58 protein-coding genes and 1 riboswitch (2 of these 59 running past the window's edge) are annotated in these 55700 nt (G+C 59.0%); of the genes, 32 read left to right on the forward strand and 26 right to left on the reverse strand.

Annotated elements, in window-relative coordinates:
• Positions 1-1402, forward strand: the 3' portion of a protein-coding gene (gene ligB / locus HBN68_RS00790; protein WP_094991603.1) for an NAD-dependent DNA ligase LigB. It extends 281 nt beyond the left edge of the window; the window shows 1402 of its 1683 coding nt (coding positions 282-1683); its start codon lies beyond the left edge, outside the window; its stop codon occupies positions 1400-1402.
• A gap of 86 nt (positions 1403-1488) precedes the next feature.
• Positions 1489-1884 (forward strand): DUF1090 domain-containing protein, encoded by a 396-nt coding sequence (locus HBN68_RS00795; RefSeq protein WP_094991604.1) that lies wholly within the window; start codon positions 1489-1491, stop codon positions 1882-1884.
• A 63-nt stretch (positions 1885-1947) separates the two neighbouring features.
• Here the strand turns inward: HBN68_RS00795 and HBN68_RS00800 are convergent, their stop codons facing one another.
• A complete protein-coding gene (locus HBN68_RS00800; protein WP_094991605.1) occupies positions 1948-2397 on the reverse strand; it encodes a cytochrome c in 450 nt (149 codons plus the stop codon).
• A gap of 128 nt (positions 2398-2525) precedes the next feature.
• Between HBN68_RS00800 and HBN68_RS00805 the strand changes: the two genes are divergently transcribed.
• A complete protein-coding gene (locus HBN68_RS00805) occupies positions 2526-3671 on the forward strand; it encodes an MltA domain-containing protein (protein WP_169962144.1) in 1146 nt (381 codons plus the stop codon).
• Between the two features lie 73 nt (positions 3672-3744).
• Here the strand turns inward: HBN68_RS00805 and HBN68_RS00810 are convergent, their stop codons facing one another.
• The 3 genes from HBN68_RS00810 to HBN68_RS00820 are packed head-to-tail and all read right to left on the reverse strand — an operon-like array spanning position 3745 to position 6293.
• Positions 3745-4647 (reverse strand): transporter substrate-binding domain-containing protein, encoded by a 903-nt coding sequence (locus HBN68_RS00810; RefSeq protein WP_169962146.1) that lies wholly within the window; start codon positions 4645-4647, stop codon positions 3745-3747.
• 25 nt (positions 4648-4672) lie between these two features.
• Entirely contained in the window at positions 4673-5023 is a 351-nt protein-coding gene (locus HBN68_RS00815) for a RidA family protein (RefSeq protein ID WP_169962148.1), read from the reverse strand.
• A gap of 28 nt (positions 5024-5051) precedes the next feature.
• Positions 5052-6293, reverse strand: coding sequence for a D-amino acid dehydrogenase (locus tag HBN68_RS00820; RefSeq protein WP_169962150.1), 1242 nt, complete (start codon positions 6291-6293; stop codon positions 5052-5054).
• 109 nt (positions 6294-6402) lie between these two features.
• Between HBN68_RS00820 and HBN68_RS00825 the strand changes: the two genes are divergently transcribed.
• Positions 6403-7311 (forward strand): LysR substrate-binding domain-containing protein, encoded by a 909-nt coding sequence (locus HBN68_RS00825; RefSeq protein WP_169962152.1) that lies wholly within the window; start codon positions 6403-6405, stop codon positions 7309-7311.
• 79 nt (positions 7312-7390) lie between these two features.
• Here HBN68_RS00825 and HBN68_RS00830 read toward each other — a convergent pair whose 3' ends face one another.
• The 3 genes from HBN68_RS00830 to HBN68_RS00840 form a co-directional block, all read right to left on the reverse strand.
• The gene (locus HBN68_RS00830) at positions 7391-9379 is read right to left on the reverse strand and encodes a pyrroloquinoline quinone-dependent dehydrogenase (RefSeq protein WP_169962154.1); all 1989 of its coding nucleotides are present in this window, start codon (positions 9377-9379) and stop codon (positions 7391-7393) included.
• Position 9380: 1 nt separating this feature from the next.
• The gene (locus HBN68_RS00835; protein WP_094991612.1) at positions 9381-9761 is read right to left on the reverse strand and encodes a hypothetical protein; all 381 of its coding nucleotides are present in this window, start codon (positions 9759-9761) and stop codon (positions 9381-9383) included.
• Between the two features lie 263 nt (positions 9762-10024).
• Positions 10025-11290: a sodium:proton antiporter gene (locus HBN68_RS00840; protein WP_169962156.1), complete on the reverse strand. Its 1266-nt coding sequence runs from the start codon at positions 11288-11290 to the stop codon at positions 10025-10027.
• A 311-nt stretch (positions 11291-11601) separates the two neighbouring features.
• Here HBN68_RS00840 and HBN68_RS00845 point away from each other — a divergent pair, with 311 nt between their 5' ends.
• Together HBN68_RS00845 and HBN68_RS00850 are read left to right on the forward strand one after the other, a co-directional pair.
• A complete protein-coding gene (locus tag HBN68_RS00845) occupies positions 11602-12435 on the forward strand; it encodes a DMT family transporter (RefSeq protein ID WP_094991614.1) in 834 nt (277 codons plus the stop codon).
• 13 nt (positions 12436-12448) lie between these two features.
• A complete protein-coding gene (locus HBN68_RS00850) occupies positions 12449-12835 on the forward strand; it encodes an MAPEG family protein (RefSeq protein ID WP_094991615.1) in 387 nt (128 codons plus the stop codon).
• Between the two features lie 18 nt (positions 12836-12853).
• Here the strand turns inward: HBN68_RS00850 and HBN68_RS00855 are convergent, their stop codons facing one another.
• Positions 12854-13573 carry a 16S rRNA (uracil(1498)-N(3))-methyltransferase gene (locus tag HBN68_RS00855; RefSeq protein WP_094991616.1) on the reverse strand — a complete coding sequence of 240 codons (720 nt, stop codon included), beginning with the start codon at positions 13571-13573 and terminating at the stop codon, positions 12854-12856.
• Positions 13574-13633: 60 nt separating this feature from the next.
• Positions 13634-15040: an adenosylmethionine--8-amino-7-oxononanoate transaminase gene (locus HBN68_RS00860; protein ID WP_169962158.1), complete on the reverse strand. Its 1407-nt coding sequence runs from the start codon at positions 15038-15040 to the stop codon at positions 13634-13636.
• A 288-nt stretch (positions 15041-15328) separates the two neighbouring features.
• Between HBN68_RS00860 and HBN68_RS00865 the strand changes: the two genes are divergently transcribed.
• Complete coding sequence (locus HBN68_RS00865) at positions 15329-15880, forward strand: cytochrome b (protein ID WP_094991618.1); 552 nt, start codon at positions 15329-15331, stop codon at positions 15878-15880.
• Between the two features lie 32 nt (positions 15881-15912).
• Positions 15913-16491, forward strand: a complete 579-nt coding sequence (locus HBN68_RS00870) for a YceI family protein (protein ID WP_094991619.1) — start codon at positions 15913-15915, stop codon at positions 16489-16491.
• A 226-nt stretch (positions 16492-16717) separates the two neighbouring features.
• On the opposite strand, the gene HBN68_RS00875 is transcribed toward HBN68_RS00870, so the two are convergent.
• The 3 genes from HBN68_RS00875 to ahcY form a co-directional block, all read right to left on the reverse strand.
• Positions 16718-18568: a DEAD/DEAH box helicase gene (locus HBN68_RS00875; protein ID WP_094991620.1), complete on the reverse strand. Its 1851-nt coding sequence runs from the start codon at positions 18566-18568 to the stop codon at positions 16718-16720.
• Between the two features lie 333 nt (positions 18569-18901).
• The gene (gene metF / locus HBN68_RS00880) at positions 18902-19747 is read right to left on the reverse strand and encodes a methylenetetrahydrofolate reductase [NAD(P)H] (protein WP_169962161.1); all 846 of its coding nucleotides are present in this window, start codon (positions 19745-19747) and stop codon (positions 18902-18904) included.
• 103 nt (positions 19748-19850) lie between these two features.
• On the reverse strand, positions 19851-21260 hold the full coding sequence (gene ahcY, locus HBN68_RS00885) for an adenosylhomocysteinase (RefSeq protein ID WP_094991622.1): 1410 nt from the start codon (positions 21258-21260) through the stop codon (positions 19851-19853).
• A gap of 22 nt (positions 21261-21282) precedes the next feature.
• A riboswitch (S-adenosyl-L-homocysteine riboswitch) is annotated at positions 21283-21389 on the reverse strand.
• Positions 21390-21584: 195 nt separating this feature from the next.
• Here ahcY and HBN68_RS00890 point away from each other — a divergent pair.
• Both HBN68_RS00890 and HBN68_RS00895 read left to right on the forward strand, forming a co-directional pair.
• Positions 21585-21986, forward strand: coding sequence for a hotdog domain-containing protein (locus HBN68_RS00890; protein ID WP_047279442.1), 402 nt, complete (start codon positions 21585-21587; stop codon positions 21984-21986).
• Between the two features lie 104 nt (positions 21987-22090).
• Positions 22091-22936 (forward strand): formate/nitrite transporter family protein, encoded by an 846-nt coding sequence (locus tag HBN68_RS00895; RefSeq protein WP_094991623.1) that lies wholly within the window; start codon positions 22091-22093, stop codon positions 22934-22936.
• 47 nt (positions 22937-22983) lie between these two features.
• Here the strand turns inward: HBN68_RS00895 and HBN68_RS00900 are convergent, their stop codons facing one another.
• Complete coding sequence (locus HBN68_RS00900) at positions 22984-23601, reverse strand: hemolysin III family protein (protein WP_047278321.1); 618 nt, start codon at positions 23599-23601, stop codon at positions 22984-22986.
• Positions 23602-23879: 278 nt separating this feature from the next.
• On the opposite strand from HBN68_RS00900, the gene HBN68_RS00905 reads away from it, so the two are divergent.
• Genes HBN68_RS00905 through HBN68_RS00915 form a run of 3 tightly spaced genes read left to right on the forward strand, consistent with a single transcriptional unit; the run spans position 23880 to position 26108 of the window.
• Positions 23880-24962: a TauD/TfdA family dioxygenase gene (locus tag HBN68_RS00905; protein WP_169962163.1), complete on the forward strand. Its 1083-nt coding sequence runs from the start codon at positions 23880-23882 to the stop codon at positions 24960-24962.
• Between the two features lie 24 nt (positions 24963-24986).
• Positions 24987-25550: a chromate transporter gene (locus HBN68_RS00910; RefSeq protein ID WP_169962165.1), complete on the forward strand. Its 564-nt coding sequence runs from the start codon at positions 24987-24989 to the stop codon at positions 25548-25550.
• Between the two features lie 9 nt (positions 25551-25559).
• A complete protein-coding gene (locus HBN68_RS00915; protein WP_094991626.1) occupies positions 25560-26108 on the forward strand; it encodes a chromate transporter in 549 nt (182 codons plus the stop codon).
• A 37-nt stretch (positions 26109-26145) separates the two neighbouring features.
• Here HBN68_RS00915 and HBN68_RS00920 read toward each other — a convergent pair whose 3' ends face one another.
• The 7 genes from HBN68_RS00920 to pilG all read right to left on the reverse strand — a co-directional run bounded on the left by HBN68_RS00920 (position 26146) and on the right by pilG (position 36984).
• Positions 26146-27045, reverse strand: coding sequence for a hypothetical protein (locus HBN68_RS00920; protein WP_169962167.1), 900 nt, complete (start codon positions 27043-27045; stop codon positions 26146-26148).
• Positions 27046-27104: 59 nt separating this feature from the next.
• Complete coding sequence (locus HBN68_RS00925) at positions 27105-27554, reverse strand: chemotaxis protein CheW (protein WP_094991628.1); 450 nt, start codon at positions 27552-27554, stop codon at positions 27105-27107.
• Positions 27547-33468 carry an Hpt domain-containing protein gene (locus HBN68_RS00930; protein ID WP_169962169.1) on the reverse strand — a complete coding sequence of 1974 codons (5922 nt, stop codon included), beginning with the start codon at positions 33466-33468 and terminating at the stop codon, positions 27547-27549. Before HBN68_RS00930 ends, HBN68_RS00925 begins: the two co-directional genes overlap by 8 nt.
• Before the next feature lie 27 nt (positions 33469-33495).
• Positions 33496-35526 carry a methyl-accepting chemotaxis protein gene (locus tag HBN68_RS00935; protein ID WP_249275307.1) on the reverse strand — a complete coding sequence of 677 codons (2031 nt, stop codon included), beginning with the start codon at positions 35524-35526 and terminating at the stop codon, positions 33496-33498.
• 80 nt (positions 35527-35606) lie between these two features.
• Positions 35607-36146: a chemotaxis protein CheW gene (locus tag HBN68_RS00940; protein ID WP_169962172.1), complete on the reverse strand. Its 540-nt coding sequence runs from the start codon at positions 36144-36146 to the stop codon at positions 35607-35609.
• Between the two features lie 10 nt (positions 36147-36156).
• Entirely contained in the window at positions 36157-36534 is a 378-nt protein-coding gene (pilH, locus tag HBN68_RS00945) for a twitching motility response regulator PilH (protein WP_169962174.1), read from the reverse strand.
• A 42-nt stretch (positions 36535-36576) separates the two neighbouring features.
• Positions 36577-36984, reverse strand: a complete 408-nt coding sequence (pilG, locus tag HBN68_RS00950; RefSeq protein WP_094991633.1) for a twitching motility response regulator PilG — start codon at positions 36982-36984, stop codon at positions 36577-36579.
• A gap of 268 nt (positions 36985-37252) precedes the next feature.
• Here pilG and gshB point away from each other — a divergent pair, with 268 nt between their 5' ends.
• The 7 genes from gshB (at position 37253) to HBN68_RS00985 (ending at position 43147) form a co-directional block, all read left to right on the forward strand.
• On the forward strand, positions 37253-38206 hold the full coding sequence (gene gshB / locus HBN68_RS00955) for a glutathione synthase (protein WP_094991634.1): 954 nt from the start codon (positions 37253-37255) through the stop codon (positions 38204-38206).
• Positions 38207-38282: 76 nt separating this feature from the next.
• Positions 38283-39182, forward strand: a complete 900-nt coding sequence (locus HBN68_RS00960) for an energy transducer TonB (protein ID WP_094991635.1) — start codon at positions 38283-38285, stop codon at positions 39180-39182.
• 66 nt (positions 39183-39248) lie between these two features.
• A complete protein-coding gene (locus HBN68_RS00965) occupies positions 39249-39821 on the forward strand; it encodes a YqgE/AlgH family protein (RefSeq protein ID WP_169962177.1) in 573 nt (190 codons plus the stop codon).
• Positions 39821-40261 (forward strand): Holliday junction resolvase RuvX, encoded by a 441-nt coding sequence (gene ruvX / locus HBN68_RS00970; RefSeq protein ID WP_094991637.1) that lies wholly within the window; start codon positions 39821-39823, stop codon positions 40259-40261. The genes HBN68_RS00965 and ruvX overlap by 1 nt, the downstream gene beginning before the upstream one ends.
• Positions 40262-40343: 82 nt before the next feature.
• A complete protein-coding gene (pyrR, locus tag HBN68_RS00975; RefSeq protein WP_094991638.1) occupies positions 40344-40862 on the forward strand; it encodes a bifunctional pyr operon transcriptional regulator/uracil phosphoribosyltransferase PyrR in 519 nt (172 codons plus the stop codon).
• A 12-nt stretch (positions 40863-40874) separates the two neighbouring features.
• Positions 40875-41879, forward strand: a complete 1005-nt coding sequence (locus tag HBN68_RS00980; protein ID WP_047278345.1) for an aspartate carbamoyltransferase catalytic subunit — start codon at positions 40875-40877, stop codon at positions 41877-41879.
• Positions 41876-43147, forward strand: coding sequence for a dihydroorotase (locus HBN68_RS00985; RefSeq protein WP_169962179.1), 1272 nt, complete (start codon positions 41876-41878; stop codon positions 43145-43147). Before HBN68_RS00980 ends, HBN68_RS00985 begins: the two co-directional genes overlap by 4 nt.
• Before the next feature lie 66 nt (positions 43148-43213).
• On the opposite strand, the gene HBN68_RS00990 is transcribed toward HBN68_RS00985, so the two are convergent.
• Positions 43214-43630: a TM2 domain-containing protein gene (locus HBN68_RS00990; RefSeq protein ID WP_169962181.1), complete on the reverse strand. Its 417-nt coding sequence runs from the start codon at positions 43628-43630 to the stop codon at positions 43214-43216.
• 251 nt (positions 43631-43881) lie between these two features.
• On the opposite strand from HBN68_RS00990, the gene HBN68_RS00995 reads away from it, so the two are divergent.
• A complete protein-coding gene (locus HBN68_RS00995; RefSeq protein WP_094991640.1) occupies positions 43882-44529 on the forward strand; it encodes a C40 family peptidase in 648 nt (215 codons plus the stop codon).
• 41 nt (positions 44530-44570) lie between these two features.
• On the opposite strand, the gene HBN68_RS01000 is transcribed toward HBN68_RS00995, so the two are convergent.
• Positions 44571-45566, reverse strand: a complete 996-nt coding sequence (locus HBN68_RS01000) for a type IV pilus twitching motility protein PilT (protein ID WP_169962183.1) — start codon at positions 45564-45566, stop codon at positions 44571-44573.
• A 57-nt stretch (positions 45567-45623) separates the two neighbouring features.
• On the opposite strand from HBN68_RS01000, the gene HBN68_RS01005 reads away from it, so the two are divergent.
• The 11 genes from HBN68_RS01005 (at position 45624) to HBN68_RS01055 (ending at position 53640) form a co-directional block, all read left to right on the forward strand.
• Complete coding sequence (locus HBN68_RS01005) at positions 45624-46310, forward strand: YggS family pyridoxal phosphate-dependent enzyme (RefSeq protein WP_094991642.1); 687 nt, start codon at positions 45624-45626, stop codon at positions 46308-46310.
• Between the two features lie 32 nt (positions 46311-46342).
• Complete coding sequence (proC, locus tag HBN68_RS01010) at positions 46343-47161, forward strand: pyrroline-5-carboxylate reductase (RefSeq protein ID WP_094991643.1); 819 nt, start codon at positions 46343-46345, stop codon at positions 47159-47161.
• 11 nt (positions 47162-47172) lie between these two features.
• Positions 47173-47760 carry a YggT family protein gene (locus HBN68_RS01015; protein WP_169962185.1) on the forward strand — a complete coding sequence of 196 codons (588 nt, stop codon included), beginning with the start codon at positions 47173-47175 and terminating at the stop codon, positions 47758-47760.
• Positions 47760-48056, forward strand: a complete 297-nt coding sequence (locus HBN68_RS01020; RefSeq protein ID WP_169962187.1) for a DUF167 domain-containing protein — start codon at positions 47760-47762, stop codon at positions 48054-48056. Before HBN68_RS01015 ends, HBN68_RS01020 begins: the two co-directional genes overlap by 1 nt.
• Before the next feature lie 147 nt (positions 48057-48203).
• A complete protein-coding gene (locus HBN68_RS01025; RefSeq protein WP_094991646.1) occupies positions 48204-49343 on the forward strand; it encodes a homoserine O-acetyltransferase in 1140 nt (379 codons plus the stop codon).
• 7 nt (positions 49344-49350) lie between these two features.
• Positions 49351-49971: a methionine biosynthesis protein MetW gene (gene metW / locus HBN68_RS01030; protein WP_094991647.1), complete on the forward strand. Its 621-nt coding sequence runs from the start codon at positions 49351-49353 to the stop codon at positions 49969-49971.
• A gap of 25 nt (positions 49972-49996) precedes the next feature.
• Positions 49997-50434: a DUF4426 domain-containing protein gene (locus HBN68_RS01035; RefSeq protein ID WP_094991648.1), complete on the forward strand. Its 438-nt coding sequence runs from the start codon at positions 49997-49999 to the stop codon at positions 50432-50434.
• The gene (gene rdgB / locus HBN68_RS01040) at positions 50431-51027 is read left to right on the forward strand and encodes an RdgB/HAM1 family non-canonical purine NTP pyrophosphatase (RefSeq protein ID WP_094991649.1); all 597 of its coding nucleotides are present in this window, start codon (positions 50431-50433) and stop codon (positions 51025-51027) included. Before HBN68_RS01035 ends, rdgB begins: the two co-directional genes overlap by 4 nt.
• Positions 51024-52238 (forward strand): radical SAM family heme chaperone HemW, encoded by a 1215-nt coding sequence (gene hemW, locus HBN68_RS01045; protein ID WP_094991650.1) that lies wholly within the window; start codon positions 51024-51026, stop codon positions 52236-52238. Before rdgB ends, hemW begins: the two co-directional genes overlap by 4 nt.
• 9 nt (positions 52239-52247) lie before the next feature.
• On the forward strand, positions 52248-52571 hold the full coding sequence (locus tag HBN68_RS01050; RefSeq protein WP_169962189.1) for a DUF3392 domain-containing protein: 324 nt from the start codon (positions 52248-52250) through the stop codon (positions 52569-52571).
• Between the two features lie 97 nt (positions 52572-52668).
• Positions 52669-53640: an acyltransferase gene (locus HBN68_RS01055; protein WP_169962192.1), complete on the forward strand. Its 972-nt coding sequence runs from the start codon at positions 52669-52671 to the stop codon at positions 53638-53640.
• Positions 53641-53706: 66 nt separating this feature from the next.
• Here HBN68_RS01055 and trmB read toward each other — a convergent pair whose 3' ends face one another.
• The 4 genes from trmB to HBN68_RS01075 all read right to left on the reverse strand — a co-directional run.
• Positions 53707-54429 carry a tRNA (guanosine(46)-N7)-methyltransferase TrmB gene (gene trmB, locus HBN68_RS01060; RefSeq protein WP_094991653.1) on the reverse strand — a complete coding sequence of 241 codons (723 nt, stop codon included), beginning with the start codon at positions 54427-54429 and terminating at the stop codon, positions 53707-53709.
• 9 nt (positions 54430-54438) lie between these two features.
• The gene (locus HBN68_RS01065; protein WP_047296120.1) at positions 54439-55233 is read right to left on the reverse strand and encodes a thiazole synthase; all 795 of its coding nucleotides are present in this window, start codon (positions 55231-55233) and stop codon (positions 54439-54441) included.
• Positions 55234-55295: 62 nt separating this feature from the next.
• Entirely contained in the window at positions 55296-55496 is a 201-nt protein-coding gene (thiS, locus tag HBN68_RS01070) for a sulfur carrier protein ThiS (RefSeq protein WP_094991654.1), read from the reverse strand.
• Between the two features lie 81 nt (positions 55497-55577).
• On the reverse strand, positions 55578-55700 hold the 3' portion of the coding sequence (locus HBN68_RS01075) for a DUF423 domain-containing protein (protein WP_094991655.1). Its footprint extends 249 nt past the window's final position; the window shows 123 of its 372 coding nt (coding positions 250-372); its start codon lies beyond the right edge, outside the window; its stop codon occupies positions 55578-55580.

The raw sequence follows: 55700 nt of genomic DNA on the forward strand, positions 1-55700 counted from the left end.
CCAGCACCCGGTAGCCCACACCGGACTGGCCAAACTGCGCAGTGAACAAGCCGTCAAAGGCTGGATAAACAGCCGCCAGGGTGTGTGGGTACAGCCCAAGGTAGACGGCGTGGCCGTGACGCTGACCTATCGACAGGGACAACTGGAGCAAGTGATCAGCCGGGGGGACGGGGAGAAAGGTCAGGACTGGACTGCCTCGGCCCTTACCCTTGACGCAATTCCTCGTACCTTGCCGCAACCGGTGGACCGGGTGCTGCAAGGCGAGCTTTATTGGCGCCTGCCTGATCATGTGCAAGCGACCTCTGGCAGCCTCAATGCGCGCAGCCTGGTTGCAGGGTTGATGGCGCGCCATGCGCTCACGCCTGAACACGCCGAGCGCATCGGTTTATTTGTCTGGGACTGGCCCGACGGCCCCGCCACGCTAACCGAGCGTTTACAGCACCTGAGCGATCTGGGGTTTGTCGACAGCCAAACCTACAGCCAGCCCGTGGAACGCTTCGAACAAGCACGGGATTGGCGCCAGCACTGGTACACCACAGCGTTGCCGTTTGCCACAGATGGTGTGGTGTTGCGCCAGAGCGAACGCCCGGACGCCAGGCGCTGGCAGGCAAAACCGCCGAACTGGGCCGTCGCCTGGAAATACCCTCACGCACAAGCCGTCAGTGAAGTACGCAGTGTCGCGTTCAACATCGGGCGCACCGGGCGCATTACGCCCATGCTTGAACTAACCCCCGTGACGCTCGACGACCGGCGAATCAAACGCATCAGCGTCGGCTCCCTGAAACGTTGGCAACAGCTTGATATTCGTCCCGGCGACCATGTGGCGATCAGTCTCGCAGGCATGACCATCCCACGCCTGGACAGTGTCGCGTTGCGCGCGCCGGAGCGCCTTGAAGTGAACGCCCCCAACCCCCACAACTTCCACACCCTGAGCTGCTGGCAACCCACGCCGGGCTGCGAAAGCCAATTTTTGGCGCGCCTGAACGGGTTAAGCCGAAAGAATGGGTTGGCCCTGCCGTCTGTCGGCCCCGGAACCTGGAAAACGTTGATCCAGAGCGGACAAATCAACAGCCTGACGGATTGGTTGACCCTGGATGCTTCCCGGCTTGTTAACATTGCGGGCTTCGGCGAGCGCAGCAGCGTACGTTTATTGACCAGTTTGCAGGCCGCCCGACAACAATCGTTCGAACGCTGGGTCAAAGCAATCGGTCTACCGCCCACGGGTGACGCACCTTTGGGTCAGTCATGGCAGGCGCTGGTGGCACGTGACACTGAAGCGTGGTTAGCAGAACCGGGCATCGGTCCGCGTCGTGCCGAACAATTGAGTGCGTTCCTGCAAGACCCGAATGTACGGGCGATAGGGGATGCATTACGGGCTGCTGAAGTGGCGGGGTTCGACTAGCCTGTGCTTCAGTCCGTTGCCGGACCCATGCTGCGTTTCGCATCTTTGAACTGTGTGTATTGTTACTTTTTGTTATGGAGCTATTTATGAAATTTCTTTCACCGCTCGCCCTGTTCACTGTTTGCGGCCTGATGGCTGCCCCGCTCATGGCCGCTGATCCAGCGCCTGAACTGACTGGTTGCGCTGCCAAGGTCAAAAACATCGAGACTCAGCTTGAGTACGCGCGGGCTCACAACAACAGCGGCCAGATCGCCGGTCTGGAAAAAGCCCTGAGTGAAGTCAAAGCCAATTGCACTGACGCTAGCCTTAAGAAAGAACGTGAGAACAAGGTTCTTGAGGCCAAGCACGAAGTCAGCCAGCGTCAGGCCGATCTGGACAAGGCCATGAAGAAAGGCGACCCGGAGAAGATCAACAAGCGTAAAGACAAGCTGGCTGAGTCGCGCAAAGAACTGCAGGAAGCACTGGACCAACTCGACAAGTAAGCCTTCGGCCCTGTCACGGCAACCCTCTCCCTCAGGGAGAGGGGCTGTTGATTGAAGGCATGATCAGTGGTTACGGAATTCCTTGTGACACGCGCTGCACGTGTCTTCGACTTTCTGCACAGCTGGCGCAAGGCTGCTGGCCTTGTATGGCTGAACCTGACTGGCAATCACCAACTCACCCGTGGCGGCTTCCAATTGACGGGCCAAGTCCTGAAAACGAGCCTGTTTCTGCCACACATCATCGGTTGCGCTGGTTTGGTCAGACTCTTTGACCTTCGGGAAATGTTTCCACGGCTCATGGGCCAACGCATCGAGTTTGACCGCCCCCTCGGTAAAACGCGGGCCATCGAACGGAATTCGCCCACGCAACATGCCCCCCAGGTCTTCACTGGTCTTGAGCATTTGCTTGAAAATCGCTTTACGCTGGCCCAGCGGCGAATTGGGATCAACCCCGCCACACGCCGACAGCGTCAGACAGGCCAGCAGTACAACAGTCAATCGTTTCAGAGTCATGGTCGCTTCACATCACGAAATTCGGTCGCCAGTATCCTCGTGTCACCTGTAAAGACCAATACCCCTATTGAATATAAGGATTGCCTGGACGGTTCTTGAACCTCGGCAACCGTAAAGGAACATCGCAGATGAGTCGTCTTTTAAAGCCACTGGTGTGGGCGCTGCCCGTTGTTATGTTGCTGGCCGGCTGCAACGGCACCGATCAGGATGCCAAACAACCTGAAGCCCCGCACACCACGTACAGCAAAGCGGACTGGAGTGCGTTGCCAGAGGTGACCGGCGCTGATCTGCAGGGCGGCTTCGCCTCTTGGCGCAGTGCATGCACCCGGCTCAAGGCCGACGCCAACTGGGGGGGAATCTGCAGCGAGGCCGCCCAGTTACCGGCCAGCCCGAGCGTGGCCGAGATCAGCAATTTTCTGCAAACCCACCTCGATGTCTACAGCCTGCGTTCCGCGCAAGGCAGCAGCGATGGCCTGATTACCGGTTATTACGAACCCGTCTACCCCGGCAGCCTGACGGCCAACGAGGTGGCCAAGGTGCCGGTGTATGGCGTGCCGTCCGACCTGATCGTGGTCAACCTCGACAGCCTCTACCCGGAACTCAAGGGCAAGCGTCTGCGCGGGCGCCTTGAAGGCCGTGTCATTAAACCCTACGACACGGCAGCCACGATCAATGCCCAAGGCCTGAACGCGCCTGTCATCGCGTGGTTGACCGACCCGATGGACCTGCAATTTTTGCAAATTCAGGGTTCTGGCCGCGTGCAACTGGATGACGGCCGTCAACTTCGCATCGGCTACGCCGACCAGAATGGTCATCCGTACAAGCCGATTGGCCGCTGGCTGGTGGAACAGGGCGAGTTGAAAAAAGAAGACGTAACCATGGGCACCATTCACGCCTGGGCGATGGCACACCCTGAGCGTGTCAGCGAACTGCTGGCGAGCAACCCCAGTTATGTGTTTTTCACCCAGAACCCCGACAGCAACGAAGGCCCGCGCGGCTCGTTGAATGTGCCACTGACCGCAGGCTACAGCGTAGCCGTTGACCGCAAGGTGATTCCATTGGGCAGTCTGCTCTGGCTGTCGACGACTCAAGCCGACGGTCAACCGATCGTACGCCCGGTAGCGGCTCAGGACACGGGCGGAGCGATTGCGGGCGAAGTTCGCGCCGACTTCTTCGTCGGTACAGGCTCGGAAGCCGGCAAGTTGGCCGGTGACATGAAGCAAAAGGGCAATATCTGGCTGCTGTGGCCTAAAGGCGCGGCACTGCCTGAATAAAACAGGCCCCACGCCACCCTTTGTAGTCGCTGGCGAGCACTCACGGGCGCCACTCGACAGCGACGTAAAGGCCTTACTCCACCGGATCGCTCACCGGCTTGGCGATGATTTGCTTGAGTTCTGCCGTCATCGGGAACTCAAGGTTCAGGCCATTGGGCGGGATCGGTTGCTCAAACCAGCGCTGGTAAATCCCGGTGATTTCACCCGAGCTGTACAGGTCGGCCAGGGTCTGGTTCACCACAGCCAAAAACTGCGGGTCGTCCTTGCGCACCATGCAGCTGTAGATTTCACGCGATTGCTCGTCACCCACTACCACCCAGTTATGCGGGTCACGGGCCTTCGCGCGTTCGCCATAGAGCAGCGCGTCGTCCATGTAAAACGCCACGGCGCGCCCGGTCTCCAGCATTTTGAACGCTTCGCCATGGTCCTTGGCGCTGATGACGTTCATGCCCATTTTGTGATCGGCGCTGTAGCTTTTAATGAAACGCTCATTGGTGGTGCCCGCAGTGGTCACTACGTTTTTCTCGCGCAGATCATCAAACCCCTTGATGCCACTGTCCTTGGCGGTCAACAACTGGCCTTTGACGTAGATAAACCCGTAGGAAAACGCGACCTGCTTCTGACGCTCGGCAGTCACGCCGGTTGAACCGCACTCCAGATCCACTGTGCCGTTTTGCACCAGCGGGATGCGGGTTTGCGACGTCACCAGGTTGTATTTGATGTTCAAGGGCTTGTCGCCCAGCTTCTTTTGCACGTTTTCGACGATTTTATTCGCCAGCTCCACGGAGTACCCCATGGGCTTACCCGAGTTGTCGCCAACATAAGAGAAGGGCACCGAAGCGTCCCGATAGCCGAGGGTGATGCGCCCCGAATCCGAAATCTTTTTCATAGTGCCCTGCAACGGCACGTCATTGGCGCAGACTGCCTGGCTGATCAACAGGCCCAGCGTGCAACTGATCAAGGTGAGTTTTTTCATCTTCTTATTTCCCCTTTAAAACAGATTAACGACGTACAGCAATCACGCTGATTTCCACCCGCACTTCGGGCCGCGCCAGCTCGGCTTGCAGCGTGGTACGGGTCGGCGCCTTGCCAGCCGACAGCCAGGCCGACCACACCGCATTCATGGCCGCAAAATCACGCTGGATGTTTTGCAAGTAGATCGTGGCGTTTAGGATGTGGTCTTTGTCACTGCCTGTTTCGGCTAGCAGAGCATCGATTTTGCTGAGTATTTCTTCGGTTTGCGCGGCAATGTCTTGAGTTTGCGTGGGAACTTGCCCGGACAAAAACACCAGCGCCTCAAACGTCGCGGCGGCGCTCAAACGGTCATTGCTGTTAATTCGGTGAATCGTCATCGGGTGGTTCCTTGTTGTAGGTACAGATTCAAGCGGCATGGGGCGCAAGGCCTTGCATGTCGATGGAAGGTTGGCGCTGTGTGATCAACTCGGTCAGCAACCGGCCACTGCCACAGGCCAGCGTGAAGCCCAGTGCGCCATGCCCCAGGTTGAGCCACAAGTTGCGATAAGCGCTGGCCCCCAGAATCGGCACACCGGTCGGCGTTGCAGGGCGCATGCCAGCCCACTCGATGGCGTCGTCATAATTGCCTGCTTCGGGGAAGGTGCTGTGCGCCAACTGGCGCATTTGAGCCAGGCGCTTGGGGTCCAGCGCTGCGTCAAATCCGACAATGTCGACCATCGCCGCGATCCGCAACTGCTCGCCAATGCGGGCGTACACAATCTTGCGGTCGTAGTCGGTGATGCTCACCTGCGGGGCTTTTTTCACATCGGCCAGCGGCAGGGTCAGGCTGTAGCCCTTGAGCGGGTACAGCGGCAACTCCAGACCGGGCAGGCGCAAGGCGGGGCTGTTATGGCCCGCCGCCAGCACCAGTTGACTGACCGGCAGTACGTCATGGCCCATCTCGACCGCCGTCACGGCACCCTGATGGTGCACGAGACGCGTCACGGTTTTGCCCAGCATAAACGTGCAGCGGCCAGAGGCTTGCAAGCGCGCCACCAACTGCTGACAAAACAGATGGCAGTCGCCCACCTCTTCGTCCGGGGTGTAAATGCCGCCGACAAACGGAGCGCCTAGCAAACCCGGCTCCAGCGCTACGCACTCGCTGGCTGACAGCGCCTGTTGAAAGGAACTGTGGGTAACGTTTTGCCGGGCTTTGTGGAAGTGCGCGGGCTCCCGAAAGGCCACGAGCTTGCCATTGCGTCGCCATTCAAAGCCGTCAAGGTGATCGTCTTCGCGCCATTGCTGCAATGTGGCCTGACTGAGCAGCGCCAGACGCAACAGATGCGCACCGTTGCGCTGATTGACGGAGCCGCGGCAAGCACCGACGAACGAAGCCAGCCAACGCCATTGAGCCGGGTCCATGCGGGGGCGAAGTTTGAGAGGTGAATCGGCGCGCAGCATCCAGCCCATGGCTTGCCAGGGCACCCCGGCATCGGCCAGGGGCGCCACATAGCGATACGACAGCTGCCCGCCATTGGCGAAGCTGGTCTGACTACCGAGGCGGGTCTGGGCTTCGATCAGCGTGACGTCAAAACCTTCGCGCACCAGCGCATACGCTGTTGCCAGCCCGATGACGCCGCCACCGATGATGCAAACCTGCTGTGCCATGTCAGTCCTTAACCCAAAGTTATGCGGCCTTCAGATTAGGGGCAGATGACAGGGCATGAATAATGAATAAAGATGCTCATCCCATAAACAAAGGTTATGGACTACTGCCATGCGTTTGCGACATATCGAGGTCTTTCAGGCCATCCGCCAAACCGGCTCGGTCAGCGCCGCTGCCCAGTTGCTGCACGTCTCGCAACCGGCGGTGAGCAAAGTCTTACAGCATGCCGAATTGCAACTGGGATTTGCCCTGTTCCTGCGGGTACGCGGCAAACTCCAGCCCACGCCTGAGGCGCTACTGCTGGAGCGCGAGGTCGATAAAGTCACCGAAAGCCTGCAAGGCGTGCAGCGACTGGCCGAAAGCCTGCGCCGTGAGCCTGGTCATCGCTTGCGTATTGGCAGTACCCCGGCACTGGCGCTATCGCTGATGCCGCCCGTGATCCGCGAATGGACGCAACGCTATCCCGATATCCACTGCGAGCTGGCCAGCGCTCATACCCGAGAACTGGTGCAAAACCTGCTGATGCGCGAGCTCGACGTTGCCCTGACCTTCAAGCAACCCGAGCATCCTGGCCTCAAGGCGCAAGCGCTGGCCCACGGTGTGCTGGTGGCACTGGCCCCACGGGGCTACTGGCCCGAAACAGACCTCGGCTTGCCGCTGAAACTGGATGAATTGGCGAATGCGCCGTTGATTGGCTTGAGCAGCGCCGACCCGTTGTTTGCGCGGTTTGAACGTTACCTGCAAGCCGTCGAACCGCCGCCACGTATCAGGCTCGCGGTGCAGACCTATTCATTGGCCAGCGCAATGGTGGAATCAGGGGCGGGATTGGCTGTGATTGACCCGTTCACCGCACTGGGGGCTTCACGCGACAGCACACGAATACGGCCGCTGACGCCTGCGTTGCCCATTACGCTGTATGCACTGACCCGTGCCGACGAACCGGGTCCGCATACGCTGGAGGGGTTGCTGCAATTGTTCGCGCAACACGCCAACGAACAGTTGCAGCGTTTGTCGCTGTAACCGCAGTCCCTGCCGCAAGCTGCGAGCGTTTAAACCTCAACCCTCTCACAGCTTGACGGCAGCTACCGCGTACGCAGCATTACTTCGGCAAGGCGTACACCACCACCTGATCGCCCACTTGATCCTTGAGGATCGAGTTGCCACCGGCCACAAAGGCAACGTACTGACGGCCTTTGTATTCGTAGACCGCCGGGTTGGCCACCGCAGGAGCCATGACAATGTCGGACCACAACTCCTTGCCGTCATCCAGCGCGTAGGCACGGACTTTGGCGTCCATCGAAGCACCGATGAAAATCACCCCGCCCGCCGTCACTGCCGGGCCACCAATGGTGGGTGAACCCATGTCTTCAGGCATGTACCAGCCCCACTGCTGAACCGCGCCCATCGGACGACGCCATTTCACGTCACCGGTGCGCATGTCCAGGGCCACGATTTCACCGAACGGCGGCGCCCAGCACGGCATGCCTGCCCAGTTCTGCGCGTTCAGCAGCGACATGCCATACGGCGCGCCGATTTGCGGGTAGAAACCGTTTTCGTTGCCGGCTTCCTTGGGCTGTTTGTCGTACGCCGCACGGTCCCACAGCTTGATCATCTGCACGATGTGCGAGGTGTTCACGATGGCCACTTGGTTAACCGGGTCAAACGCAACCCCGCCCCACTGCACCCCGCCCGCACTGTCCGGGTACGCGAGCACGCCATTGCCTTTGGTCGCGGGCGGCGAGTACATGCCGTTGTATTCCAGGCCGTCCCACATCTTCGAGCACTGGCCCAAGCCAACGATGTCCGCGACTTTCCAGATTGCCGGTTTCTTGGACTGGTCCATTAGCGGCGCAGGCTTGGTCGGGAATGGTTGGGTCGGTGAGTACACTTCGCCATCGGCATCGCCCTGTGGCACCGGACGTTCCTCGATCGGCCACACGTCTTCACCCGTGCGCCGGTCAACCGTGAACAGGAAGCCCATCTTGGTCGCCTGCACCAACGCGGCCACCGGTTTGCCATTGACTGTAATGTCCATCAACGTCGGTGCCGAGTTGATGTCGTAATCCCACAAGTCATGGTGAACCCACTGACGCGACCAGACGACTTTACCGGTGTTGATATCCAGCGCTGTGGTAGACGTACCCAGCGGAATCGGCTTGGTGCGGTTGCCACCCCAGTAGTTGGGCGACGGCGATGACACCGGGATGTACAGCAAGCCCAGTGCCGGGTCGTAAGACATGGCAGTCCAGATATTGGCAGTGCCGGTTTTGCCCGCTTCCTCCTCCGGGATCGGCTTGAACTCCCATTCCAGTTCACCGGTGCGGGCGTTCAGTGCAAACAACGAACCTGGCGACTCTACCTCGTATTCCCAGTCTTTCCCGGCCCAGCCCACGATCAGCTTGTCGCCAATCACAGTTGGCGGTTGCAGCACCGACAGCGGCCATTTGGCGTTAAGGGTGTTCCACTGGTTGATGTCCACCACGCCGTTTTTGCCGAAGCTTTCGCACGGCTTACCGGTGTCGGCATCCACCGCATACAGTTGTGCAGTCATGTTGCCCAGGTACACGACTTTCTGGCAGGCCACGCCCGCTTGCGGGGTTTTCTCTTGCCAATAAGCCACGCCCCGGGACTTCAGCGCAGGCTGGGTCTCGGCCACCAGAGGCGACTTGGTATCAAATACCCACTTTTCTTTCCCGGTCTCGGGTTCAAGGGCAATGATTCGGTAAAACGGCGTGCCGATGTACAAGGTGTCATTGGCGAAGATCGGCGTGGCCGACCAGACGGACGGCGGGATTTTGCCCGTGCCGGTGGACATGTCCCCGGTGAAGTACTGCCAGACTTTGGTCAGGTTGCCGACGTTGTCTTTATTGATTTGCGTGAGGGGGGAGTACTTCTGTGCGCTGAGCTGGCCGTGAAAGCTGTCCCATTCCTTGCCGTTCGGGATCGGAATTTTCGCGCTTTCCGCCGACACGCTCGACGGCGCGAGCAGCGGCGCAGGTACGGTGTAGGTCTCAGCCTGGGCCGTTGAAAGTCCCGCCAGCATGCACAGGGCCGGGGCGCTCAAAAGGTGTTTTTTCATTGTATTCATGTCACGCGCTCCTGGTGGCCGGGGTGAAGGTTTCAATCACGACACCCACTGCGCCCACTGCCAGCACGGCGGCAGTCCACCACCCGTGCAAAAACAGTGCTGCAATGAAGGTCCCGACAATCCCCGCCCAACTCAAAAACAGGAGAAAGCCTCGCAGCCCGCCCGCATGGCTCTTGAGCAGTAACAGCCCCAATACAACCATCACCAGCTCAGCGAACATCGCCGTCATCGCGCCACCCGAGCCATCAATACCAGACAGCGGCGTGAAAAAACGCCACGCGGTGATGACCAGCGCAACCAGCGCGGCGACGATCAGAATATAAGCACCCACGTGACGCCTGGGCGTTGCCGAGGGTGACGCATAACCCGCAGATGTACTCATCCCTTTCCCCTTTCCGTTATATGCACATTGGGTGTGTAAGGAAAACCCGAACGAACAGGCGCACTCAAGCCATTGCCGAAAGCACCTTCAGCCAAACGAGTTTGAGTGTAGTCAACGTGTAGGGAAGCACCCACAAGGATGCAGGATTAGTCGCACATAATTGCTGTGGGTGGACGAGGCTGCAGGCGAGCGAGGCCGTCGAAGCGCATTCACCGCCGCGCATCAGGTACGCAGCGGTGACCGGCAGACAAGGTCACGCAGGTTTAATGCGCCCTGTCGGCCTCAGCCGGGGCAGGCGCATCTTGGGTCACGTGCCTCACCAGTTTGCCAATGGTCAGGCCCTGGAACAGGATCGACGACAGCACCACGATGTAAGTGATGCTCAGGATCAGGTCACGTTCCGGGCCGAGTGGCAACGCCAGTGCCAGGGCAACCGAAACCCCGCCACGCAGGCCGCCCCACGTCAGGATGCGGATGGTGCCACGGGGCACGGCGCGCCAGCGGCGCAGTAACATAATGGCCGGGGCAACGGTCAGCAGGCGTGACAGCAGAATCGCCACGGCCAACGCACTGGCAGCCAGCAAATGCAGCCACGAGAACGGCAGCAGCAACAATTCCATGCCGATCAGCGCAAACAGCAACGCGTTGAGCATGTCATCCAGCAACTCCCAGAAACCGTCCATGTAACGGCGGGTCATCTCGTTCATCGCTTTGTTTCGACCCAGATTGCCGATGATCAGGCCGGCCACCACCATCGCAATCGGCGCCGACACATGCAGCTCACTGGCCATGGCCGAGCCGCCGATCACCAGCGCGAGGGTCAGCATGACTTCGATCTGGTACTGCTCGATGCTTTTGATCATCCGGTACACCAGATAACCGATCAGCCCGCCGAACACCACGCCGCCAATGGCTTCGTGGGCGAACATCATGGCCGTGGCGCTGACGCTCGGGGTTTCGCCCAGTTGGACAATGCCAAGCAACACAGTGAACACCACAACCGCGGTGCCATCATTGAAAAGACTCTCGCCCACGATGGTGGTTTTCAGAGGCTTTGATGCGTTGGCGGTCCGCAGCACGCCGAGCACCGCAATCGGGTCGGTGGGGGATATCAGCGCGCCGAACAGCAGGCAGTACAGGAAGCTGATGTGCCAGCCAAAGAGGCCAAAAATCCAGTACGCCAGGCTGCCGATCACCGTGGTGGCGATCAAAACCCCCACCGTGGCCAGCAAGCCAATGGGCCAGCGGTAGCTGCGCACGTCGTTGAAGTTAACGTGCAAAGCGCCTGCAAACAGCAGAAAGCCCAGCATCCAGTTCATGAGCAGATCGCCAAAATCAATCTGGCCGATCAACTGTTGCACGCGGTCTTCGAGCCCCGGGTAGCCGAGTACGCTCAAACCCTGCAACAGCAAAGAAAATAAAAGGGCGGTGACCATCACGCCAATCGTGGGCGGCAGGCCGATAAAACGGTAATTCACATACGTCAGCAACGACGTCAGACAGATAAACGCAGCAACAAGCTCAAGCATCCGAGTTCCTGTGGTGGCGGGAGTGAAGGGGTTTCCGGTCAGGCCGGGCGTTGGTTTGATGCAAAAGCTGGCGTGAGCGGCACATTGCCGAGCGTGACAAACCGACGCAACGCCTGGCCAGCATTGACCACGGCGTGAGTCCTTTGTTGCAACACCTGCAGGGTTTAGGGTCCTTAATGATGCTCCGTCAGCTAGCGCCTGGGAGCCACCAAAGGGGCACCCGATTATTCGTTTGTTCACGCAAACGCTGCGCGCGCCGACGCACGTTTGACGTATAAACAGCCATCGTCCAACCACATAAGGAGCACGGGGTGCTGGCAACGTCGTTGGTGTTGATCGCTGCTGTGTTGCACGCGGTCTGGAATACCCTGATTAAGTTCAGCGGCGAGCGTCTGCTGGTCATCGCCTGCATGGACACGGTGGCACTGCTGGTGGTCGCCGCGCTGGTGGGCTTTGTGTCGTTCCCGCCGCTGGCTCTCTGGCCGTGGATTCTGGCGTCTGCCCTCTTCGAACTGCTGTACCGCGTGCTGCTGATCCGCGCCTACCGGGTCGGGGACCTTGGGCTGGTGTACCCGCTGATGCGCGGCCTTTCGCCCTTGGTGGTGCTGACACTGACCCTGATTTTTGCCGGTGAAGTGCTGACCGGCCAGCAAATTATCGGCATTCTCCTGATACCGTGCGGTATGGCCTGCCTGCTGTGGCAAGGCGGCGGCGGTGATCGTCTGCCGTGGTCGATGCTGCCGGTGGTCGCGCTCATCGGCCTGTGCATTGGCTGCTATACCTTTCTTGATGGTCAGGCGTTACGCCGCTGGCCGCACCCGCTGGATTATCTGGTGTGGCTGACGCTCATCAGCGCGTGGCCGTTCCCACTGCTGGCCATCACCCGCAAACGTGCCGCGTTCACGCTGTTCTGGCGCACGCAATGGCGGTTGGGGTTGGCCGTCGGGGTTTGCGTGCTGACCAGTTATGCACTGGTGCTGTGGGCGATGCAGCTGGGCTCGATTGCCGAGGCGGCGGCCTTGCGTGAGGTCAGCGTGATGCTGGTGGTGCTGTTCGGCATGCGCTACCTCAAAGAACCTTTTGGCGGCCCCAGACTCTTAGCGTGTGGGCTGGTGCTGATCGGCATGCTCGTGATGAAACTCTAAAAAGGAAATTCCAATGACGGTTGCCTTCTGGTGTGTACTGATTGCCTTGTGTCTGCCGTACGTGTGTACCGCGGTGGCCAAGTTCAGCGGCGGCAAATTCGGGCCCCGGCAAAACCATGACCCGCGCGCGTTTCTCGACACCCTCGACGGTTTCGCCAAACGTGCTCACAGCGCGCAACTCAACAGCTTCGAAGTCACCCCGGCGTTTGCCGCTGCCGTGATCATTGCTGACATCGTCGGTAACGCCCAACCCGTCACGATTGATGTACTGGCCGTGCTGTTTATCACCAGCCGCTTGCTGTACATCATTTGTTACCTGGCAGATTGGGCCATGTTGCGTTCACTGGTGTGGTTCATCGGCATGGGGCTGATCGTCAGCTTCTTCTTCGTGTCGATGTAACTGCTCAACGCGTCAGCGTCAGAAATCGCCCCACAACTGCTGAGCCACGGCCAGCGCCACCACCGGGGCGGTTTCGGTACGCAATACCCGAGGGCCAAGGCGCGCCGGTTGATAACCCGCCGCCTGGGCCTGATCGACTTCATTGTCGGTCAACCCGCCTTCCGGACCGATCAGAAACGCCAGGCGCGAAGGCTTGGCATGGCTGGCCAGCGGCTCGGACACCGGGTGCAACACCAGCTTGAGGTCGGCGTGCGTGTTGTTAATCCAGTCATTAAGCAGCACGGGCGGATGAATCACCGGCACCCGCGAACGCCCACATTGCTCGCACGCACTGATAGCCACCTGACGCCAGTGAGCCAGACGTTTGTCTGCACGTTCGTCCTTGAGCCGCACTTCGCAGCGTTCGCTCATGATCGGCGTGATCTCGTTGACCCCCAGTTCCGTGGCTTTCTGAATCGCCCAGTCCATGCGCTCACCACGGGACAACCCTTGGCCAAGGTGAATCGCCAGCGGCGACTCGACTTGCCCGGCGAAGGTCTCTTCCAGCACCACGCGCACGCGCTTTTTACCGACTTCCAGCAAACGCCCCAGGAACTCGTGACCCGAGCCGTCGAACACTTGCAGGGCATCGCCCTCGGCCATGCGCAGCACGCGGCCAATGTAATGCGCCTGGGCTTCAGGCAATTCATGCTCACCGAGGCTCAATGGGGCATCGATAAAGAAACGGGACAATCTCATGTGTTTTCTCTGAAAAGTGTGCGCTTCAGGCGCGAACGTGCGCGCCCGAAGAAAATAACCCTAGCCCGGGTCGCGGAAGTCCGGATGGAAATTCGCCGGCACAGCCACGCGGATATCACTGCGGGTCGCGATGTCGATGCCTTCGCTGGCTACGTCGGCCAGAAAGTCGATTTGCTCCGGGGTTATCACGTAAGGCGGCAAGAAATACACCACGCTGCCCAGCGGACGCAACAACGCGCCACGCTCCAACGCATGCTGGAACACTTTTAACCCACGACGCTCCTGCCACGGGTATGCCGTTTTACTGGCCTTGTCCTGGACCATTTCGATGGCCAGAACCATACCGGTCTGACGCACTTCCGAGACATGCGGATGGTCCGCCAGATGCGCCGTCGAACTGGCCATACGCTGTGCCAGGGCTTTGTTGTTCTCGATAACGTTGTCTTGTTCGAAGATATCCAACGTGGCCAATGCCGCCGCACACGCCAGCGGGTTGCCGGTGTAGCTGTGGGAATGAAGGAAAGCGCGCAGGGTCGGATAGTCGTCGTAGAAGGCGCTGTAGACCTCATCCGTGGTCACACAGGCAGCCAGTGGCAAGTAACCGCCCGTCAATGCCTTGGACAAGCACAGGAAGTCCGGGGTGATGCCTGCCTGCTCACACGCGAACATCGTGCCGGTGCGACCGAAGCCCACCGCGATTTCGTCGTGAATCAAGTGCACGCCATAACGGTCGCACGCTTCACGCAATAACGTGAGGTACACCGGGTGGTACATGCGCATGCCGCCCGCCCCCTGAATCAGCGGTTCGACAATGACGGCTGCCACGGTGGCGTGGTGCTCGGCCAGTGTCTGTTCCATGGCCATGAACATCACGCGCGAGTGTTCTTCCCAGCTCATGCCGTCCGGACGCAAATAGCAATCGGGGCTGGGCACCTTGATGGTGTCAAGCAGCAGCGCCTTGTAGGTTTCAGTAAACAGCGGCACATCGCCCACCGACATCGCTGCCATGGTCTCGCCGTGATAACTGTTCGTCAGGGTCACGAAACGCTTTTTGTTTGGCTGGCCGCGGTTGAGCCAGTAGTGAAAGCTCATCTTCAGCGCAACTTCTATGCAGGACGAACCATTGTCGGCATAGAAACAGCGCGTCAGGCCTTCTGGCGTCATCTGCACCAGTCGCTCCGACAGCTCGATCACTGGCTGATGGCTGAACCCGGCCAGAATTACGTGCTCCAGTTGATCGACTTGATCCTTGATGCGTTGGTTGATGCGAGGGTTGGCGTGCCCGAACACATTGACCCACCAGGAACTCACAGCATCCAGATAACGCTTGCCTTCGAAGTCTTCGAGCCACACGCCTTCACCGCGCTTGATCGGGATCAACGGTAATTGCTCGTGATCTTTCATTTGGGTGCAGGGATGCCATAAAACGGCTAAATCGCGCTGCATCCACTGATTATTCAGGCCCATTTCCACTCTCCTGGCGCTGGCTCCCGGCGTGTGCGGGCAAACAATCGCGCAAGCCTATGCAATGCGCGAGTTCGTAACAAGTCATTGCGCTTGCAACAACACGTATCGCTTCTATGGTGTGCTGACGAACGCCGTCGCAGTGGAGTCATGAATCATCGTTAATGTTTTCTTAATGCCTTCCTCACAGGCTACAGATCGTATTTATCGATACCTTCCAGCGAAAAAATGCGCTTTCATTCGATAGGTAAACGATTAGTCTTAGGCCCAAGTTCCTACAGGATGTTGGCAATGCAGCTACGCAACTCTTCTTCTCGCTACGGTGCGGTCAGTGTTTTCTTGCATTGGTTTGTTGCCCTGGCCGTGTTCGGCTTATTTGCACTCGGCTTATGGATGGTCGGGCTCGACTATTACAGCCCGTGGCGCAAGGAAGCCCCCGACCTGCACAAAAGCATCGGTTTGACGCTCCTGGCCTTGATGGTCATTCGCGTGGTGTGGCGCTGGATCAGCCCGGCACCACCAGCACTGACCACTTACAGCCGTGCCACACGCATTGGCGCCACGCTCGGCCATGGCTTTTTGTATCTAAGTTTGTTTGCCGTAATGATCGCCGGTTACCTGATTTCTACCGCCGAAGGCGTTGGCATCCCGGTATTCGGTCTGTTTGAAGTACCGGCACTGATTACAAATCTGCCTGATCAGGCGGATGTTGCCGGTGTCGTGCATTTGTACCTGGCGTGGACCGTGGTGATCTTTGCCGGATTACATGGTCTAGTCGCTCTCAAGCACCACTTTATCGATCGTGATGCGACCCTGACTCGTATGCTGGGACGCAAAGCCTGATGTTCAACCTCAACTCAAAAGGAATAGAACGCATGTTGAAAAAGACTCTCGCCGCTTTGGCACTGGGTACAGCGCTGTTGTCCGCTGGCCAGGCAATGGCTGCTGACTACACCATCGACAAAGAAGGTCAGCACGCCTTTATCGACTGGAAAATCAGCCACCTGGGCTACAGCTTCATTCACGGGACGTTCAAAGACTGGGAGGGCACATTCTCGTGGGATGCTGCCAAGCCTGCTGACAGCAAAATCAACGTGACCCTGAAAACAGCCAGCCTGTGGTCGAACCACGCTGAGCGCGACAAGCACATCGCCAGCAAAGATTTCCTGGACGTGAGCAAGTACCCGGATGCCAAGTTCGTTTCGACCAAAGTCGTTCCGACTGGCGAAAAAACAGCTGACGTCACCGGTGACCTGACCCTGCACGGCGTGACCAAGCCCGTAACGTTCAAGGCAACGTTCAACGGCGAGGGCAAGGATCCATGGGGCGGCGAACGTGCTGGCTTCAACGCCACCACGACCCTGAACCTGAACGATTTCGGCATCAAAGGCCCGGGCCCTACGTCTCAGACCCTGAACCTCGACATCTCGCTGGAAGGTACAAAGAACAAGTAATAGCCCGTTCACACGGCTGAGAAAAACGCCCCGACTTGCGAGAGTCGGGGCGTTTTTTTGTGCCAGGGATTTAAGGGTGTCTTCACCCTGATCCTTGTCTGGAGGGCAAGAAGGCTGAATGAATTCGCTCGCATAAACAGGAAAAGGCGGGGGCGAAGGCACTTTTAGCAGCACAAAAAAACGCCCCCGATCGTGCGATGGAGGGCGTTTTTTATTCGGCAGTCACTCAGCGATTGCGGGTCAGCAAGGCTGGCTTCTCACCGCGAGGACGGTTCGGGAGTTGATCGAGCTGCTCCGGTGTCGGGAAGCGGTCGCTTTTCGACTCTTTGTGCATGATCTTCGGCTGATTCTCGCGAGGGCCTTTAACGGCTGGCTCCTGGCGATCATCACGGGCCGGACGGTTCTCGCGACGGGCCTGACCGTCACGCGGAGCGCCGTTGCGCGGACCACTGCGCTTGGCAGGCGGCGTGCCGGTGCTGGCGCCTGTGCCGGTGCGGGGACCGTTCTGGCGACCACCGGTGCGACCGGCCGGAGCAGCGCCCGTGCCTTGCGCCGGAGCGCCCGGACGACGACCACGGCTCTGGTTGTTTTTGTTCTGGTACGGGCTGACGTAATCAGCGCGGTTACCAAAGTTGTCCACATCGTCGTCACGGAACTCGTCCGGCGCACGGTTGGCGTCCGGGCGCGGGATCGAAGGGGCCGCTTGCTGACGCGGTTCACGCGCCGGTGTGCCTTCACGCGGTTTGTGCTCGCGGGCCGGGCGTTCGCCACGGGCTGCGGCAGGCTTCTCTTTACCCTTGTCCTTGCCTTTGTCCTTACGGCCGCCACCGCCGCCATTAGGACCGTCGCCGCGAGGGCCACGCGGTGGGTTGCGCGGGTTACGCACATCCGGACGTTCACGGACTTCAGGCTTTTCAGCTTCAATCGTGCTGGCATCGAAACCCATCAGGTCGCCGTCGGCGATTTTCTGCTTGGTCATGCGTTCGATGCTTTTCAGCAGTTTTTCTTCGTCCGGCGCAACCATCGAGATCGCTTCGCCCGAGCGACCGGCACGGCCGGTACGTCCGATGCGGTGAACGTAATCTTCATCAACGTTTGGCAGCTCGAAGTTGACCACGTGCGGCAACTGATCGATGTCCAGGCCGCGTGCCGCGATATCGGTCGCAACCAGAATACGAACGGTGCCTGCCTTGAAGTCGGCCAGGGCTTTGGTGCGCGCGTTCTGGCTCTTGTTGCCGTGAATCGCGACTGCGCTCAGGCCATGCTTGTCCAGGTATTCAGCCAGACGGTTGGCACCGTGCTTGGTACGGGTGAAGACCAACACCTGTTCCCATGCACCGGCCGTGATCAAGTGCGCCAGCAAGGCACGCTTGTGGCTGGCAGGCAGGCGGAAAACGCGCTGTTCGATACGCTCGACCGTGGTGTTCGGCGGAGTGACTTCAATACGCTCAGGGTTGCGCAGCAGCTTGCCGGCCAGATCGGTGATGTCTTTGGAGAACGTCGCCGAAAACAGCAGGTTTTGACGCTTGGTCGGCAGACGTGCGAGGACTTTTTTCACGTCATGAACAAAGCCCATGTCGAGCATCCGGTCAGCTTCGTCGAGCACCAGGATTTCAACGTGGGACAGGTCAACACTGCCTTGGCCAGCCAGGTCGAGCAAACGACCGGGGCACGCCACCAGTACGTCGACACCGCGGGACATGGCTTGAACCTGCGGGTTCATGCCAACGCCGCCGAAGATGCAGGCGCTGACGAACTTAAGGTCACGGGCATAAAGCTTGAAGCTCTCGTGGACCTGTGCAGCAAGTTCGCGGGTAGGCGTCAGGACCAATACGCGTGGTTGGCGTGGACCGTGACGCTGGGATTTGTCTGGGTGGCCATTGGGAAACAGCTTTTCCAGAATCGGAAGAGCGAAGCCGCCGGTTTTACCAGTACCTGTCTGAGCCGCAACCATCAGGTCGCGACCTTGCAACACGGCGGGAATGGCCCGCTGTTGCACCGGAGTAGGCTCGGTATAGCCCGCTGCTTCAATGGCGCGGACTAAAGCCTCGGAGAGACCGAGGGAAGCAAAGGACATGAGTAATCCTGTTCTAGTTAGGGCTTTGCCCAAAGGGATAGTCTTGCCTGGCGTGAATGGCGTTTATAGGAGACGCAATCCCGTCCGGTCCTGCTTCGGTCCTGAAGGTCCATTCGCACCGCTCGCGCTGGCAGATGCTGCGCAGTAGCGGGGTTGAATGCCTTGTACAAGGACGAGCGGCCGGGCGTAAGCCTGGCGGAAAGCCCGGAGTATAACAGAGCATTCACAGCGCGCCGATTTCATGCTGCTCAACGGTTTTGTACTCATCAAGCGCACCCATCCTGTAACCGCTCTCGCACCTGCAGCGTGCGGCAGCGGTTACAGGCAGGTGAATCAGCGCGGTAACTTCAGGTTGTTCCAGATGGCCAGGCTCGGTTCGGACTGGTTCAAGGTGTAGAAGTGCAGTCCCGGTGCGCCGCCGTCGAGCAGGCGTTCGCACATCTCGCTGATCACTTGCTCACCAAACGCTTGAATGCTTTGCACATCGTCGCCATAGGCTTCGAGCTGCTTGCGAATCCAGCGTGGGATTTCAGCGCCACAGGCGTCAGAGAAGCGCGCCAATTTGCTGTAGTTAGTGATCGGCATAATGCCCGGCACGACCGGAATCGTGACGCCAGCGGCCTGTACGCGCTCAACAAACCGGAAGTAGCTGTCGGCGTTGAAGAAGTACTGGGTGATTGCGCTGTCAGCACCCGCGTGGGCTTTGCGCACGAAGTTGTTGATATCGTCTTCGAAGTTGCGCGCCTGCGGGTGCATTTCCGGGTAAGCGGCGACTTCAATGTGGAAGTGGCTGCCGGTTTCTTCACGGATGAAACTCACCAGATCATTGGCGTAGCGCAGTTCGCCGCTGGCCATGCCCATGCCCGAAGGCAGGTCGCCACGCAGCGCGACAATGCGCTTGATGCCCGCCGCTTTGTACTGCTCCAGCAGGCCGCGCAGATCGCTTTTGCTGTCGCCCACACACGACAGGTGTGGCGCCGCAGGCACGTGTACTTCGCTCTCCAGTTGCAGCACGGTATTGATCGTGCGGTCACGGGTAGAGCCACCGGCACCGTAAGTGCAGGAGAAAAAATCCGGGTTAAAGGTCGCCAGATGGCGAGCCGTGTTCATCAGCTTTTCATGTCCAGCATCGGTCTTGGTCGGGAAGAACTCGAAGCTGAAACGACGGTCTTGAGACATGGGAATACCCTTGCGTACGCGCAGGGGGCGAGCGGCAACCCCTGACGCTGAACTCACACACAAAAAAAAGGCGGTCAGTACAAGCCTGGCCGCCTTTCTTTAATCAGTAACGGTAAGCGTCTGGCTTGAACGGGCCTTCGACGGTCACGCCGATGTAATCAGCTTGTTGTTTGGTCAACTGGGTGACCACGCCACCAAAACCGCGAACCATTTCCAGTGCCACTTCTTCGTCGAGCTTCTTGGGCAGCACTTCGACTGTCAGACGCTCGGCTTGCAGTTCGGCCGGCATGTCAGCGTACTTCTGAGCAAACAGGAAGATCTGCGCCAGCACCTGGTTGGCGAACGAACCGTCCATGATGCGGCTCGGGTGACCTGTGGCGTTGCCCAGGTTCACCAGACGGCCTTCAGCCAGCAGGATCAGGTAGTCGTCGTTCTGTGGATCGAAATCGTTAGGGCCGGTACGGTGAATCTTGTGTACCTGTGGCTTCACTTCTTCCCATGCCCAGTTCTTGCGCATGAAAGCGGTGTCAATTTCGTTGTCGAAGTGACCGATATTGCACACTACGGCGCGTTTTTTCAGCGCAGCCAGCATGTTTTTGTCGCACACGTTGACGTTACCGGTGGTGGTCACGATCAGGTCGATCTTGCCCAGCAGCGCAGCGTCGATGCTGGCAGCAGTGCCGTCGTTCTGGCCATTGAGGAACGGCGAAACCACTTCGTAGCCGTCCATGCACGCTTGCATGGCGCAGATCGGGTCAACTTCGGACACTTTAACGATCATGCCTTCCTGACGCAGGGACTGGGCCGAACCCTTGCCCACGTCACCGTAGCCGATCACCAAGGCTTGCTTGCCGGACAGCAAGTGGTCAGTGGCGCGCTTGATCGCATCGTTCAGGCTGTGACGGCAGCCGTACTTGTTGTCGTTTTTGCTTTTGGTCACCGAGTCGTTCACGTTGATCGCCGGGATCATCAGCTCGCCCTTGGCCAGCATGTCCAGCAGACGGTGTACGCCGGTGGTGGTTTCTTCGGTCACGCCGTGGATCTTCTTCAGCATGTCCGGGTATTTCTTGTGCAGCAGCTCGGTCAGGTCGCCGCCGTCGTCCAGGATCATGTTGGCATCCCAAGGCTGGCCATCTTTAAGGATGGTTTGCTCAAGGCACCACTCGTACTCTTGCTCGGTTTCGCCTTTCCAGGCGAAAACCGGAATGCCGGCAGCAGCGATAGCGGCAGCGGCCTGGTCCTGAGTCGAGAAGATGTTGCACGACGACCAACGCACTTCGGCACCCAGGGCAACCAGGGTTTCGATCAGTACGGCGGTCTGGATGGTCATGTGGATGCAGCCCAGAATCTTCGCGCCCTTGAGCGGTTGTTCAGCGGCATACTTGCGACGCAGGCCCATCAGCGCCGGCATTTCGGACTCGGCGATAAAGGTTTCACGACGGCCCCATGGGGCAAGGGACATGTCAGCGACTTTGTAGTCGGTAAAACCTGCAGGCGTGTTTACAGCGCTCATAGAGAGCCTCCATTCGTTTAATCGCGAATGGGCGCCGTTGTGCGTTGAGTGCCTGCCCAGGGAGCCCTGAACAAACAACGCCCCATCCGAGCCTGACAGGTAAGACCTGCTGCAGCGCCCCTCGGACAGGTGGCGGGAACGGTACTGGGTGACAATGACCGTTGTGAAGCGGGGGTGATTATAGCCATCCGGGCAGATGATCCCAAGGCTTTATCCAAGGCTTTTTCATTTGCTTAATCGAGACCATAGTCGAAGCTTAATAGAGCTGGGCGCCATGGTCTGACATCATGCGCGGCATCTAACGGCAGACGGTCAGGAGTGAACATGAATTTCCACACCCGCAAATGGGTTAAACCCGAAGACCTCAACCCCAATGGCACCCTGTTCGGTGGCAGCTTACTGCGCTGGATCGACGAAGAAGCCGCGATCTATGCCATCGTTCAGTTGGGTAATCAGCGCGTAGTGACTAAATACATCTCCGAGATCAACTTCGTCAGCGCCTCGCGCCAAGGCGACATCATCGAGTTGGGCATCACCGCTACCGAATTCGGCCGCACCTCCATCACCCTCACCTGCGAAGTGCGCAACAAGATCACGCGCAAGAGCATCCTCACCGTCGACAAGATGGTGTTCGTCAACCTGGGTGAAGACGGCCTGCCCGCCCCCCACGGACGCACCGAAATCAAATACGTCAAAGATCAGTTCCAGGATGAAAACCAGGCCTGATGCCACCGCTGTACGTGCCAACCGAGCAGCGATTACGGGTTTGAGTGAACAGCTTCATGCCGTGCGTGTCGTACGCTTACATACGCCAACGGTCATGAAGCCCCATGGACACAAAAAGCACTGGCAACACCCCGAACCTGTCGGCTGAAGAAGAGCACGACGTCACCAAAAACCAGCCCCCGCGCGCGGCAGTGCTGCATGAAATCATCCGTTTGCAGGGTGATCAGGAACTGGAGCGCAGCGTCGCTGCCCTGTTCTGGTCGGCACTGGCTGCCGGGCTCACCATGGGCCTGTCGCTCATGGCCATGGGGTTGCTCAACTCGCGACTGCCCAGCGGCGAAGCCTTCAAAGTGATTGCCAGTTTCGGCTACTGCGCAGGCTTTCTGGCGGTGATTCTGGCCCGTCAGCAACTATTTACCGAAAACACCCTCACCGCCGTATTGCCCATCATGAGCAAACCGACGCTGAGCAATTTCGGGCGCCTGTTCCGGTTATGGGCCGTGGTGCTGGTGGGCAACCTGCTCGGTACCCTGCTGGTGGCCTACGCCATGCTGCACTTGCCGATTTTCGACACCCAGACCGACAACGCCTTCCTGGAAATCGGGCGCAAGGTCATGGAAAACGACACCCGCCAAATGTTCGCCAAAGGCATTATTTCGGGCTGGATGATCGCAACCATGGTGTGGATGATCCCCTCGATGGAAAGCGCCAAGATGTGGATCATCGTCCTCATCACCTACCTGATGGCGCTGGGCGACTTCACCCACATCGTCGTCGGCACGGCGGAAGTGTCGTACCTGGTGTTTGCAGGCGAGCTGCCCTGGAAGGACTTCTGGCTGATCTTTGCCGGCCCTACCCTGGCGGGCAACATCATTGGCGGCAGTTTTATCTTTGCCTTGATCAGCCATGCGCAAATTCGCAGCGATAACCAAAAACCGCAGAAAAGCTGATCGCACCACCCGCAGGGGCAACGCGCCCCAGCGGGTGGCTTTGCTGGTTAAATCACGTAATGGGCGATTGCCACAAAGTGCAGCAAACTGCCTGCGATCACAAACAAATGCCAAATGCCGTGGGCATGGCGCAGGCGGTGATCCAGGGCAAAAAAGATAATCCCCACGGTGTACATCACACCGCCCGTGGCCAGCCAGATGAACCCGGCCGTGCCGAGCGCGGCGATCAGCGGCTTGACCGCCACCAGCACGATCCAGCCCATCACGGCGTAAATCACAATCGACAAAATACGTGCTTCGGAGCGCGGTTTGATCTCTTGCAGCATGCCAATCACCGCCATGCCCCACACGATCCCGAACAACGACCAGCCCCATGGCCCGTGCAACGTCACAAGGCAAAACGGCGTGTAACTCCCGGCGATCAACAGGTAAATCGACAGGTGATCAAACTTCTGCATGATCACCTTGGACCGCCCGCGCACGCTGTGATAAACGGTCGACACGCTGTACAGCAACACCAGCGTGACCCCGTAAATCGCCGCGCTGACAATCTTCTGCGGGCTGCCGTCAAGGCACGCCATGACCAACAACCAAACACTGCCCACTGCGGCGGCCACGGCCCCCAGCAAGTGAGTCCAGGCATTGAGCTTTTCTCCGTGATACATCTGCAACATCCTCAATAGCCGATCGTGCGACGGTGTCACTTGGATACGAGATAAGGGTCAAGGTTGCGAACTTAAAGGGCAATGCGCCGTTCGTCGAGGAAGACAGCATTCCTCCCCTCTAATCCTAAGACCTGTAAGTCAAACCCTTCAGACCTTACCCACACAAAATCCGCCCTTTTCACACACAAATCACCCATCCAACCTGACATAGCCTCCCGGCATGCACGCCCAGAATCACTCAACAGGCCCACCAAAAATAACAGCCTGCGGGAGATCTCATGAAGCTGACGCCTACATGGACATCACCTCACTGGAACCGAAAAAGCCTACTGGCCATTTCGCACAAATGGCTTTACGAGCTGACTCAGCATCAAATCGCGGAACGGGAGCGAGCACTCCGACACTTGATTGCTACACACAAAGGCCCCTTGCAATGCACACCGGCAGACTTCCCCTTACCGACCCTACACACTGTTCTGCAACACGCTCTGGTCGAATGCGAACATGGCTGCGGCCTGTTTCTTATAAGAGGCATACCCGTGGCGAACAAACCGCTACCACTTGCTCGTTTATTAGCATGGGGCATCGGTCTGCATAGGGGCGTACCGTTAATTCAAAATGAAACTGAAGCGCTATTAGTTGAGGTTCGAAACAAAGACAATCTGTCTCCACAGAACATACGAGGCCATAACACATCCAGTGAAATGGAATTCCATGTCGATGCTTGCGACTTGGTAACGCTGCTCTGCCTTTCAAAAGCCGCTGAGGGCGGCCGTTCTAAAGTGGTAAGCAGTCTGACCATTCATCATCACCTCTCAACCCAATACCCCCTTGAATGCAGAGCCCTCTCTTTACCCCTCCCCTTCATCGATGTCAGCAAAACCGAAATCGGTGAGCCCGGATTCTTCATGTGCCCCGTATTTACGAGGATGCCGGACGCATTCAGCTGCCGTTTCTACAGAAAACGGATCCTGGCAACGCAAGAATTAAGCCACACACCAAAAATTAACCCGCTCACACTCAAAGCACTGGACCATTTCCAGCGTATAGCGGGAGATGCTGACCTCAATGTCGAAATGGACTTACAACCGGGCGACCTTCAATGCCTTAACAATCATGTCGTCTGCCATGCACGTGCAGCATTTCGGGACGGGAGCAAGCCTTCACAGCAAAGACATTTACTCCGTCAATGGTTGGCCACTGCTGTGAGCAGGCCGTTGCCGAAAAGCCACGCATACGCATACGCATACGGCTCTATTAAGGCGGGCTCGCTTCGCGGCGGGTATCAAGGCTGGGCAATCTCTCCTGACATCAAAACCTTTCAGGAACGTCTTGCTCACTACAACCAGATAACGGTTTAACCCTGTCTTTTCGGGGAGATTGCTATGCCACAGCACCTGGATCACATCGCGCCTGTTAAGCCCACACGCTGGCAACTTTTTTACAACTTCGCATGGGTTGGGCTTTTAGGGTTTGGCGGGGTTTTGCCGTGGGCGCGGCAGATGATGGTTGATCGGCGTGGCTGGGTGAATGAAAAAACCTTCAATGAACTACTGGCCATCGGGCAGTTCTTCCCTGGCCCTAATGTCTGCAACGTGGCAATTATCTATGCGCGAAAGCAGCACGGGTTGCAGGGGGCCTGCCTTGCTGTGGTGGGGCTGTATTGCTTCCCTTCGCTCATCGCTGTTTCGGCGGGCCTGGCGTATGCCTCATGGTGGCAACATCAAACCGTCCAGCACGTGTTTGGCGCCATTTCACCCATTGCCACAGGGTTGATGCTCGGCACTGCATTGCGTCTGCTCAAGGCCATGCCACCTGCTACTGCCAATTACACCGTGTTCGTTTTGACCTTCATATTGATGGGCGTGCTGGTGGTGCCGTTATGGACCGTGCTGTTGATCAGCATTACGGTCTCGATGGTCTGGCGCCTGATTGACCGCAACGCCTGAGGAGCAATCATGCAGCCGGTACTGTTTCACCTGATGCTCCAGTGCGGGTTGTGGTCGCTGATGGCCATCGGCGGTAACACCGTGGCACTGGGGGATATTCACCGTTACACGGTGGCCGAGATGCGATGGCTGAACGACGCTCAGTTCGTGTCGTTTTTTGCCCTGTCTCAAGCACTGCCGGGCCCGAACGGGATGTTTCTGGTATTCATCGGGCAACACGTGGCGGGCGTACCCGGAGCGTTGGCGACATTGATCGCCAAATTGCTGCCGTGCTCTGCATTGACATGGTTTGGCGCAGGCTGGCTGGAGCATCATGCCGATACACCTTGGGTGCTCATGACCAAGCGCGCACTCGTGCCTGTTTCGATCGGGTTGATACTGGCAGCCAGTTACATTTTGATCGGCAGTCTTGAGCTCAATCGCCTCAGCCTGTTGCTGACAACAGTCAGTGCCCTCGTGGTGGTGTTCAGCAAGCTCAACCCCCTTTGGTTGATCGCCACGGGCGTAGGGCTAGGATTGCTGAGCGCTCAGTCAGGGGCGTACTGGTTTGGAAGCTAAGGACTCAACTTTCCACGCACATGCTTCCTTTACGGCTTTAAAGGGTCGCGAGCTTCTTCTGTTGTCTGGCCGCCGCCATCAACCACACTGCCGTGATAAGCGGTACGCCAACAATGAACAATGTCGGCCATCCAACCCCCCCACTCACGACCAGAGGGACGTGTTTTATCCCGTTCAGATATAAACCCAGCGCGCACGCAATGAACAAGAACACGATGTACATGACAACGCGCCCATAAGGTTTGCCGTTGTAAAAGAAATAAGCCCCTGCATAACCCGCCAGTGACACCCACCCTGCAGACCACAGTTGATGAAAAGCGGCCTGATTAGGGCTCGCAACACCCTGCGCGTCAAAGTACTGCTTTACGTACAGCGCCAACAACGCAGCTGAGACCATCACCAACAGCAGCTTGAACAGCCCGAGTATGAATCCGCGACTGTTCACCCGCATGGCTGACTCTTCTGCTTCATCCTCGTCCGCGCGGGTGCGACGCAACATGACAGTGGTCACTAAACCCGCCGCGACGCCCCCCAAAGTCATGATGGTGAAGTTGGTCAATAGCGTGAATACCATGGACTCAAAGGCATCCTGTCGCTTGCCTTCAATCAACGTGACCACTTCAGCCTTTGCTACCTGTAACCCTTCACATGCGGCGCTGTCCGCATGGCACCTGACGCTTTCGCGCGATACCGTTTCAATCAAATTCGTTGCGTGATCTTTCGAGTTCGCCTCGGCATTGCCTGCGAACTCGTGCGTGAATGACAAATGAAACAATATGAGGAAGGCACTAATGCCAGAGACCAGAAAACCCAAGCCACAGCCCATGCCCACTGGCAGCTTCATCACGAGAATGGCCACCGCCGCCATGGCTAGAAACCAGTAAAAAATATCGATGCCGTAGGGAACACTCGATATATCCATAAGCAAATCACTCACCCACACAACTCCTGTTCATTAACGTCCACGTTCAATTTATTTGTATCAATAACGCTGAGCTACTGCGACTCCAGCACAAGCTGCTCCAGCGCCCACAAATCCGGGATCTTGGCCACATGCTCGCCCACTTGCACGGCTGCACGTTCCAGCGGGCAGAGTGGCACGTCGACGAAACTCAGTTGGCTGTCGAGTTTGTAGGAGCGCGGGATGCCTTGGACCACCATGGCGATGTACTTAAGCGCCGGGTTGCCGCTCAGGGTATTGAGGATGACGATGCGCGCCCGGTCGCCGATCAGCAGCGGGCTGCCGCAGGCGGCTTCGAAGCTGATGAGCGGCAGGGGATGGTCGCGCCAGATGATCTGGCGCAGGTGCCAGGGCGGGGAGTCGCTGCTGGGTTCGCCACGCTGGTAATCGATCAGTTCGGCAATGGCGACGTTGGGCAGTAACAGGTAGCGATCGGCCAGCGGCAAGAGCAGGCACGTCAGGCTGCCTACACGGTGATCAAGCATGGAAAGTGCTCCAGTAGGCGATGCGTTCCAGCAACACCGACTCTTGATACGGCTTGCCCAAGTAGTCGTTGACGCCAATGGCCATGGCGCGGTTCTGGTGCTTCTGCCCGGTACGCGAGGTAATCATGATGATCGGCATGTCTTTGAGGCGTGGGTCGTTGCGCACGTGCGTGGCCACTTCAAAGCCGTCCATGCGCGGCATTTCGATGTCCAGCAGCATCAGGTCCGGGGTGTGCTCTTCGAGCACGCTCATCGCGTCGACCCCGTCTTTGGCGGTGATGACGTTCATGCCGTTGCGCTCCAGCAGGCGGCTGGTGACTTTGCGCACGGTCACCGAGTCGTCGACCACCAGCACCAACGGCGGGCGCACGGCAGGGATGAATTCGAGGCTGCCGCCCGCCTCGTGCTGAGCCCGCTGCAAGGGCTGACGCACTTGATGCGCGCGTATATATGCCAGCAAATCCAAAATCAGTACTACACGGCCATCCCCCAGAATCGTCGCCCCCGACAACCCCTGTACAGCGGCAAACTGTGGGCCGAGGCTCTTGACCACGATCTCGCGCGAGCCCGCCAGCGCATCCACTTGCAACGCCACGCGCATGTCCTGGCAATGCACCAGCAGCACGGGCAATGAATGGGTTTCGCCTGCCAGTTTGGGCTTGCCCACGGTCTGTAACAACTCGCCCAGGTAGCGCAGTTCGTAGGTCTGGCCGCCGTAGTGATACAGCGGCGGGTTGAGCTGGTAATAGCCTTCCAACTCGCTCGGCATGACCCGCACGATGCCTTCAACGGTGTTAAGCGCGATGGCATATTGCTCATCGGCGCACTGCACCATCAAGGCCCGGTTGAGGGAAACGCTGAAGGGCAAGCGGATCTGAAAGTGCACACCCTGCCCCGCCACCGAGTCGAGGGTCATGCTGCCACCCAACTGGCGCACTTCTTCGTGCACCACGTCCATGCCCACGCCGCGCCCGGAAATCTGGGTGATTTTTTCGGCCGTGGAGAAGCCCGGCTGCAGGATGAACTGCAACACGTCGCGGTCGCTAACGCTGTTTAGCGGGTCCAGCAGGCCGCGATGGATCGCTTTGCGGCGCACGGCTTCAAGGGGGACACCGGCGCCGTCGTCGCGGATATCAAACACCACGTCGCCGCCTTCGTTGGACAGCTCAAGCGTAATCAGCCCTTGCTCGGGCTTGCCGCTGGCATGACGCACCTCGCTGGGCTCCAGGCCGTGGTCGACGGCGTTGCGCAGCATGTGCTCCAACGGCGCCACCATGCGCTCCAGCACATTGCGGTCAATCTCGGCTTCGGCATTGATGACGCTGAATTCAACCTGCTTGCCCAACTCACTGGCAACCTGACGCACCACCCGCTTGAGGCGCGGCAATACGCGCTCGAACGGCACCATGCGCGTGCCCATCAGGCCTTCTTGCAACTGGGTGTTCACCCGCGCCTGCTTTTGCAACAGGTTGTGTGCGTCCTGGTTGCGCGCGGCCAGTGTGGCCTTGAGGTCAAACAAGTCAGACGCGGACTCGAACAACGCACGCGACAGTTGCTGCAATTGCGAATGCCGGTCCATTTCCAGCGGGTCGAATTCGTCATAGGCCAGCCCCTCGGCCTCGCTGTGCGGGCGGTTGTGCAAACGGCCCTGGGTCTCGATGTCGAGTCGACGCAGCTGATCGCGCATGCGCTCCAGTGTGGTTTGCATCTCATTGAGCGCGACGTGACCATCGTTGATCTGTTGCTCAATGCGTCCGCGAATCATCGAGCTTTCGCCCGACAGGTTGACCATGTCTTCCAACAGTTCGGCCGGTACCTTGACGGTGTCCAGCCCGGTGCGCTCGCCTTCGGTCAGCGCCGTGGCAGCCGCTTCGGCCTTGTTCGGCGCGAGCGTCTGGGGCGCTTGCGGGACTGAACGTTCGGTGCCGCGAATACGCTCGATCACGTCCTGCGGCGACTGCAACGGCTGCCCGCTGCGCAGGGCATCGAGCATCTGCGCGGTGCGATCATGACAAACCTGCAACAAGGCAAACAGCTCGGCATCCGGGGTTACAACGCCCGCGGACACGTCTTCAAGCAGGGTTTCCAGCTCATGGGCGAAGTCGCCAATGGCGGTGATTTCCACCATGCGTGCGCCCCCTTTGAGGGTGTGCAAATCGCGCAGCAGGTTTTCGACTTCAAGGGTGCTCTGAGGCTCAGCTTGCCAACGTGCCAATGCAGCGCCCGAGCTTTCGAGTATGTCGAAGGCTTCTTCGAGGAAGATTTCCAGCAACTCGGGATCGCCACCTGAGGCCGTGTCCGGCTCAGCTATGGGCTGTTCGGTAAGCACGGGGGGGTGCTGACGGTAGCTGCGAATAGCCTCAATCAGCTCGAAAGGCTCGCGCAGCGGTTGCTGCTGTTGCAGCTGTTCGAGCATGAGTGCCAGGTGCTGATGGCTGCGCACCAGTAATTGCGCCAGCGCCGGACTTTCGCTGGCTCGTCGATCCAGCAGGCCCTCGTACAAATGTTCCAATTCATGGGCCAAGTCGCCCACAGGAACGACGCCTGCCATGCGCGCCCCACCTTTTAGGGTGTGCAAGTCTCGCTGCAAGGCGGACAAGGGCGCCAGGCTTTCAGGCTCGCTCAACCAGCGCTGCAAGGCTTGGCCAGCGCTCTCCAGAATGTCGACGGCTTCTTCGAGAAAAATGGCGACAATTTCATCGTCCAGCCCGTCAGCCTCGTCCTCGTAAGCGGATTTATCCAGTTGCGCGGTGGCAGCCCCCAGCTCGGTGATGTCGAGGCTGTGGCTGCCATCGCGACGGATTAACCCCGTAGCCTCGGGCGCCAACCCTTGTTGCAGCAACTGGTTCAAGGTCTGGATGAGGGTCGGCTGCGGGGTGATTTCCTGACCTGCGGCCAACTGATCGAGCATATTAATCAACGCTTCGTGAGCATGATCGGCGGCGTCGAAAAAAACATCGCTGACGGCCAGGCTGCTTTCTTCAACCGCCCCATACAGATCCAGCAAGGCTTCGCACAGCGCATCAACCGGATGCAAGTCGAGCACATGTGCCAACTCGCCAAAGGTGGTCAACAGGTCCAGCAGCGTGTCGAGCCCTTCGCGCTCATGCGGGTGCTGACGCCAGTGACGCAGCAGGTCTTCAGCATCAAACAGGGTGTCCATGCCCTGCTCCAGAAACTCCGTGATGCGCTGCGGATCGCGCTGGGGTGCCAGCGCACTGCCAGGCGCATTGAGCAACGCATCCAGGCGGTCGGCAATCAAGCATTCGGTGCGCTCAATCAGCGACCGAGCGCCCTGTATTTCGGCCAGCGGATCGACGTCCAATTGCTTCAAGCCACGATGCAACAAACCGACGGCTTCCAGCAGCAGCTCGATTTCGTCCAGGTCCAACGCAACATGATGGGCTTTGTACTCACGCACCAGATGGTCCAGCGGTGTCGCCAGTTCAGCCATGGGCAATACGCCCGCCATGTGCGCGCTGCCTTTGAGCGTATGCACCGCACGTTGCAGATCATCACTGGCATACAGCGGCATGTGGGCGCTGGCCTGATCGAGGAAGCGGCTCAAGGTGTCGAGGTGGGTCTGCGCTTCCTGACGAAAGATCTCAAGTAATTGCGGGTCAAAGGCCGGACTGTCCTGCTCGATCAACAGCGGCGAAGGGTCGCCCTTGGACAAGTGATGCGCCTGGGCGGCCAGTGCGTCGACGTCATCGCGCTGACGCTGGTTTCGCTCGGCAAACGCGTGAATCAAATCGGGCAGGATCTCCAGCGTGTCTTCCAGCAACTGATGGATCGCCGGCCCCGGCGCCACGCTGCGCTCGATCACACGGTTGAGCAGGTTTTCGACTGCCCATGCCAACTCGCCCAGCACCAATGCGCGCACCATGCGCCCACTGCCTTTCAAGGTATGAAAGCCGCGTCGCAGCTCGCCCAGTGCAGTACTGTCCGCCGGGTTGGCGACCCACTGTGGCAAGGCTTCGTGCAGCGCCATCAGCACTTCATCGGTTTCTTCGAGGAAGACCTCCAGCAGCTCTTCGTCCACCGGCACTTCGTCAACCGGGGGCGGCAACAGGCTGCCGGGGATGTGCTGCGCAGGCGGGTTGAGCGCCGACACCGGGCTGGCCAACACGTCCGCCAAGCTTTGCACGACGTCCGGGTCTTGCAGTTCTTGCAAGTCTTCCATCACCAGCACTTCGGTGGGGCTGAGGATGTCATCGAGCCGCGGGACATTGCGTTCGGCCGGGGCATACCCCAGTGCGATCAGGCTGTGCTCGGCATGGTCCAGCACGGCCTCGCCTGCCGCACCGGGGTCCTGGGCCAGACGCTCCAGGTAGTATTCGATGCTCACCAGCGCGTCGGCAAAGCGGTCGATTTGCAGCGCATCGGGCCGCTCGTGGCCCAGCAGCAAGTGCTCACACAAGTAATCATCACAGGCTTGCAACAGGCTGGCCGCGCGGTTGAGCGGGATCATCGCCAGCGCCCCGCGAATTTGCGTGAGTAAGCCTGGCACCGCCTGCAACTGCTGACGGTCGTAATCGGCGGCCAGGTAATCGTTGATCAAGTCTTTGGCTTCGTCGAACACCAGCCGCGCTTCCTTGATCACCAACTGGTGGATTTGCATCAGGTCGGTGGTGGGCAGCCGGCTTTCTTCGCGCTGCGAAGGCTCGACGCTGCCGACCATCCCGGCCAGCGTGGCTTCGACGTACAGCAGCGCAGCGGCGACGTCCATCAACACCGGGTCTGTGGGTTCGCGCTGGCCCTGAGCCAGGCTTTGCACCACGGCCAGTTGGTCAATGATCACCTTGCGCGGCTGGCCAAAGCCTAAAACGGCCAGCGTGTCGGCTATCTGCCGCAGCGGCGCCAACAGATTGCCGAGCTCCGACACGTGGGTGCGGTCGCTGCGCACGAACAAATCGAGGCGCTCCTTGACCCGCACCAGTTCCTCACACAAGGCTGCCACTACGGAGCGCATGGCATCTCGGTCCGGCCCGGCAAGCCGCGCGCGCTCAGCATCGACCATGGCCGCATCAGGCATGGCTTCGTCCAGCTCATATAAGGCTTTGAGGCTGAGCATTTTCGGCGTGGGTCGCTCAGCCTTGGCGATGTAAAACAGCAGGCTGGTGACGAGCCTGTCAGAGGCTGGCTGATTGACCGCTTCGATGCCCTGGGTCTGCAACCGTTGCAGCGGCTTATCGGTTTCTCTGAGCAGGCTGCGCAGCGCAGGGCTATTGGCGACTTTGCCCTTGAGCATGCCTTCAACCAGCGCCGAGGCTATTTTCCACAGGGCATTAAGGGGCGCGCCCCGGCAGTGCGCTTCCAGTTGCGCAAACACGTCGGCCAGTTGCTCCAGCTGACTGGGCACGTCATGCCCACGCAGCAACCCCAGCAACGCGCTTTGCAGGGTTTGCCGCCATGCTGAAACCCGCTCGGACAGGTCTTGCGTCGGCAGTTGGGCCAGCGCCTCGGGCTCCAGCGGCGGCAGCGCCTGCAACGGCGGACTGAACAGGCTGGTTTCCGAAAGCAGGGGCTGGCCACGGGCGGTGCGCAGGTCGTTAATCAACGGCAAGACCACCAAGGGCCAGTCGCGCCGGGCGCTGTGCACACGGTCCAGATAAAGCGGCAATTGGGTAAAAGCCTGTTGCAGCACACGCACAGCTTCGTCGAGCTGGCTGACGCGCCGCTGTTGCAGGGCGATCACCAACAGTTCCATCTCTTCGGCCAGCAATGCCGCGCCATAAAACTCGACCATCAACAAACTGCCGTGCACTTGATGCACGCACGCAAAGCACTGTGCCAGCGCCTCGGGTGAAGGCTGCAGCGCATAGCCGTCGAGCGCCGTGCGGGCCAGCTTGAGGGTCTCGCCGATTTCGTCTTTGACCCACTCAAGGGCTACGTAGTCGTGCCGGTCAACCATAACGACTCCCGTCAATTTTGCGCCGCACTACTGAGGCTCACGCGGTTCAGGGGTGTCGGGCAAGGTAAAGCCGGACACCGAACGCCGCAGCTGACTGGCCATCTTGGCCAGGTTGCCAATGCTGTCGGCGGTGGCGGTCGAGCCGGACGAGGTTTGACTGGTGATTTGCTGGATCACGTTCATGGTCAAGGAAATCTGGCCTGCCGATGTGGTTTGCTGCTGGGCGGCATTGGAAATGCTTTGAATCAGTTCCGCGAGGTTTTGCGACACGCCTTCGATCTCTTCCAGTGCCACCCCGGCGTCTTGCGCCAGACGTGCACCGCGCACCACTTCGGTGGTGGTTTGTTCCATGGAGATCACGGCTTCGTTGGTGTCAGCCTGAATCGCCCGCACCAGGGTCTCGATTTGCCGCGTGGCTGCCGATGAACGTTCAGCCAACCGCTGAACTTCGTCGGCTACCACAGCAAAGCCGCGCCCGGCATCCCCGGCCATGGACGCCTGAATCGCCGCGTTCAGCGCCAGAATATTGGTCTGGTCGGCAATGTCATCGATCAGGCTAACAATGTCGCCAATCTCCTGAGAAGACTCGCCAAGACGCTTGATGCGCTTGGCAGTGTCCTGAATCTGGTCCCGGATGTTGTCCATGCCATGAATGGTGTTGTGCACCACTTCATTGCCTTTGTTGGCAATCGCCACCGAGCGTTCGGCCACCGCCGAGGACTCTGACGCGTTGGCCGATACTTCATCAATGGAATGGGCCATTTGCTGAATGGCGCCCGACGCTTCGGCAATTTGTTGGGCCTGATGCTCGGAGGCTTCAGCCAGTTGCATGGCAGTGGCCTGGGTGTCTTGCACCGCGGCCGCCACTTGCCCGGCGGTGAGGTTAATGGTGGCCACCAAATCCCGCAGTTGATCGATCGAGTAGTTAATCGAGTCAGCGATAGTGCCCGTGAAATCTTCAGTCACTGAAGCCGTGACGGTCAGGTCGCCATCGGCCAGATCGGCAATTTCATCCAGCAAACGCATGATCGCGTTTTGGTTGCGGTCGTTCTTCTCGGCGGTTTCGCGCAGTTGACGATTGGTTTCGCGCACCATCACCAACCCGATCAGGATGATCGACGCCAGCGCCAGCAAGCCCAGTACGTAGCCGCCGATAATGTCCAGCGAGCGGCCGCTGGCAAGGTTTTCAAAGCCGTTGGCCAGCATCGAGGCTTCGTCGAGCAAGGTCTGCGACAGGCTGAAAATATTGCTCGCGGCTTCGCGCACTTGAAACAACTGCGGCGAGGTTTCGAGAATTTCATCCACCGAGCCCGATACAAACTGAAACAGCTCCGAGATTTCCTGCAAGCGGGCGCGGGCGTCTTTGTCTTCGACCTGCGAAATGCGCATGCCCGCGTTGCCTTCGAGCATGCCATTGAGCACTTGGCCGAAACGGTTGGCGTCACGCCCGAAGGCGTCGGCTGCCTGCGCTGCAGTTTCGTCCCCGGCCAGCACGGTATTGACTGCGCCCAGAATCCGTTCGGCCAGCAGCGACTGACGTTGCGCCACCGCGACCTGACTGGCCGGCGCGCCACGTTGCAACAGAATCTCCACCACTTTTTCGGACTCGACCTGCAACTGCGGCACGGTTTCGGCCAGCGTTGCGGCCACTTGGTGCAGCGAGAGTACGGTTTGCTCACTGGCCAAAATAGCATTGGTGTTGCTCAGCAACTGCTCCCAGTCGCGCTGCACGGCCTGCATTTCTTTGTGTACGGCGGGGGGCGCAGCGGGAAGACCGGTGGCCGGGTCGCCATTTTTCAGGTAGCCCCAGCGCTGGCTGAAGTCGTTGCGCGCATCGCTCAACAGGCGGAACGCCGCGGCTTTACCGGCAGCTGCCTCAGTAGCGTTTTTGGCAATGCGCTGCGATAGCACGCGCAACTCGCCCGCGTGGCTAATGTATTGCTTGTCGTAGTTGGACTGGGTGTTGAGGTAAGCAAAGTTGGCGAACAACAGCATGATGAACACGATCAGGGCGATAAATAGCACGATGATCTGCGAACGGCTGCGCGACCCTTCCATTGGTTTTGCGTTAGTAGCTGTGGTCATCGATCAGGCCCTGACATGCTGTGTTGATGCTCGAAGTAGCACTTGCTCACTGTTCACGCCGCGACCGCCCGGAACTCGGGCGCTTGCGCCAAGGCAAACGGGCTGAATACCCACCAGTCATGGGCGGCGGCGAAACGCCCTTGAACATAAGGCGCGAAAGGTAAACCGGGGGAAACGGGTGGGTGGGTATCCAGATCTGTCAGGGCAAAGTGCTGCATGCCTAGGACTTCATCGACTTGCAGGCCGACAAAGATGTCTTCGTACTCCAGCACCAACACCCGGCGCTGTTTGCGCAACGGGGATAACTCGACGCCGAAAAAGCCACACAGGTCCATGATCGGCAGCAGTTGCCCACGCAGGTTGGCGACACCTCTGACCCATGGCTTGACGCCAGGCAACAACGTGAAACGCGGCTCATGAAGGATCTCGGCGATTTCCCCCATTGGCGCTACAAAGCAGTGCTCGTCAATGCGAAAACCGATACCGCTCCAGGTATCCGCCGCTACTGACTCAGCAACAGGCCCCGCCGCCAGCGAGCGACAGCGCTGGTCAATATCGAGCAGCAGTTCAAACGCGGTCAGTGAGTCAGGCATGGCGCAGCCATCACTTGTGCGTGGAGGCTGGCAGGTTTTCTTTGATTTTTTTGATCAGCGCGTCCTCATCGACCGGCTTGGTCAAATACCCTTTTGCCCCCTGACGCGTGGCCCAGACCATGTCGGTCTCTTGATCCTTGGTGGTCACCACAATGACCGGGACCCCTTGGGTTTCCGGGTCTTTGGACAATTGACGCGTGGCCTGGAACCCATTGAGGCCCGGCATCACGATGTCCATCAGGACCAGATCAGGGTGTTCCTGACGCGCCAGTGCGACGCCATCAGCGCCATTGACCGCCTTGAGCACTTCATAGCCGTGCTTTTCGAGCAAGCCGCTCAGTTTGTACATTTCAGTCGGCGAGTCATCGACGATCAGAATGCGAGCCATGGTGTTCCCCATTTATTAGGTGAGCGGCCTGATGACCGAACATCAGTGAGCGTTTTGTACAACCGTGAAACCGGGCACGTGTGCCTTGATAGCGCTGAGCAACTCGTCCTTGCTGAAAGGCTTGGTCAAAAATTGATCAGACCCCACGATTCGTCCTTTGGCCTTATCGAACAGGCCGTCTTTGGAGGACAGCATGATCACGGGCGTGGACTTGAACGCACGGTGGTTTTTGATCAGTGCACAGGTTTGGTAGCCATCCAGGCGCGGCATCATGATGTCGACAAAAATGATGTGCGGATGGTGGTCGACAATCCTGGCCAGCGCATCGAAGCCATCAACGGCAGTGATCACCTCGCAACCGACGTTTTTGAGCAACGTTTCGGCGGTGCGGCGAATGGTTTTCGAATCGTCAATCACCATCACCTTCAAGGCGCTGGAATGCTTGTCCATATGTGCTCTACCATCGCCACGGCGACCCGTTTTGTTACAACTTTGCGATCCCGTAGCCCAAGTCCTTGGTAGACAAGGGCTGCAGGTGCTGTGCGAGCCTTTTTAGCACAGTCTCTACATGCAATCTATCGAACCTCCCGCAGCCTGCCGGCGAAGACGGTTTTTCCTTGACCGAGACCACACTCGGCGCCACTCTGGCGCCACTTTTAATTGCCTGCTGATCGCTTTCACAGGATTGTCTTCGCTAACTACTTTTGAGGAATTTGCCATGAGCGTTCGAGTCGGGATTGTCATGGACCCCATTGCGAGCATCTCCTACAAGAAGGACAGCTCGCTGGCCATGTTGCTGGCTGCGCAGGCGCGCGGCTGGACGCTGTTCTATATGGAACAGCAAGACCTGTACCTCACTGAAGGCAAGGCGCGGGCGCGCATGAAGCCGCTCAAGGTGTTCGCTGACCCGGAAAAATGGTTTGAGCTTGAGGCCGAAACCGACACGGCCCTCAGCGATCTCGACGTGATCCTGATGCGCAAAGACCCACCGTTCGACATGGAGTTCGTGTACTCCACCTACTTGCTCGAACAGGCCGAGCGTGACGGCGTATTGATCGTCAACAAGCCGCAAAGCCTGCGCGACTGCAACGAAAAACTGTTCGCCACGCAATTCACCCAATGCACACCGCCGACGGTCGTCAGCCGTCGCGCCGATGTCCTGCGCGAATTTGCGGCGTTGCACGGTGATGTGATCCTCAAGCCGCTGGACGGCATGGGCGGCACGTCGATTTTCCGTCATCGCGTCGGAGACCCGAACCTGTCGGTGATTCTCGAAACCCTCACCGCCAACGGCACTCAGCAAATCATGGCGCAAGGCTATTTGCCCGGGATCAAGGACGGCGACAAACGCATCCTGATGATCGACGGCGAGCCTGTGCCCTATTGCCTTGCGCGCATTCCGGCCCAAGGCGAGACACGCGGCAATCTGGCCGCCGGTGGTCGCGGCGAAGCCCGCCCGCTGAGCGACAAGGATCGCTGGATTGCGGAACAGGTCGGCCCGACCCTGCGTGAAAAAGGCTTGTTGTTCGTAGGCCTGGACGTGATCGGTGAGCACCTGACCGAAATCAACGTCACCAGCCCGACCTGCATCCGCGAGATCGATAACGCGTTCGGCACCAACATCGGTGCGCTGTTGATGGACGCCATCGAGCGCAAACTGGCCACTCGCTGATTTCTATCCGCCAGACACAGACCAACATTGCGTTATCATGCGCAGCCTGTGAAACCCGCGATGTTGGTCTTTTGCCATGACACGTCCAAGCGACCTGCCCCCTGAACTCACGCACAACCGCGTGCGCGCGGCTGATCGCCTGGGGTTTACGCTGTTTGTCGCGGCACTGATTCATTTGGCGGTGATCCTCGGCGTCGGGTTCAGCATGAGCGAGCCCAAACAGATCAGCAAAACCCTGGAAATCACCCTGTCCACGTTCAAGAGCGAGAAAGCACCGAAGAAAGCGGACTTTCTGGCCCAGGACAATCAGGAAGGCAGCGGCACGCTGGACAAGAAAGCAGTGCCCAAAACCACAGAAGTGGCGCCGTTTCAGGCCAACGAAGTCAAAAAGGTCACGCCGCCGCCTGCAGCCCGCCCCGAACAGAAGCAGGCAGCCCCCAAGGCCGCCGTCACCACCGTCGCCCCCAAGCCGAAAAAAGCCACGCGCGAGCCGCAAAAGGTCATCACCGAAGCCGCGCCCAAGGCAAGCATTCCTTCGTTTGACAGCTCCCAACTGTCGAGCGAGATCTCCAGCCTCGAAGCCGAGCTGGCCAACGAGCAACAGCTCTATGCCAAAAGGCCCAAGATTTACCGCATGAGTGCGGCTTCGACCATGCGCGACAAGGGTGCCTGGTACAAAGAAGACTGGCGCAAAAAGATTGAGCGCATCGGCAACCTCAACTACCCGGAACAGGCACGCCGCGAAAAAATCTACGGCAAGCTGCGGTTGCTGGTCTCGATCAATCGTGACGGCTCGCTGCATGAAGTGCTGGTGCTCGAATCCTCCGGCCAGCCGCTGCTGGATCAAGCGGCGCAGCGCATCGTACGCTTGGCCGCGCCGTTTGCACCGTTCAGCGGTGACTTGGCCGACATCGACCGTCTCGAAATCATTCGCACCTGGAAATTCGCCCAGGGCGATCGGTTGTCCAGTAATTAATAGCCCGGAAAATGGGCGCAATCAGCCAACTTGTCAGTTTCACTTGTCAGCGCCACACTAAGGCTCATGAAAAACCGCGCACCGACCTACCTCAAGCATCAGTTCCTGATCGCCATGCCGCATATGGTTGACCCGAATTTTGCTCACTCCTTGACCTACATCGTCGAGCACACGGCCAATGGTGCGATGGGCCTGACCATCAATCGGCCGCTGGACCTGAACCTCAAGGACATCCTTGAGCAGTTGCGCCCCGAGCGTGGCGTGCCCGAACTGTGTGAGCACGTGCCGATTTACGCGGGCGGGCCGGTCATGACCGACCGAGGGTTTGTCCTGCATCCCGCCAGCATGAATTTCGACGCCACGGTGGAACTCGAAGACGGGCTGGCGCTGAGCACGTCGCTGGATGTGCTGGCCAGTATCGCCGACGGCAACGGTCCGCGACGCAGCCTGATCTGCCTGGGCTATGCCGGCTGGGAAGCCGGTCAACTGGAAGCGGAACTGGCAGACAACGCCTGGCTTACGTGCCCGTACTCTGCCCACATTCTGTTTAACACCTCTAGCGAGTTGCGCCTTGACGCGGCCGCCAAACACCTCGGAGTTAACCTCAACTTGTTAAGCACTCAAGCAGGTCACGCCTGATGGCCAGCCTACGTTTACTGCTGGGTTTTGATTACGGCACCCGCTCCATCGGTGTCGCCGTCGGCCAGATGATTACCGGGCAAGCCCGCGAGCTGTGCAATTTGAAAGCCGAGAACGGCATCCCGAAGTGGGAAGAAATCGAGAAACTGATCAAGGAATGGCAGCCCGATGCCATGGTGGTGGGCATGCCGTTGAACATGGACGGCACCCCCAGCGAGTTTTGCGCCCGTGCGCAAAAATTTGCCAATCGCTTGAATGGCCGTTTCAATCTCCCCGTTTTTACCCACGACGAACGCCTGACCACCTTCGAAGCCAAGGGCGAACGCAAGGCCCAGGGCGGCCAGCGTGGCAGTTACCGCGACAACCCCGTTGACGCCATCGCCGCCAAACTGGTGCTGCAAGGCTGGCTCGACAAAAAAACGGCTGAACCTCAAGCCTGACATTGCGTTTACATGTTTGACGCACCTCATTGTTTGCGCCCGCCGCAGCACGCATCCTGCGCGGGCCTTTTAAGGAGCCACCATGATCCTGCCTGTTCCCGCTGAACTGATCTCTCAGATGGCGCTTGATCTCAAGGCCCATCTGGCCCGCCGCAACATCACCGAGCCGCGTTACATCGGCATCCGCACGGGCGGCATCTGGGTGGCCCAGGCACTGTTGCGCGCCATGGACAGCGATGCACCGCTGGGCACGCTGGACGTCTCGTTTTACCGCGACGACTTCAGCCAGAACGGGCTGCACCCGCAAGTGCGGCCGTCCGACCTGCCGTTCGAGATCGAGGGCCAGCACCTGGTGCTGATCGACGACGTGCTGATGAGCGGGCGCACCATCCGCGCGGCACTGAACGAATTGTTCGACTATGGTCGTCCGGCCAGCGTGACCCTGGTCAGCCTGCTCGACCTGGACGCCGCCGAGCTGCCGATCCGGCCAAATGTGGTGGGCGCGACCTTGTCGCTCAAGCCGACCGAGCGGGTAAAGTTGTCCGGCCCTGCGCCGCTGACACTCGAACTTCAAGACCTATCTCAAGACCCAGCCCTTTAAGAGACCACTGCGATGACGCCTACAGATGCCAAGCGCCCGCTGCAGCTCAATGATCAGGGCCAGCTGCGCCACTTTCTGTCGCTCGACGGCCTGTCCCGAGAGCTGCTGACAGAGATCCTCGACACCGCCGACTCGTTCCTTGAGGTCGGCGCCCGGGCCGTGAAAAAAGTCCCGTTGCTGCGCGGCAAGACCGTGTGCAATGTGTTCTTCGAAAACTCCACCCGCACCCGCACCACCTTTGAAATGGCTGCTCAACGCCTGTCTGCCGACGTGATCACACTCAACGTGTCGACCTCCTCGGCAAGCAAGGGCGAAACCCTGCTCGATACCTTGCGCAACCTTGAAGCCATGGCTGCTGACATGTTCGTGGTGCGCCACGGCGATTCGGGGGCGGCGCATTTCATCGCCGAACACGTCTGCCCGCAGGTCGCGATCATCAACGGCGGCGACGGCCGTCATGCGCACCCGACCCAGGGCATGCTCGACATGCTGACCATCCGCCGTCACAAGGGTGGGTTTGAGAACCTGTCGGTGGCCATCGTCGGTGACATCCTGCACTCGCGGGTGGCGCGGTCGAACATGATCGCGCTCAAAACGTTGGGCTGTCAGGACATTCGCGTTATCGCACCGAAAACCCTGCTGCCCGTCGGCATCGAGCAATACGGGGTCAAGGTTTACACCGACATGACTGAAGGCCTGAAGGACGTCGACGTGGTGATCATGTTGCGCCTGCAACGCGAACGCATGTCCGGCGGCCTGCTGCCGAGCGAAGGCGAGTTCTATCGCCTGTTCGGCCTGACCACTGCCCGGCTGGCGGGTGCCAAACCCGATTGCATCGTCATGCACCCCGGCCCGATCAACCGTGGCGTGGAGATTGAGTCGGCGGTGGCCGATGGCCCCCACTCGGTGATTCTCAATCAGGTGACCTACGGCATCGCCGTGCGCATGGCGGTGTTGTCCATGACCATGAGCGGGCAAACGGCCCAGCGCCAATTCGAACAGGAGAACGCCCAGTGAAGCTCAGCATTCTCGGCGCCCGTGTAATAGACCCCGCCAGCCAGCTGGATCAGATCACCGACCTGCACCTGGAAGCCGGCAAAATCGTCGCCATGGGCGCAGCCCCGGCCGGTTTCACGCCGACCCGCACGCTAGACGCCAAAGGCCTGGTGGCGGCCCCCGGGCTAGTGGACTTGAACGTTGCCCTGCGCGAGCCGGGTTACAGCCGCAAAGGCACGATTGCCAGCGAAACCCGTGCCGCCGCAGCCGGTGGTGTGACCAGCCTGTGCTGCCCGCCGCGCACCAAACCGGTGCTCGACACTTCGGCAGTGGCCGAGCTAATCCTCGACCGCGCCCGCGAAGCCGGCAACTGCAAAGTGTTCCCCATCGGAGCGCTGAGCAAGGGGCTGGAAGGCGAGCAACTGGCTGAACTGATCGCCCTGCGCGATGCCGGGTGCGTAGCGTTCGGCAATGGCCTCACCAGCTTCAGCAACACGCGCACCTTGTGCCGCGCGCTGGAATACGCCGCCACCTTCGACCTGACCGTGATTTTCCACTCTCAAGACCGTGACCTGGCTGAAGGCGGCCTGGCCCACGATGGCCCGATGGCCGCATTCCGTGGACTGCCCGGCATACCTGAAACGGCCGAAACCGTAGCGCTGGCCCGCGACCTGTTGCTGGTCGAACAAAGCGGCGTGCGGGCGCACTTCACCCAACTGACCAGCGCACGCGGCGTCGCTTTGATCGCGCAAGCTCAGGCGCGCGGCCTCAAGGTCACTGCCGATGTGGCGTTGTATCAATTGATTCTGACCGACGAAGCGCTGGTGGACTTCTCCAGCGTCTACCACGTGCAACCGCCGCTGCGCACCCGTGCCGACCGTGACGGACTGCGTGAAGCAGTCAAATCCGGCGTGGTACAAGCCATTTCCAGCCATCACCAACCCCATGAACGGGACGCCAAGCTGGCACCGTTCGGCGCCACCGAGCCAGGCATGAGCAGCGTAGAGCTGTTGTTGCCTTTGGCGATGACGTTAGTTGAAGACGGTTTACTGGACTTGCCGACCTTGTTGGCGCGTTTGAGCACAGGCCCGGCAGATGCCTTGAGCCTGCCAGCGGGTCGCTTGAGTGTCGGGTCGGCTGCCGATCTGGTGCTGTTCGATCCGAGTGCTTCAACCGTGGCCGGTGAAAAATGGCTCTCCAAAGGCGATAACTGCCCGTTCCTGGGCCATTGCCTGCCGGGCGCCGTACGCTACACGCTGGTGGACGGTCGAATCAGCTACGAAGGCTAAGAGGTCGCCCTACACCTCCACCCCACCCCAGCCTCCGGGAGAGGCTTGGGGTGAGGGTTTTAGCGCTTAACGGCGCTCGGCATTCTTGATCGAGATCTGGGTATTCAATGTCCAGAAATCGTACAGGACACCAATCAGAAACAACCCGCCCGTGAACAGGTAGATGATTCCGGTGATCCATTTACCCATGTACATGCGGTGCAGGCCGAATACCCCCAGAAACGTCAGCAGAATCCACGCCACGCTGTAGTCGGTATTACCCGATCTAAAGCGCAGGTCCGCTTCGCGGTCCATGCTCGGGATCAGGAACAGGTCAATCAGCCAGCCAATGCCCAACAAGCCCAGGGTGAAGAACCAGATGGTCCCGGTAACCGGCTTGCCGTAATAGAAGCGGTGTGCTCCCAGAAATCCGAAAATCCACAGCAAATAACCCAGTACCTTGCTGTGGGTATCGTGTTGTACATCGTCCCGATAGCCGCTCATTGATGCCCCCTTGGGTATCGATAGAAAAAAATTACAGTTTTTTTGTGACTTTTTTACTGTCTCGCAACAGGTAAAAGTCTGTTGCAGGATTTCGCGCAAACCCTTGTGCTATCTGGCCTGCGCAGTCGTCATGTGACAATTTGCCACTGCTTTGGCGGTTTTTGACCCCCCGGTCCAATCGACAAACGGCCTGAGAAAGGACCTAAAAGCTGTTATAAAGTTGCGCGCTTAACCACATAGAGCCCTGCCGAATGCGTCCTTTATTCAAGACATGGCTAACCATTTGCCTATTACTGCCACTGGCCGCCCACGCCACCAATCGTGAGCAACGTCTTCCTTCAGGCTTCACCGGTTACACCGCAAAGTCATCTGCGAGTGCTCCGTTTGTTGCCTCTAACAGCAAAACCGTAACACGTCCGACCTCCAGTAAAGTTCATCGCAAAGCCCCCGGCAAAATTGCGACCCCTGCTCTGGTAGCGGCCAACAAACAAAGCAGCACCGTGCTGAGCCGTGCAGTCAACGTGCTGGGTACGCCTTATCGTTGGGGCGGCAGCAGCCCAAGTAAAGGCTTTGATTGCAGCGGATTGGTCAAATACGCGTTCAATGATGTGGCGGCGGTCAATCTGCCCCGCAGCTCCAGCGCCATGGCCAGCGGCCACGGCCAGAAAGTCGACCGCAAGGACCTGAAGCCCGGCGACCTGCTGTTTTTCAACATCAAGAGCCGCAAGGTCAACCATGTAGCCATTTACCTGGGCAATGACCGGTTTATCCATGCGCCACGTCGCGGCAAGTCGGTGACCATCGACACACTGAAAAAACCGTACTGGCAGAGCCACTATGTGGTCGCCAAGCGCGTATTGCCTAAAGAGCAAACCAACCTGCGGGTTGCGCAGCGCTAACTGGCATCGTTGAAGAGCAGCGCAAGGCTGCTCTTCAACGATTACAGGTCAATGATTCCCCTCTCCTGCAAGCGTTTCACACTCATGTCCAAAGTCAGCATGCCGACCGCTGCACTGGTCTGGATGACGGACGTCATTTGCGCCACTTTGTTTTCCCGAATCAGGTTCCTGATCGCAGGCGTGCCAAGCATGATTTCGTGTGCCGCAATGCGCCCGCCGCCTTTTTTCTTGAGCAACGTCTGACAGACCACTGCCTGCAGTGATTCAGACAACATCGCCCGCACCATGGCTTTTTCTTCTGCCGGAAACACATCGACGATACGGTCAATGGTTTTGGCCGCACTGGGCGTGTGCAACGTGGCGAACACCAGGTGTCCGGTTTCCGCAGCAGTGAGGGCCAAGCGGATGCTGTCGAGGTCGCGCATTTCACCCAGCAGAATCACGTCCGGGTCTTCACGCAGTGCTGAGCGCAGTGCGTTGGCGAAACTGTGGGTGTCACGGTGCACTTCGCGCTGGTTGATCAGGCAGCGGCGCGATACGTGGATGAATTCAATCGGGTCTTCAATGGTAAGGATGTGTTGCTGACGCGTGCTGTTCAGGTGATCGATGATGGCGGCCAACGTGGTGGTTTTGCCTGAGCCCGTCGCGCCGGTGATCAAGACCAAACCGGAGGGCAGGCCGAACAGCGGGCTCAGGACGTGTTCCAAACCCAGTGATGCCAGGCTCGGCACCGTCGCGCCAATACTGCGCATCACCGCAGCGGGGCCATGCTGTTGCCTGAAGGCATTCACTCGAAACCGCCCCAGCCCCAGCGCGGTGTATGAAAAATCAGCTTCGTGGGTTGCCTCAAAGGCACCCCGCTGCGACTCATTCATCATGCTGTGGATAAGTTCGTGTACACGCTGCGCACTCACGCTCGGCAGCTCGCAACGCTGCATGTCGCCATCTATGCGCAGCATCGGCACCATGCCCGCAGACACGTGCACGTCCGATGCTCCGCGTTCTACGCATAAGGCCAACAGGTCGGCGATATCCATCCCCCCTCCCAATTCCAGTAGAATGCCGCAGACTTTCACCACGGCGGGCTTAATTGAATGTCCACGATAGCTGACAACATTGCTCAGGTTGAGGCGCGCATCCGCGCAGCCGCACTGGCTGTGCAACGCGATGTAACGAGCGTTCACTTACTGGCGGTCAGCAAGACCAAACCCGCCGCCGCGCTGCGTGAAGCATATGCCGCCGGGCTCCGCAACTTTGGCGAAAACTACCTGCAGGAAGCGCGCGCCAAACAGGTCGAATTAGCTGACCTGCCCTTGTGTTGGCACTTCATCGGCCCCATTCAATCGAACAAGACGCGTGACATCGCTGAGCATTTTGCGTGGGTGCACTCCGTAGACCGCCTTAAAATTGCTCAGCGTCTGTCGCAACAGCGGCCAAATGAGCTGCCACCGTTGAACATTTGCATTCAGGTAAACGTCAGCGGCGAGGCCAGCAAGTCCGGGTGTACCCCGACGGACCTGCCCGCGCTGGCGGAAGCGATCAATGGGTTGCCGCGCTTGAAGCTGCGCGGGCTGATGGCGATTCCAGAGCCTACCGACGACCGCGCCGAACAGGACGCAGCGTTTGCGAAAGTCCGTGAACTGCAACACAGCCTGGACATGGGGCTCGACACTCTTTCGATGGGCATGAGCCACGACCTTGAGTCGGCCATTGCCCAAGGTGCCACTTGGGTGCGGATCGGTACTGCACTGTTTGGCGCTCGCGACTACAGTCAGGCCTGAAAAGGTCTGCCTCACACTTATAAGGATCTGTCATGAGCAAGACGCGTATTGCCTTTATCGGAGCCGGGAACATGGCTTCCAGCTTGATTGGCGGCCTGCTGGCCAAAGGTCTGGACGCAGCACAGATCCGCGCCAGCGATCCTGGCGCCGAGACCCGCGCCAACGTAGCGGCTGAACACGGCATCGAATTGTTCGCTGATAACGCCCAAGCCGTTCAGGACGCTGACGTGATTGTGATTGCGGTCAAGCCGCAGGCCATGAAGGCTGTGTGCCAGGACCTGCGACCGCACCTCAAACCCAAGCAACTGCTGGTGTCGATTGCTGCCGGTATCACCTCTTCCAGCCTGCTGCAGTGGCTGGGCACGCAACCGTTGGTGCGCTGCATGCCCAACACGCCTGCCCTGTTGGGCAAGGGTGTCAGCGGTCTGTACGCCACTGATGACGTCACCCAAGAGCAACGCGCGATGGCCGACGAGTTGTTGAGCGCTGTGGGCGTTGTGGTCTGGGTCGAGACAGAAGCCCAGATCGATGCGGTAACGGCAGTATCGGGCAGCGGCCCGGCGTATTTCTTCCTGTTGATTGAAGCCATGACCAACGCGGGCGTGAAGCTGGGCCTGAGCCATGACGTCGCGGAGAAACTGGCCGAGCAAACAGCGCTAGGCGCCGCCTGCATGGCTGTTGACAGTGATGCCGACGCGGCCGAGTTGCGTCGTCGCGTGACCTCGCCAGCAGGCACCACTGAAGCTGCAATCAAGTCATTCCAGGCCAGTGGTTTTGAAGCCACGGTCGAAAAAGCATTGAGTGCCGCCGCGCACCGCTCGGCCGAAATGGCCGAACAACTGGGTCAATAAAGGAGCAAATGATGTCAGGACTTAATGGCGCTGCCATTTTTGTGGTTCAAACCCTGGGCAGCCTGTATTTGCTGGTCGTGCTGTTGCGATTCATCCTGCAACTGGTACGCGCCAACTTCTACAACCCGATCTGCCAGTTCATCGTCAAGGCCACGCAAACCCTGCTCAAGCCAATGCGCCGCGTGATTCCAAGCATTTTCGGCCTGGACATGTCGTCGCTGGTGCTGGCCATTCTGGTGCAAATGGTGGTGTTCGCCATCGTGCTGACCTTGAGTTACATCCCGTTCAACATCCTCGGGCTGCTGCTGTGGTCGATCATCGGTGTGACGGCGCTGTTCCTGAAGGTGTTCTTCTTCGCCATGATCATCAGCGTGATTCTGTCGTGGGTGGCACCGGGCAGCACCAGCCCCGGCGCCGAACTGGTCAATCAGATCACCGAGCCAGCCCTGGCCCCGTTCCGTCGCTTTCTGCCGAACCTGGGCGGTCTGGATATCTCGCCGATCCTCGCGTTCATGGTTATCCAACTGATCCAGAGCTACGTGATCCCGCCATTGGCCATGTACGTCGATATGCCGCCTGAGCTGTTCGGCCTGATCTGATGAGTTATTTCCGCTGGGACGGTGACGACCTGATTCTTGACTGTCATTTGCAACCCAAGGCCAGCAGCGATGAGTTCGCTGGCCTGCACGGTGACCGCCTGAAAATCCGTCTCACCGCCCCGCCGGTTGAAGGCAAGGCCAACGCCCATTTGATGGCCTTTCTTGCCAAAGCGTTCGGCATCTCTAAAAGTCAGGTCAGCCTGATCAGTGGCGAGCTCAACCGACAGAAACGGGTACGCCTGCAAAGCCCCAAAAAACTGCCGGTGCTTCCCGGGTTGATCCGTCCCGACCTCTGACGCCAAACCCGTTTGCGCAGGCTGCGACAGGCTGTAAAACGGCCTTTAGGGCCGCATGGCTGCGCTGCCAAAGGGTTTTGCACCATTGCTTGCCGCTCGCTGCCCCGCTCATTAGACTTACGCCTCATTTAAATGAGAGCAGGGTCGATGCCAGCTGCCTTTCCCCCCGATTCCGTTGGTCTGGTTGTGCCGCAAGTTGCACATTTCAGCGAACCGCTGGCACTTGCGTGCGGCCGCTCACTGCCAGCCTATGACCTGATTTACGAAACCTACGGCCAGCTCAATGCGTCGGCCAGCAATGCCGTGCTCATTTGCCACGCGCTGTCAGGCCATCATCACGCCGCCGGGTATCACAGCGTCGACGACCGCAAGCCTGGCTGGTGGGACAGCTGTATTGGTCCCGGCAAGCCCATCGACACCCACAAATTCTTCGTGGTCAGCCTCAACAACCTCGGCGGTTGTAACGGCTCGACCGGCCCGAGCAGCATCGACCCTGAAACCGGTCGCCCATTTGGCGCATCGTTCCCTGTGTTGACCGTTGAAGACTGGGTGCACAGCCAGGCCCGCCTGTCTGACCGCCTGGGCATTTCACAGTGGGCAGCCGTCATAGGTGGCAGCCTTGGCGGGATGCAGGCATTGCAGTGGAGCATCAGCTACCCCGACCGCCTGCGCCATTGCCTGGCTATCGCCTCGGCACCGAAGCTCTCGGCACAAAACATCGCGTTCAACGAAGTCGCGCGTCAGGCCATCCTCACCGACCCTGAATTCCACGGCGGGTCGTTTCAGGAACAGGGCGTCATCCCCAAACGCGGCTTGATGCTGGCGCGTATGGTCGGTCACATCACGTACCTGTCGGATGACTCGATGGGCGAAAAATTCGGACGCGGCCTGAAGAACGAAAACCTTAACTACGACTTTCACAGCGTCGAGTTTCAGGTTGAGAGCTATTTGCGCTACCAGGGCGAAGAGTTCTCCGGGCGTTTCGATGCCAACACCTATTTGCTGATGACCAAGGCGCTGGACTACTTCGACCCGGCGGCGAACTTCGATGACGATCTGGCCAAAACCTTCGCTGGCGCCAAGGCACGCTTTTGCGTGATGTCGTTCACCACTGACTGGCGCTTCTCGCCCGCCCGCTCGCGGGAGCTGGTGGATGCGTTGATGGCGGCCAAAAAGGACGTGTGCTACCTGGAGATCGATGCGCCGCAAGGCCATGACGCCTTCCTGATCCCGATCCCGCGCTACCTGCAAGCCTTCAGCAACTACATGAACCGTATTGAACTGTGAGAACGCCATGAGAGCCGACCTGGAAATCATCCAAGACTGGATCCCCGCCGGCAGCCGTGTGCTCGACCTCGGCTGCGGTGATGGCGAATTACTGAGCTGGCTGCGCGACAACAAGCAAGTCACCGGCTACGGCCTGGAAAACGACCCGGACAACATTGCGGAGTGTGTCGCAAAAGGCATCAACGTTATCGAACAGGATCTCGACAAAGGGCTGGGCAACTTTGCCAGCAACAGTTTCGACATCGTGGTCATGACCCAAGCGTTGCAAGCCGTGCACTACCCCGACCGGATCCTCGACGAAATGCTGCGGGTTGGCCGTCAATGCATCATCACCTTCCCGAACTTCGGACACTGGCGCTGCCGATGGTATCTGGCCAGTAAAGGCCGCATGCCTGTTTCCGAGTTCTTGCCGTACACCTGGTACAACACGCCGAACATTCACTTCTGCACCTTTGAAGACTTCGAAGCACTGTGCCGTGAGCGTGAAGCGCAGGTCATCAACCGTCTTGCCGTAGATCAACAACACCGACACGGGTGGGCGAGCAAGTTATGGCCTAACCTGTTGGGCGAGATTGGCATTTACCGTGTCAGCAGTCCTGGCCTTCAGGACCATAACGTCGCGGTTTAACAGGTTCGTTCAAAGGAGAAAGACAATGGGTCGTATTGGATTACTAGTGCTTTCAATGTGTTTTGGCGCGCAGGCCATGGCGGCCGACGTCAATCCTGCCCAACGGCAGCAGACGTTTGGTGACATGACGGTGTATTACAACGCGTTCCCGTCTACTTTCCTGACGCCTGAAATTGCAAAAAAAGTTGAGGTTTCGCGCGGCAAGCAAAACGCAGTGTTGAACATCACCATCAACAAAGCAGGCAAAAATATTCCGGCCAATGTGCAGGGCACCTTTAAAACCGGTGATAAAGAGTCAAAAAGCCTGAATTTCCGCCAAGTCGGTCAAGATGGGGAAATCAACTATCTGGCGCAATTTCCTGTCACAGGCCCGCAAACCTTCACGTTCAACGTGACGGTAAAAGCTGGCGGGGCGAGCGCTGAAACAATCGAATTTACTCAAATGGTCGCACCAATCGAATGATGAACTTCACGCAACTGGTACTCGCCAGTCACAACGCAGGCAAACTCAAAGAACTTCAGGCCATGCTCGGCGAGTCGGTGCAGTTGCGCTCGATTGGAGAGTTCAGCAGCGTCGAGCCGGAAGAAACCGGCTTGTCGTTTGTTGAAAACGCCATTCTTAAAGCCCGCAATGCAGCGCGCATTTCCGGCCTGCCTGCGCTGGCGGACGACTCGGGGCTGGCAGTGGACTATCTTGGCGGCGCACCCGGCATTTACTCTGCCCGCTATGCCGATGGCCAGGGCGATGCGGCGAACAACGCCAAACTGCTCGACGCCCTCAAAGACGTACCTCAAGCCGAACGAGGCGCCCAGTTTGTCTGCGTGCTGGCCTTGGTCCGCCACGCTGACGATCCGTTGCCGATCCTCTGCGAAGGCTTGTGGCACGGGCGCATTCTGCCCGCTGCCAGCGGTGAGCATGGCTTTGGCTACGACCCGCTGTTCTGGGTGCCTGAGCGCAACTGCTCCAGCGCCGAACTCAGCCCGTCGGAAAAGAACCAGCTCAGTCACCGGGCTCGTGCCATGGCTTTGCTGCGCCAGCGTCTGGGCCTGAAATGACCCACGACACACCTCCCCAGCCGCTCTACCTCGGAGCGGCTGGCTTTTCTCAGCAGGCGCCCCGAGCGCCACTGACGCAACTGCCGCCGCTGTCGCTGTATATCCACATCCCGTGGTGCGTGCGCAAATGCCCGTATTGCGACTTCAATTCCCATACCGCCAGCCCGGTGCTGCCCGAAGAAGCGTATGTGGACGCGCTGCTGGCCGATCTCGATCAGGACCTGCACGCGGTGTATGGGCGCGAGCTGAGCTCCATTTTCTTTGGTGGCGGCACTCCCAGCCTGTTCAGCGCCCAGGCGTTGGGGCGTCTGCTCAAGGGTGTTGAAGCACGCATTCCGTTCGCCAGCGATATCGAGATCACCCTCGAGGCCAATCCCGGCACGTTCGAGCAGGAAAAGTTCGTGGCCTACCGCGCACTGGGAATCAATCGACTGTCGATTGGTATCCAGAGTTTTCAGCAAGAAAAACTCAAGGCGCTGGGGCGTATCCATAACGGCGACGAAGCCGTGCGGGCCGCCGGCATGGCGCGTCAGGCCGGGTTTGACAACTTCAACCTGGACTTGATGCACGGCTTGCCCGATCAGTCGCTGGACGACGCCCTGAGCGACCTGCGCCAGGCCATTGCCCTCAAGCCGACACATCTGTCGTGGTATCAGCTAACCCTTGAGCCCAACACGGTGTTCTGGAACCAGCCGCCAACCCTGCCGGAAGACGACACGCTGTGGGACATTCAAGAGGCGGGGCAAGCCCTGCTCGCCGAACACGGCTACGCACAGTACGAAGTGTCGGCCTACGCCCAGCCCGGCCGAGCTGCGCGGCATAACCTCAATTACTGGAGCTTTGGCGACTTCATCGGCATTGGCGCCGGTGCCCATGGCAAGTTGAGCCATCCCGACGGCCGCATCGTGCGCACCTGGAAAACCCGCCTGCCAAAGGACTACCTCAATCCAACGAAGAACTTTCAGGCTGGCGAGAAAATACTGACTGCCGAAGAGCTACCGTTTGAGTTTCTAATGAACGCCTTGCGCCTGACAGACGGCGTTGATTCAGCCCTTTATCCGCTGCGTACGGGCCTTCCCCTCGACAGCTTGAACGCCGGGCGCGACGCCGCCGAACAAAGTGGCTTATTGCAGGTCGAACCGACACGCCTGGCGGCGACTGCCCGAGGCCAGCTGTTTCTCAATGACCTGTTGCAGCATTTTTTGACCTAAGGAAATCGAATGGACTTGGTACTCGACCTGCTTGCCACGGTATCGCGCTGGAGCCGCAGCCACCTTTCAGAGATCTCTCTGGCATTGATTGGCTGTTTGCTGGTGCTATTTGGCGCTGACTTCAAGAGCTGGGTCGAGCAACGTCTGGGCAGTATCGCCGGTGCCTTGCGCGTCCCGCTGATGGCATTGCTGTGCCTGATCGGTAGCGGCGCAGCATTGATCTACGCAACGCCGTGGGTCGAGCGCGGCCTGAGCCAGTTCAACAACTACAGCCTGGCGCCGGTACTGGTTGTGGTGCTGGTGCTGATCGGCGTGGTGGCTGATCGTCGTTAACACGTGACTGGCAGCGATGGCCGGGGTGTCGCAACCCCGCAGAAAGCAGCAGATTGTGGGCTACGCTTGGGTATCGCTTGATACGTGAGCCCTGCCCATGCCGAAGCTTTTGAATGGCAATCTTGATGCGCTGAAAGTGGTGTTGGCGATCAGTGTCGTTGCACTGCACTGCAAGGTACTCGGCGGCAATGACACGGCCGTCGGTTACATGCTGGGCAACGGGCTGTTTCGGGTCGCGGTCCCCGTCTTCTTTATCATCAACGGCTACTACCTGTTCCACACCCTCAACGAAGGCCACTCATTCGGTAAGTGGTTCAAGCGCGGACTGTGGATGTACCTCTTCTGGATGCTGGTCTACAGCCCGTTTTACGTCGACCCTGCGACGCTGGGCTCTCTAAAAGGCGTGCTCGGGATCATCAAGTCGTTGCTGATCGGCTATTTCCACCTCTGGTATCTGGTGGGCATGCTCGGCGGTGGACTGATGCTGTATGCACTGCGTAAAACGTCGACTCAGCGGCTGGTCACACTGGCCCTGATCGCCTATATGATCGGCCTGACGCTGCAATATGCGCGTGTTTATTACGTGCTACCCAACCCCTTCCTGCAACACTTCAATCAAAACGACTATGCCGCCCGTAACTTCCTGTTCATGGGTTTCCCGTTCATGTGCATGGGGTTTGTGTTTGCCAGGCATCAGGTCGCACAAACAGTGAAACGCCCTTGGGTGTGGGGCTGGCTGGTGGCCGGTACGGCACTGATGCTGACCGAGTCGTACATCAATTACTCGCTGCGGGCCAATCCGCAGGTGTATTTCGACTTCATGTTTTCATTGCCCATTCTCACCCCCGCCTTGTTTCTACTGGCGTGCGTGTATTTTCGGGCGTCCACCCGCAACACTGCGGCCAAGGTGTCTTCGGCGGTGTATTACATCCACCCGATGTTTATTTTGGGGGCACTGGCGGTCGGCATGGCGTACGGCAACCTGCTAGCGCTCGTGGTCATCGCCCTGGCGCTGGCAGCCGCCCCGGTGCTGATTCTGCTGAGCAAACGCGTAAGGTTTGTTTTGTGATGCAGTGCGACGGACGTCGCCTAAAGAAACTGGCCCCCGAACGGAGGCCAGTCATTGAAAAACGGCTTAGGCCAGTTTTTCGAACTTCAAGTCCCACACGCCGTGCCCAAGGCGTTCGCCGCGGCGTTCGAACTTGGTGACCGGGCGCTCAGGAGGGCGCGGTACGCAACGGCCGTCTTCGGCCAGATTGCGGTAACCCGGTGCCACGTTCATGACTTCCAGCATGTACTCGGCATAGGGTTCCCAGTCGGTGGCCATGTGCAACACACCGCCTGCCTTGAGCTTGGAACGCACCAGTTCTGCGAACGATGCCTGCACAATGCGACGCTTGTGGTGGCGACTCTTGTGCCATGGGTCCGGGAAGAACAGCAACAGACGGTCCAGGCTGTTATCGGCTACACAGCGCGTCAAGACCTCGATGGCGTCGCAATCGTACACACGCAGATTGGTCAGGCCCTGTGTCAGCACGCCATTGAGCAATGCGCCCACGCCCGGACGGTGAACTTCAACCCCGATAAAATCCTGCTCCGGCGACGCTGCCGCCATCTCCAGCAGGGAATGCCCCATGCCAAAGCCGATTTCCAGCGTACGCGGCGCAGAACGGCCAAAGACCTGATCAAAATCGACCGGCGCATCAGCCAGTGGCAAAACGTACAACGGCGCACCTTGATCGAGGCCGCGTTGCTGACCTTCAGTCATGCGCCCGGCGCGCATGACAAAGCTCTTGATGCGACGGTGCTGGCGATCTTCGCCTTCTTCCGGGGTTGGGGTATCGAGTGGTTCAGTCATCAGGGGCTCTTACTTGATCAGACCATCCAGCGGCGAGGAGGCGCTGGCATAGAGTTTTTTCGGCATACGACCGGCCAGATAGGCCAGACGACCTGCCTCAATGGCGTATTTCATGGCCTGGGCCATGAGGATCGGGTGCTGGGCATTGGCGATGGCCGAATTCATCAGCACCGCTTCGCAGCCCATTTCCATGGCGATTGTCGCGTCGGAGGCCGTGCCCACGCCCGCGTCCACCAGCACCGGAATGTTGGCTTCTTCAAGGATGACCCGCAGGTTATACGGGTTGCAGATGCCCAAACCGCTGCCAATCAGGCCAGCCAGAGGCATCACGGCCACGCAGCCCATGGCTTCAAGCTCACGGGCGATGATCGGGTCATCACTGGTATAAACCATCACGTCGAAACCTTCCTTGACCAGTACTTCAGCGGCCTTAAGGGTTTCGATCACGTTGGGAAACAGGGTTTTCTGGTCGGCCAGCACTTCAAGCTTGACCAGGTTATGGCCATCGAGCAGCTCACGGGCCAGACGGCAGGTGCGCACCGCTTCAATGGCGTCGAAGCAGCCGGCCGTGTTCGGCAAGATGGTGTAGCGGTCTGGCGGCAACACATCGAGCAGGTTCGGCTCACCGGGGTTCTGACCGATGTTGGTGCGACGCACGGCGACCGTAACGATTTCAGCACCCGAGGCCTCAATGGCCAGGCGGGTTTCTTCCAGGTCGCGGTATTTGCCCGTGCCCACCAGCAAACGAGACTGGTAGGTACGGCCGGCCAGGGTAAACGGCTTGTCGCTGCGAACATTGCTCATCGGTAAACCTCTTGAATGTGGATTATCAGTGGCGCTGCGGGGAAGGAACGTCGGCCCGAGGGCTAGCCGCCACCGATGGCGTGGACCACTTCGACCTGATCGCCCTCTTTGAGCACAGTTTCTGCGTGCTGGCTGCGCGGGACGATGTCCAGATTCAGCTCAACCGCCACCCGACGTCCGGCCAATTCACGACGCGCCAAAAGGCCTGCGACGGTCTCGCCATCCGGCAGTTCAAAAGATTCACCGTTCAACTGAATGCGCATGCGCGACGCTGCCTTCATTTTTAGGGGGCCAGCATTCTAGCCCGATCCGTCAGGTCGACCCAAGCCATTCATCTTGCGCCCTCAGCTCAGGCGCCAGGCGGCCAGTCCCAGACACAGCCAGCCCGCCAAAAAAGCCACGCCGCCAATGGGGGTGATGATCCCCAGCTTGGCAATACCGCTCATCGTCAGCAGGTACAAACTCCC

Origin of the sequence: Pseudomonas sp. WS 5078 (assembly GCF_012985745.1) — a bacterium.
GTDB lineage: Bacteria > Pseudomonadota > Gammaproteobacteria > Pseudomonadales > Pseudomonadaceae > Aquipseudomonas > Aquipseudomonas lundensis_A.

Excerpts from the sequence above, each read along its gene's own strand:
- HBN68_RS00795 (WP_094991604.1), top strand. The coding sequence starts at position 1,489 with ATGAAATTTCTTTCACCGCTCGCCCTGTTCACTGTTTGCGGCCTGATG.
- HBN68_RS00800 (WP_094991605.1), bottom strand. The coding sequence starts at position 2,397 with ATGACTCTGAAACGATTGACTGTTGTACTGCTGGCCTGTCTGACGCTG.
- HBN68_RS00805 (WP_169962144.1), top strand. The coding sequence starts at position 2,526 with ATGAGTCGTCTTTTAAAGCCACTGGTGTGGGCGCTGCCCGTTGTTATG.
- HBN68_RS00810 (WP_169962146.1), bottom strand. The coding sequence starts at position 4,647 with ATGAAAAAACTCACCTTGATCAGTTGCACGCTGGGCCTGTTGATCAGC.
- HBN68_RS00815 (WP_169962148.1), bottom strand. The coding sequence starts at position 5,023 with ATGACGATTCACCGAATTAACAGCAATGACCGTTTGAGCGCCGCCGCG.
- HBN68_RS00820 (WP_169962150.1), bottom strand. The coding sequence starts at position 6,293 with ATGGCACAGCAGGTTTGCATCATCGGTGGCGGCGTCATCGGGCTGGCA.
- HBN68_RS00825 (WP_169962152.1), top strand. The coding sequence starts at position 6,403 with ATGCGTTTGCGACATATCGAGGTCTTTCAGGCCATCCGCCAAACCGGC.
- HBN68_RS00830 (WP_169962154.1), bottom strand. The coding sequence starts at position 9,379 with ATGAATACAATGAAAAAACACCTTTTGAGCGCCCCGGCCCTGTGCATG.
- HBN68_RS00835 (WP_094991612.1), bottom strand. The coding sequence starts at position 9,761 with ATGAGTACATCTGCGGGTTATGCGTCACCCTCGGCAACGCCCAGGCGT.
- HBN68_RS00840 (WP_169962156.1), bottom strand. The coding sequence starts at position 11,290 with ATGCTTGAGCTTGTTGCTGCGTTTATCTGTCTGACGTCGTTGCTGACG.
- HBN68_RS00850 (WP_094991615.1), top strand. The coding sequence starts at position 12,449 with ATGACGGTTGCCTTCTGGTGTGTACTGATTGCCTTGTGTCTGCCGTAC.
- HBN68_RS00855 (WP_094991616.1), bottom strand. The coding sequence starts at position 13,573 with ATGAGATTGTCCCGTTTCTTTATCGATGCCCCATTGAGCCTCGGTGAG.
- HBN68_RS00860 (WP_169962158.1), bottom strand. The coding sequence starts at position 15,040 with ATGGGCCTGAATAATCAGTGGATGCAGCGCGATTTAGCCGTTTTATGG.
- HBN68_RS00865 (WP_094991618.1), top strand. The coding sequence starts at position 15,329 with ATGCAGCTACGCAACTCTTCTTCTCGCTACGGTGCGGTCAGTGTTTTC.
- HBN68_RS00870 (WP_094991619.1), top strand. The coding sequence starts at position 15,913 with ATGTTGAAAAAGACTCTCGCCGCTTTGGCACTGGGTACAGCGCTGTTG.
- HBN68_RS00875 (WP_094991620.1), bottom strand. The coding sequence starts at position 18,568 with ATGTCCTTTGCTTCCCTCGGTCTCTCCGAGGCTTTAGTCCGCGCCATT.
- metF (WP_169962161.1), bottom strand. The coding sequence starts at position 19,747 with ATGTCTCAAGACCGTCGTTTCAGCTTCGAGTTCTTCCCGACCAAGACC.
- ahcY (WP_094991622.1), bottom strand. The coding sequence starts at position 21,260 with ATGAGCGCTGTAAACACGCCTGCAGGTTTTACCGACTACAAAGTCGCT.
- HBN68_RS00890 (WP_047279442.1), top strand. The coding sequence starts at position 21,585 with ATGAATTTCCACACCCGCAAATGGGTTAAACCCGAAGACCTCAACCCC.
- HBN68_RS00895 (WP_094991623.1), top strand. The coding sequence starts at position 22,091 with ATGGACACAAAAAGCACTGGCAACACCCCGAACCTGTCGGCTGAAGAA.
- HBN68_RS00900 (WP_047278321.1), bottom strand. The coding sequence starts at position 23,601 with ATGTATCACGGAGAAAAGCTCAATGCCTGGACTCACTTGCTGGGGGCC.
- HBN68_RS00905 (WP_169962163.1), top strand. The coding sequence starts at position 23,880 with ATGAAGCTGACGCCTACATGGACATCACCTCACTGGAACCGAAAAAGC.
- HBN68_RS00910 (WP_169962165.1), top strand. The coding sequence starts at position 24,987 with ATGCCACAGCACCTGGATCACATCGCGCCTGTTAAGCCCACACGCTGG.
- HBN68_RS00915 (WP_094991626.1), top strand. The coding sequence starts at position 25,560 with ATGCAGCCGGTACTGTTTCACCTGATGCTCCAGTGCGGGTTGTGGTCG.
- HBN68_RS00925 (WP_094991628.1), bottom strand. The coding sequence starts at position 27,554 with ATGCTTGATCACCGTGTAGGCAGCCTGACGTGCCTGCTCTTGCCGCTG.
- HBN68_RS00930 (WP_169962169.1), bottom strand. The coding sequence starts at position 33,468 with ATGGTTGACCGGCACGACTACGTAGCCCTTGAGTGGGTCAAAGACGAA.
- HBN68_RS00935 (WP_249275307.1), bottom strand. The coding sequence starts at position 35,526 with ATGGAAGGGTCGCGCAGCCGTTCGCAGATCATCGTGCTATTTATCGCC.
- HBN68_RS00940 (WP_169962172.1), bottom strand. The coding sequence starts at position 36,146 with ATGCCTGACTCACTGACCGCGTTTGAACTGCTGCTCGATATTGACCAG.
- pilH (WP_169962174.1), bottom strand. The coding sequence starts at position 36,534 with ATGGCTCGCATTCTGATCGTCGATGACTCGCCGACTGAAATGTACAAA.
- pilG (WP_094991633.1), bottom strand. The coding sequence starts at position 36,984 with ATGGACAAGCATTCCAGCGCCTTGAAGGTGATGGTGATTGACGATTCG.
- gshB (WP_094991634.1), top strand. The coding sequence starts at position 37,253 with ATGAGCGTTCGAGTCGGGATTGTCATGGACCCCATTGCGAGCATCTCC.
- HBN68_RS00960 (WP_094991635.1), top strand. The coding sequence starts at position 38,283 with ATGACACGTCCAAGCGACCTGCCCCCTGAACTCACGCACAACCGCGTG.
- HBN68_RS00965 (WP_169962177.1), top strand. The coding sequence starts at position 39,249 with ATGAAAAACCGCGCACCGACCTACCTCAAGCATCAGTTCCTGATCGCC.
- ruvX (WP_094991637.1), top strand. The coding sequence starts at position 39,821 with ATGGCCAGCCTACGTTTACTGCTGGGTTTTGATTACGGCACCCGCTCC.
- pyrR (WP_094991638.1), top strand. The coding sequence starts at position 40,344 with ATGATCCTGCCTGTTCCCGCTGAACTGATCTCTCAGATGGCGCTTGAT.
- HBN68_RS00980 (WP_047278345.1), top strand. The coding sequence starts at position 40,875 with ATGACGCCTACAGATGCCAAGCGCCCGCTGCAGCTCAATGATCAGGGC.
- HBN68_RS00990 (WP_169962181.1), bottom strand. The coding sequence starts at position 43,630 with ATGAGCGGCTATCGGGACGATGTACAACACGATACCCACAGCAAGGTA.
- HBN68_RS00995 (WP_094991640.1), top strand. The coding sequence starts at position 43,882 with ATGCGTCCTTTATTCAAGACATGGCTAACCATTTGCCTATTACTGCCA.
- HBN68_RS01000 (WP_169962183.1), bottom strand. The coding sequence starts at position 45,566 with ATGGATATCGCCGACCTGTTGGCCTTATGCGTAGAACGCGGAGCATCG.
- HBN68_RS01005 (WP_094991642.1), top strand. The coding sequence starts at position 45,624 with ATGTCCACGATAGCTGACAACATTGCTCAGGTTGAGGCGCGCATCCGC.
- proC (WP_094991643.1), top strand. The coding sequence starts at position 46,343 with ATGAGCAAGACGCGTATTGCCTTTATCGGAGCCGGGAACATGGCTTCC.
- HBN68_RS01015 (WP_169962185.1), top strand. The coding sequence starts at position 47,173 with ATGTCAGGACTTAATGGCGCTGCCATTTTTGTGGTTCAAACCCTGGGC.
- HBN68_RS01020 (WP_169962187.1), top strand. The coding sequence starts at position 47,760 with ATGAGTTATTTCCGCTGGGACGGTGACGACCTGATTCTTGACTGTCAT.
- HBN68_RS01025 (WP_094991646.1), top strand. The coding sequence starts at position 48,204 with ATGCCAGCTGCCTTTCCCCCCGATTCCGTTGGTCTGGTTGTGCCGCAA.
- metW (WP_094991647.1), top strand. The coding sequence starts at position 49,351 with ATGAGAGCCGACCTGGAAATCATCCAAGACTGGATCCCCGCCGGCAGC.
- HBN68_RS01035 (WP_094991648.1), top strand. The coding sequence starts at position 49,997 with ATGGGTCGTATTGGATTACTAGTGCTTTCAATGTGTTTTGGCGCGCAG.
- rdgB (WP_094991649.1), top strand. The coding sequence starts at position 50,431 with ATGATGAACTTCACGCAACTGGTACTCGCCAGTCACAACGCAGGCAAA.
- hemW (WP_094991650.1), top strand. The coding sequence starts at position 51,024 with ATGACCCACGACACACCTCCCCAGCCGCTCTACCTCGGAGCGGCTGGC.
- HBN68_RS01050 (WP_169962189.1), top strand. The coding sequence starts at position 52,248 with ATGGACTTGGTACTCGACCTGCTTGCCACGGTATCGCGCTGGAGCCGC.
- HBN68_RS01055 (WP_169962192.1), top strand. The coding sequence starts at position 52,669 with ATGCCGAAGCTTTTGAATGGCAATCTTGATGCGCTGAAAGTGGTGTTG.
- trmB (WP_094991653.1), bottom strand. The coding sequence starts at position 54,429 with ATGACTGAACCACTCGATACCCCAACCCCGGAAGAAGGCGAAGATCGC.
- HBN68_RS01065 (WP_047296120.1), bottom strand. The coding sequence starts at position 55,233 with ATGAGCAATGTTCGCAGCGACAAGCCGTTTACCCTGGCCGGCCGTACC.
- thiS (WP_094991654.1), bottom strand. The coding sequence starts at position 55,496 with ATGCGCATTCAGTTGAACGGTGAATCTTTTGAACTGCCGGATGGCGAG.